The organism is Streptomyces kaniharaensis, from assembly GCF_009569385.1.
Classification (GTDB): Bacteria; Actinomycetota; Actinomycetes; order Streptomycetales; family Streptomycetaceae; genus Kitasatospora; species Kitasatospora kaniharaensis.
In genome coordinates this window covers 3,743,065-3,799,451 of sequence record NZ_WBOF01000001.1, presented here as the reverse complement: position 1 = coordinate 3,799,451, position 56,387 = coordinate 3,743,065, and the positions used below count along the sequence as shown (strand labels likewise).

Annotated in this window: 53 protein-coding genes, 1 tRNA gene and 1 pseudogene (2 of these 55 only partly in view); 24 read left to right on the top strand and 31 right to left on the bottom strand. The window is 72.3% G+C overall.

The genetic code is table 11. From position 1 onward, the window contains the following. Nucleotides 1-2,240, top strand: the 3' portion of a protein-coding gene (locus F7Q99_RS17200; protein WP_230210705.1) for a ribonucleoside-diphosphate reductase subunit alpha. 94 nt of this gene lie to the left of the window's left edge; 2,240 of the gene's 2,334 nt are visible here — the last part of the coding sequence; its start codon lies beyond the left edge, outside the window; it ends in the stop codon at nt 2,238-2,240. Between the two features lie 20 nt (nt 2,241-2,260). Further along, entirely contained in the window at nt 2,261-3,256 is a 996-nt protein-coding gene (locus tag F7Q99_RS17195) for a ribonucleotide-diphosphate reductase subunit beta (RefSeq protein WP_153466293.1), read from the top strand. 62 nt (nt 3,257-3,318) lie between these two features. On the opposite strand, the gene F7Q99_RS17190 is transcribed toward F7Q99_RS17195, so the two are convergent. Beyond that, a complete protein-coding gene (locus tag F7Q99_RS17190; protein ID WP_153462531.1) occupies nt 3,319-3,540 on the bottom strand; it encodes a DUF397 domain-containing protein in 222 nt (73 codons plus the stop codon). After that, nucleotides 3,533-4,402, bottom strand: coding sequence for a helix-turn-helix domain-containing protein (locus tag F7Q99_RS17185; protein ID WP_153462529.1), 870 nt, complete (start codon nt 4,400-4,402; stop codon nt 3,533-3,535). Before F7Q99_RS17185 ends, F7Q99_RS17190 begins: the two co-directional genes overlap by 8 nt. Before the next feature lie 227 nt (nt 4,403-4,629). Here F7Q99_RS17185 and F7Q99_RS17180 point away from each other — a divergent pair, with 227 nt between their 5' ends. From F7Q99_RS17180 to F7Q99_RS17145, 8 genes and pseudogenes are all read left to right on the top strand, one after another. Next, the gene (locus F7Q99_RS17180; protein WP_153462527.1) at nt 4,630-5,061 is read left to right on the top strand and encodes an ATP-binding protein; all 432 of its coding nucleotides are present in this window, start codon (nt 4,630-4,632) and stop codon (nt 5,059-5,061) included. A 348-nt stretch (nt 5,062-5,409) separates the two neighbouring features. Further along, nucleotides 5,410-5,913, top strand: coding sequence for a DUF6879 family protein (locus F7Q99_RS17175; RefSeq protein ID WP_326846766.1), 504 nt, complete (start codon nt 5,410-5,412; stop codon nt 5,911-5,913). 20 nt (nt 5,914-5,933) lie between these two features. Then, nucleotides 5,934-6,743 carry a helix-turn-helix domain-containing protein gene (locus tag F7Q99_RS17170; protein ID WP_230210248.1) on the top strand — a complete coding sequence of 270 codons (810 nt, stop codon included), beginning with the start codon at nt 5,934-5,936 and terminating at the stop codon, nt 6,741-6,743. Nucleotides 6,744-6,764: 21 nt separating this feature from the next. Beyond that, nucleotides 6,765-7,151 (top strand): annotated as a pseudogene (locus F7Q99_RS41205) (Scr1 family TA system antitoxin-like transcriptional regulator); the annotation flags it as partial. 179 nt (nt 7,152-7,330) lie between these two features. Next, nucleotides 7,331-7,567 (top strand): hypothetical protein, encoded by a 237-nt coding sequence (locus F7Q99_RS17160; RefSeq protein WP_153462521.1) that lies wholly within the window; start codon nt 7,331-7,333, stop codon nt 7,565-7,567. Between the two features lie 97 nt (nt 7,568-7,664). Beyond that, nucleotides 7,665-7,907 (top strand): DUF397 domain-containing protein, encoded by a 243-nt coding sequence (locus F7Q99_RS17155; RefSeq protein ID WP_153462519.1) that lies wholly within the window; start codon nt 7,665-7,667, stop codon nt 7,905-7,907. 83 nt (nt 7,908-7,990) lie between these two features. Further along, entirely contained in the window at nt 7,991-8,398 is a 408-nt protein-coding gene (locus tag F7Q99_RS17150) for a hypothetical protein (protein WP_153462517.1), read from the top strand. Nucleotides 8,399-8,534: 136 nt separating this feature from the next. After that, nucleotides 8,535-9,593, top strand: coding sequence for a ferritin-like domain-containing protein (locus F7Q99_RS17145; protein ID WP_195911097.1), 1,059 nt, complete (start codon nt 8,535-8,537; stop codon nt 9,591-9,593). A gap of 66 nt (nt 9,594-9,659) precedes the next feature. Here F7Q99_RS17145 and def read toward each other — a convergent pair whose 3' ends face one another. The 8 genes from def to F7Q99_RS17105 form a co-directional block, all read right to left on the bottom strand. Beyond that, complete coding sequence (def, locus tag F7Q99_RS17140; protein ID WP_407697862.1) at nt 9,660-10,262, bottom strand: peptide deformylase; 603 nt, start codon at nt 10,260-10,262, stop codon at nt 9,660-9,662. A 93-nt stretch (nt 10,263-10,355) separates the two neighbouring features. Further along, complete coding sequence (locus F7Q99_RS17135) at nt 10,356-11,348, bottom strand: tetratricopeptide repeat protein (protein WP_326846765.1); 993 nt, start codon at nt 11,346-11,348, stop codon at nt 10,356-10,358. A 284-nt stretch (nt 11,349-11,632) separates the two neighbouring features. Then, nucleotides 11,633-12,943, bottom strand: coding sequence for a metal-dependent phosphohydrolase (locus F7Q99_RS17130; RefSeq protein ID WP_326846764.1), 1,311 nt, complete (start codon nt 12,941-12,943; stop codon nt 11,633-11,635). Further along, on the bottom strand, nt 12,940-14,379 hold the full coding sequence (locus tag F7Q99_RS17125; RefSeq protein WP_326846763.1) for an HD-GYP domain-containing protein: 1,440 nt from the start codon (nt 14,377-14,379) through the stop codon (nt 12,940-12,942). The genes F7Q99_RS17130 and F7Q99_RS17125 overlap by 4 nt, the downstream gene beginning before the upstream one ends. Nucleotides 14,380-14,709: 330 nt before the next feature. Next, complete coding sequence (gene rsrA / locus F7Q99_RS17120; protein ID WP_153462511.1) at nt 14,710-15,117, bottom strand: mycothiol system anti-sigma-R factor; 408 nt, start codon at nt 15,115-15,117, stop codon at nt 14,710-14,712. Further along, on the bottom strand, nt 15,114-15,857 hold the full coding sequence (locus tag F7Q99_RS17115; RefSeq protein ID WP_407697861.1) for a sigma-70 family RNA polymerase sigma factor: 744 nt from the start codon (nt 15,855-15,857) through the stop codon (nt 15,114-15,116). Before F7Q99_RS17115 ends, rsrA begins: the two co-directional genes overlap by 4 nt. Nucleotides 15,858-16,175: 318 nt before the next feature. Further along, the gene (locus F7Q99_RS17110) at nt 16,176-16,814 is read right to left on the bottom strand and encodes an alpha/beta hydrolase family protein (RefSeq protein WP_153462507.1); all 639 of its coding nucleotides are present in this window, start codon (nt 16,812-16,814) and stop codon (nt 16,176-16,178) included. 81 nt (nt 16,815-16,895) lie between these two features. After that, a complete protein-coding gene (locus F7Q99_RS17105) occupies nt 16,896-17,648 on the bottom strand; it encodes an SOS response-associated peptidase (protein WP_153462505.1) in 753 nt (250 codons plus the stop codon). 197 nt (nt 17,649-17,845) lie between these two features. On the opposite strand from F7Q99_RS17105, the gene F7Q99_RS17100 reads away from it, so the two are divergent. From F7Q99_RS17100 to hisN, 5 genes are all read left to right on the top strand, one after another. Beyond that, nucleotides 17,846-18,577, top strand: coding sequence for a M50 family metallopeptidase (locus F7Q99_RS17100; protein ID WP_153462503.1), 732 nt, complete (start codon nt 17,846-17,848; stop codon nt 18,575-18,577). Between the two features lie 121 nt (nt 18,578-18,698). Further along, complete coding sequence (gene aroA / locus F7Q99_RS17095; protein ID WP_153462501.1) at nt 18,699-20,030, top strand: 3-phosphoshikimate 1-carboxyvinyltransferase; 1,332 nt, start codon at nt 18,699-18,701, stop codon at nt 20,028-20,030. A 16-nt stretch (nt 20,031-20,046) separates the two neighbouring features. Next, a complete protein-coding gene (rsgA, locus tag F7Q99_RS17090) occupies nt 20,047-21,102 on the top strand; it encodes a ribosome small subunit-dependent GTPase A (protein ID WP_153462499.1) in 1,056 nt (351 codons plus the stop codon). Between the two features lie 161 nt (nt 21,103-21,263). After that, nucleotides 21,264-21,587, top strand: coding sequence for a DMT family transporter (locus F7Q99_RS17085; protein WP_153462497.1), 324 nt, complete (start codon nt 21,264-21,266; stop codon nt 21,585-21,587). Between the two features lie 123 nt (nt 21,588-21,710). Continuing rightward, on the top strand, nt 21,711-22,508 hold the full coding sequence (gene hisN / locus F7Q99_RS17080; RefSeq protein ID WP_153462495.1) for a histidinol-phosphatase: 798 nt from the start codon (nt 21,711-21,713) through the stop codon (nt 22,506-22,508). 81 nt (nt 22,509-22,589) lie between these two features. Here the strand turns inward: hisN and F7Q99_RS17075 are convergent, their stop codons facing one another. Beyond that, on the bottom strand, nt 22,590-24,068 hold the full coding sequence (locus F7Q99_RS17075; RefSeq protein ID WP_153462493.1) for a catalase: 1,479 nt from the start codon (nt 24,066-24,068) through the stop codon (nt 22,590-22,592). 104 nt (nt 24,069-24,172) lie between these two features. On the opposite strand from F7Q99_RS17075, the gene F7Q99_RS17070 reads away from it, so the two are divergent. Then, a complete protein-coding gene (locus F7Q99_RS17070) occupies nt 24,173-24,592 on the top strand; it encodes a Fur family transcriptional regulator (protein WP_153462491.1) in 420 nt (139 codons plus the stop codon). 7 nt (nt 24,593-24,599) lie between these two features. Here the strand turns inward: F7Q99_RS17070 and F7Q99_RS17065 are convergent, their stop codons facing one another. From F7Q99_RS17065 to F7Q99_RS17055, 3 genes are all read right to left on the bottom strand, one after another. Continuing rightward, nucleotides 24,600-26,588, bottom strand: a complete 1,989-nt coding sequence (locus tag F7Q99_RS17065) for an SEL1-like repeat protein (protein ID WP_230210247.1) — start codon at nt 26,586-26,588, stop codon at nt 24,600-24,602. 328 nt (nt 26,589-26,916) lie between these two features. Next, nucleotides 26,917-26,990: transfer RNA gene (locus F7Q99_RS17060), tRNA-Met, on the bottom strand. A 65-nt stretch (nt 26,991-27,055) separates the two neighbouring features. Continuing rightward, nucleotides 27,056-30,019: a UPF0182 family membrane protein gene (locus tag F7Q99_RS17055; RefSeq protein WP_153462489.1), complete on the bottom strand. Its 2,964-nt coding sequence runs from the start codon at nt 30,017-30,019 to the stop codon at nt 27,056-27,058. A 175-nt stretch (nt 30,020-30,194) separates the two neighbouring features. Here F7Q99_RS17055 and F7Q99_RS17050 point away from each other — a divergent pair, with 175 nt between their 5' ends. Next, nucleotides 30,195-30,767 carry a PPA1309 family protein gene (locus F7Q99_RS17050; protein ID WP_153462487.1) on the top strand — a complete coding sequence of 191 codons (573 nt, stop codon included), beginning with the start codon at nt 30,195-30,197 and terminating at the stop codon, nt 30,765-30,767. Between the two features lie 48 nt (nt 30,768-30,815). Here F7Q99_RS17050 and F7Q99_RS17045 read toward each other — a convergent pair whose 3' ends face one another. The 4 genes from F7Q99_RS17045 to F7Q99_RS17030 form a co-directional block, all read right to left on the bottom strand. Next, on the bottom strand, nt 30,816-31,931 hold the full coding sequence (locus tag F7Q99_RS17045; protein ID WP_153462485.1) for a YlbL family protein: 1,116 nt from the start codon (nt 31,929-31,931) through the stop codon (nt 30,816-30,818). A gap of 42 nt (nt 31,932-31,973) precedes the next feature. Further along, nucleotides 31,974-32,165 (bottom strand): hypothetical protein, encoded by a 192-nt coding sequence (locus tag F7Q99_RS17040; RefSeq protein WP_153462483.1) that lies wholly within the window; start codon nt 32,163-32,165, stop codon nt 31,974-31,976. 229 nt (nt 32,166-32,394) lie between these two features. Further along, on the bottom strand, nt 32,395-32,835 hold the full coding sequence (locus F7Q99_RS17035) for a molybdenum cofactor biosynthesis protein MoaE (RefSeq protein ID WP_230210246.1): 441 nt from the start codon (nt 32,833-32,835) through the stop codon (nt 32,395-32,397). 122 nt (nt 32,836-32,957) lie between these two features. Continuing rightward, entirely contained in the window at nt 32,958-34,106 is a 1,149-nt protein-coding gene (locus tag F7Q99_RS17030) for an NAD-dependent epimerase/dehydratase family protein (RefSeq protein ID WP_407697795.1), read from the bottom strand. A 198-nt stretch (nt 34,107-34,304) separates the two neighbouring features. Here F7Q99_RS17030 and F7Q99_RS17025 point away from each other — a divergent pair, with 198 nt between their 5' ends. Next, nucleotides 34,305-35,852: a zinc-dependent metalloprotease gene (locus F7Q99_RS17025; protein WP_326846762.1), complete on the top strand. Its 1,548-nt coding sequence runs from the start codon at nt 34,305-34,307 to the stop codon at nt 35,850-35,852. Continuing rightward, on the top strand, nt 35,849-36,436 hold the full coding sequence (locus F7Q99_RS17020) for an NUDIX hydrolase (protein WP_153462476.1): 588 nt from the start codon (nt 35,849-35,851) through the stop codon (nt 36,434-36,436). The genes F7Q99_RS17025 and F7Q99_RS17020 overlap by 4 nt, the downstream gene beginning before the upstream one ends. An 85-nt stretch (nt 36,437-36,521) precedes the next feature. Here the strand turns inward: F7Q99_RS17020 and F7Q99_RS17015 are convergent, their stop codons facing one another. Continuing rightward, complete coding sequence (locus F7Q99_RS17015) at nt 36,522-37,061, bottom strand: M48 metallopeptidase family protein (RefSeq protein WP_326847217.1); 540 nt, start codon at nt 37,059-37,061, stop codon at nt 36,522-36,524. Nucleotides 37,062-37,502: 441 nt separating this feature from the next. On the opposite strand from F7Q99_RS17015, the gene F7Q99_RS17010 reads away from it, so the two are divergent. The 3 genes from F7Q99_RS17010 (at nt 37,503) to F7Q99_RS17000 (ending at nt 41,219) form a co-directional block, all read left to right on the top strand. After that, on the top strand, nt 37,503-38,588 hold the full coding sequence (locus F7Q99_RS17010; protein ID WP_153462472.1) for a ThiF family adenylyltransferase: 1,086 nt from the start codon (nt 37,503-37,505) through the stop codon (nt 38,586-38,588). A 200-nt stretch (nt 38,589-38,788) separates the two neighbouring features. Beyond that, on the top strand, nt 38,789-39,385 hold the full coding sequence (locus F7Q99_RS17005) for a dihydrofolate reductase family protein (RefSeq protein WP_153462470.1): 597 nt from the start codon (nt 38,789-38,791) through the stop codon (nt 39,383-39,385). A 445-nt stretch (nt 39,386-39,830) separates the two neighbouring features. After that, nucleotides 39,831-41,219: an ABC1 kinase family protein gene (locus tag F7Q99_RS17000; RefSeq protein WP_326846761.1), complete on the top strand. Its 1,389-nt coding sequence runs from the start codon at nt 39,831-39,833 to the stop codon at nt 41,217-41,219. A gap of 84 nt (nt 41,220-41,303) precedes the next feature. Here F7Q99_RS17000 and F7Q99_RS43665 read toward each other — a convergent pair whose 3' ends face one another. The 4 genes from F7Q99_RS43665 to F7Q99_RS16980 form a co-directional block, all read right to left on the bottom strand. Beyond that, nucleotides 41,304-41,549, bottom strand: coding sequence for a hypothetical protein (locus F7Q99_RS43665; RefSeq protein WP_407697860.1), 246 nt, complete (start codon nt 41,547-41,549; stop codon nt 41,304-41,306). Nucleotides 41,550-41,698: 149 nt separating this feature from the next. Continuing rightward, nucleotides 41,699-42,067 carry a WhiB family transcriptional regulator gene (locus tag F7Q99_RS16990; RefSeq protein WP_407697794.1) on the bottom strand — a complete coding sequence of 123 codons (369 nt, stop codon included), beginning with the start codon at nt 42,065-42,067 and terminating at the stop codon, nt 41,699-41,701. Between the two features lie 169 nt (nt 42,068-42,236). Continuing rightward, on the bottom strand, nt 42,237-42,701 hold the full coding sequence (locus F7Q99_RS16985) for a hypothetical protein (RefSeq protein WP_153462466.1): 465 nt from the start codon (nt 42,699-42,701) through the stop codon (nt 42,237-42,239). Nucleotides 42,702-42,958: 257 nt separating this feature from the next. Further along, nucleotides 42,959-45,226 carry an ATP-dependent DNA helicase UvrD2 gene (locus F7Q99_RS16980; protein ID WP_153462464.1) on the bottom strand — a complete coding sequence of 756 codons (2,268 nt, stop codon included), beginning with the start codon at nt 45,224-45,226 and terminating at the stop codon, nt 42,959-42,961. Nucleotides 45,227-45,451: 225 nt separating this feature from the next. On the opposite strand from F7Q99_RS16980, the gene F7Q99_RS16975 reads away from it, so the two are divergent. After that, the gene (locus tag F7Q99_RS16975) at nt 45,452-45,709 is read left to right on the top strand and encodes a mycoredoxin (RefSeq protein ID WP_153462462.1); all 258 of its coding nucleotides are present in this window, start codon (nt 45,452-45,454) and stop codon (nt 45,707-45,709) included. Nucleotides 45,710-45,735: 26 nt separating this feature from the next. Here F7Q99_RS16975 and F7Q99_RS43175 read toward each other — a convergent pair whose 3' ends face one another. From F7Q99_RS43175 to F7Q99_RS16945, 6 genes are all read right to left on the bottom strand, one after another. Next, on the bottom strand, nt 45,736-46,575 hold the full coding sequence (locus tag F7Q99_RS43175) for a GntR family transcriptional regulator (protein WP_153462460.1): 840 nt from the start codon (nt 46,573-46,575) through the stop codon (nt 45,736-45,738). A gap of 222 nt (nt 46,576-46,797) precedes the next feature. Next, complete coding sequence (gene nudC, locus F7Q99_RS16965) at nt 46,798-47,739, bottom strand: NAD(+) diphosphatase (RefSeq protein ID WP_326846760.1); 942 nt, start codon at nt 47,737-47,739, stop codon at nt 46,798-46,800. A 163-nt stretch (nt 47,740-47,902) separates the two neighbouring features. After that, on the bottom strand, nt 47,903-49,306 hold the full coding sequence (locus F7Q99_RS16960) for a dipeptidase (protein ID WP_153462458.1): 1,404 nt from the start codon (nt 49,304-49,306) through the stop codon (nt 47,903-47,905). 156 nt (nt 49,307-49,462) lie between these two features. Beyond that, complete coding sequence (locus F7Q99_RS16955) at nt 49,463-52,309, bottom strand: FtsX-like permease family protein (RefSeq protein ID WP_153462456.1); 2,847 nt, start codon at nt 52,307-52,309, stop codon at nt 49,463-49,465. Continuing rightward, nucleotides 52,306-53,085, bottom strand: a complete 780-nt coding sequence (locus F7Q99_RS16950; RefSeq protein ID WP_326846759.1) for an ABC transporter ATP-binding protein — start codon at nt 53,083-53,085, stop codon at nt 52,306-52,308. Before F7Q99_RS16950 ends, F7Q99_RS16955 begins: the two co-directional genes overlap by 4 nt. Nucleotides 53,086-53,151: 66 nt before the next feature. Continuing rightward, nucleotides 53,152-53,787 carry a PadR family transcriptional regulator gene (locus F7Q99_RS16945; RefSeq protein ID WP_153462454.1) on the bottom strand — a complete coding sequence of 212 codons (636 nt, stop codon included), beginning with the start codon at nt 53,785-53,787 and terminating at the stop codon, nt 53,152-53,154. Nucleotides 53,788-53,865: 78 nt separating this feature from the next. Between F7Q99_RS16945 and F7Q99_RS16940 the strand changes: the two genes are divergently transcribed. After that, nucleotides 53,866-54,837, top strand: a complete 972-nt coding sequence (locus F7Q99_RS16940; protein WP_326846758.1) for an endonuclease/exonuclease/phosphatase family protein — start codon at nt 53,866-53,868, stop codon at nt 54,835-54,837. Here the strand turns inward: F7Q99_RS16940 and F7Q99_RS16935 are convergent, their stop codons facing one another. Both F7Q99_RS16935 and F7Q99_RS16930 read right to left on the bottom strand, forming a co-directional pair. Then, the gene (locus tag F7Q99_RS16935; protein ID WP_153462452.1) at nt 54,838-56,022 is read right to left on the bottom strand and encodes a PP2C family protein-serine/threonine phosphatase; all 1,185 of its coding nucleotides are present in this window, start codon (nt 56,020-56,022) and stop codon (nt 54,838-54,840) included. Nucleotides 56,023-56,213: 191 nt separating this feature from the next. Further along, nucleotides 56,214-56,387: the 3' end of an ATP-dependent DNA helicase gene (locus F7Q99_RS16930; RefSeq protein WP_326846757.1), read on the bottom strand. It continues 3,063 nt past the right edge of the window; the window shows 174 of its 3,237 coding nt (coding positions 3,064-3,237); its start codon lies off the right edge, out of view — the gene reads right to left on this strand; its stop codon occupies nt 56,214-56,216.

Genomic DNA, 56,387 nt, shown 5'->3' with positions numbered 1-56,387 from the left:
CCGAGCTGCGCGGGCTGGCCGTGGACGCCGCCGCGTCGATGATCGCCGAGGACCCGCAGTACTCGAAGCTCGCCGCCCGCCTGCTCGCCCTGGAGATCGTCGACGAGGCGAACAGCCAGGGCGCGGTCTCCTTCTCCGCCTCGGTCGCCGTCGGCCACGCCGAGGGCCTGATCGGCGACACCACCGCCGCCTTCGTCGCCAAGCACGCCGCCGCCCTCGACGCGCTGATCGACGCCAACGGCGACGACCGCTTCGAGTACTTCGGCCTGCGCACCGTGCAGTCCCGCTACCTGCTGCGCCACCCGATCACCCGCAAGGTCGTCGAGACCCCGCAGCACTTCCTGCTCCGCGTCGCCTGCGGCCTGGCGGTCGGCGACAGCGAGCAGTCGGTGCGCGAGGTGGCCGAGCTGTACGGCCTGATGAGCCGTCTGGAGTACCTGACCTCCTCGCCGACCCTGTTCAACTCCGGCACCCGGCACCCGCAGATGTCGAGCTGCTACCTGCTCGACTCGCCGCTGGACAACCTGGACTCGATCTACAACCGCTACGCGCAGATCGCCCGCCTCTCCAAGCACGCCGGCGGCATCGGCCTGTCCTACTCGCGCATCCGCTCCCGCGGCAGCCTGATCCGCGGCACCAACGGCAAGTCCAACGGCATCGTCCCGTTCCTGCGCACCCTCGACTCCTCGGTCGCCGCGGTCAACCAGGGCGGCCGCCGCAAGGGCGCGGCCTGCGTCTACCTGGAGACCTGGCACGCGGACATCGAGGAGTTCCTGGAGCTGCGCGACAACACCGGTGAGGAGGCGCGCCGCACCCACAACCTCAACCTGGCGCACTGGATCCCGGACGAGTTCATGCGCCGGGTCAACGCCAACGAGGACTGGTCGCTGTTCTCCCCGGCCGACGTGCCCGAGCTGGTCGACCTCTGGGGCGCCGACTTCGACGAGGCCTACCGCAAGGCCGAACTGGCCGGCAAGGCCGTCCGCACCATCCCGGCGCAGACCCTCTACGCCCGCATGATGCGCACCCTCGCGCAGACCGGCAACGGTTGGATGACCTTCAAGGACGCCTCCAACCGCGCCGCCAACCAGACCGCGCTGCCCGGCCGTACGGTGCACTCGTCCAACCTGTGCACCGAGATCCTGGAGGTCACAGACGACTCCGAGACCGCCGTCTGCAACCTGGGGTCGGTCAACCTCGGTGCGCACGTGGCTTCCGGCGCGTCCGCTGACGATCTTCTCGGCGCGATGGACTGGGAGCGGCTCGACGCCACCGTGCGCACCGCCGTCACCTTCCTCGACCGCGTGGTGGACATCAACTTCTACCCGACCCCCGAGGCCGGCGCCTCCAACTCCCGCTGGCGGCCGGTCGGCCTCGGCGTGATGGGCCTGCAGGACGTCTTCTTCAAGCTGCGGATCGACTTCGACTCCGCCGAGGCCGCGCGGCTGTCCACGCTCATCGCCGAGCGCATCATGCTCACCGCGTACGAGCGCTCCGCCGACCTGGCCGAGCAGCTGGGCCGCCACGAGGCCTACGGCGAGACCCGCGCCGCCCGCGGCGAGCTGCACATCGACCACTTCCCGACGGCCGCCCCGCAGTGGGCCGACCGCTGGAGCGCGCTGCGCGAGCGGATCGCCGTCACCGGCCTGCGCAACTCGCTGCTGCTGGCCATCGCCCCGACCGCCACCATCGCCTCGATCGCCGGCGTCTACGAGTGCATCGAGCCGCAGGTCTCCAACCTGTTCAAGCGCGAGACGCTGAGCGGTGAGTTCCTGCAGGTCAACCCGTACCTGGTGCGGGAGCTCAAGGAGCTCGGCGTCTGGGACCAGCAGACCCGGGACGCGCTGCGCGACTCCAACGGATCCGTGCAGGAGTTCAACTGGCTGCCGGCCGAGGTCCGTTCGCTCTACCGGACGGCTTGGGAGCTGCCCCAGCGCGCGCTGATCGACCTGGCCGCGGCCCGCATGCCGTACATCGACCAGAGCCAGTCGCTGAACCTGTTCATGGCCGCGCCGACCATCGGCAAGCTCAGCTCGATGTACGCGTACGCGTGGAAGGTCGGTCTCAAGACCACCTACTACCTGCGCTCGCGCCCGGCGACCCGCATCGCGCAGGCCGCGCCGGGTGCCGCTCGCGCCGCCGCGCCCGTGCCGGTGAACACCCCGACCCTCACCCCGGAGCAGGAAGCCGCCATCGCCTGCTCCCTGGAGAACCCCGAGTCCTGCGAGGCCTGCCAGTGAGCACCCCCGAAGACCGCAAGATGCTGCTCGACCCCGGCTTCGAGCTGACCCTGCGCCCGATGCGCTACCCGTCGTTCTACGACCGGTACCGGGACGCGATCAAGAACACCTGGACGGTCGAGGAGGTGGACCTGCACTCGGACGTCGCCGACCTGGCGAAGCTCAGCGAGGGCGAGCGCCACCTGATCGGCCGCCTGGTCGCCTTCTTCGCGACCGGTGACTCGATCGTCGCCAACAACGTGGTGCTGAGCCTCTACAAGCACATCAACTCCCCGGAGGCGCGGCTGTACCTGTCGCGCCAGCTGTTCGAGGAGGCCGTGCACGTCCAGTTCTACCTGACGCTGCTGGACACCTACCTGCCCGACCCGGAGGACCGCGCGGCCGCGTTCGCCGCCGTGGAGAACATTCCGTCGATCGCGCAGAAGGCCAAGTTCTGCTTCAAGTACATGAACGCGGTCGACCACATCGACTCGCTGCAGACGAAGGAGGACAGGCGGGCGTTCCTGCTCAACCTGATCTGCTTCGCCGCGTGCGTCGAGGGCCTGTTCTTCTACGGCGCGTTCGCGTACGTGTACTGGTTCCGGAGCCGGGGTCTGCTGCACGGACTGGCGACGGGCACCAACTGGGTGTTCCGCGACGAGTCCATGCACATGGACTTCGCCATGTCGGTGGTGGACACCGTCCGCGAGGAGGAGCCCGACCTCTTCGACGACGAGATGGCCAAGCAGGTCACGGAGATGCTGGAGGAGGCCGTCGAGGCCGAGCTCCAGTTCGCCCAGGACCTGTGCGGTGACGGTCTCGCCGGCATGAACACCGACTCGATGCGCCAGTACCTGGAGGCCGTTGCGGATCAGCGCCTGGCCCGTCTGGGGCTGCCGATCCGGTACGGGTCCACCAACCCGTTCGGCTTCATGGAGCTGCAGAACGTCCAGGAGCTGACCAACTTCTTCGAGCGCCGGGTGTCCGCGTACCAGGTCGCCGTCGAGGGCTCGGTCTCCTTCGACGACGACTTCTAAGCCCGAAGATCTGACAGAGGTGCCCCGCACGGCCACAGCCCGTGCGGGGCACCAATGTTGTTTCAGTCGGTCGGAAACTCCCCGCCCTTGACCCCGGCGAGGAACGAAGCCCAAGCATCAGCCGGGAAGAGCAGAGCCGGCCCGTCAGGGTTCTTCGAGTCCCGCACCGGAACAACACCGGTGTCGCCAACCGCGATCTCCACACAATTGCTCTGCGCGCCTGAGAACGATGACTTTCGCCAGATGAGGTCAGCAGCGGCCGCACCCTCCGGGATGCTACTCATCGCTGTGCTTTCCTTTCGCGATGCGCTCGATGAGCGCGATTGATTCCTTGCGAGGCAGAGACTCGGCCAGCGCTCGCCGGAACAGGTTGGAGTACTTGAAGACCTCTCCCGGCTCCTCGATGTAGAGCGTGCTGAGGAGGCCGTCCACGTACACGACGTCCGTCTCAGTGCTCTCTGGGAAGCTCAGGATGACAAGTGGACCGAACAGTGCGGCATGGACATCCGAGTTCTCCGGCAGCACCTGGATGTTGATGTTGGGCCGATCTGCCATCGCGACCAGGTAGTCGAGTTGCTCGCGCATCACCGCCCGCCCGCCGATCTGGTGCTTCAGCACGGACTCCGACAGCACAACCCATAGCCGAAGCGGAGATTGGCGCTTCAACACCGACCGCCGCTCTAGCCGAACCTTCGTCAGTCGCTCCACCTGTTCAACGCTGGCATCCTCTATCTGCGCCCGCACGACAGCCCGGGTGTAGTCCTCCGTCTGAAGGAGGCCCGGAATCAGGAAGGTCTCCACGCTGTAGGCATCGGAGGCATCCGCCTCCAGCGAGATGTAGTCGGCATACAGCGGCGACAGGGTGTCGGAGTATCTGTCCCACCAACCACGCAGGCGCCCATCCCGAGACAGGTCCTCCAACTGGCTTCGCGTCGCTTGGTCGGTCACGCCGTAGAGGTCGAGCAACAGCCGGAGATCCACGATCCTGATACCGGACTGTGCGGCCTCGATCCGGCTGATCTTGCTCTCGGCGCAGGCCAGCTGCCTTGCCGATTGAGCGATCGTCATCCCCGCAGCAACCCGCATCTCCTTGAGCGTTCGAGCGAGCCGCCGCTGTCGGACCGTCGGATTCCTGTTCACGGGCACGCGTTGACCTCCCAGCGATATGTGCGGTGCCAGTCTGCCGCTCTCCGCCCGTGACAACAATCTTTGATCACTTCCAAAGTAGGGACTTGCACTATGGAAGTCACCAGGAGCATGCTACGTGGCGTAGTCCGCTACACGACACAGAGTGATCATGGCGGGCTCTTCACCGGGCATTCCCATGCCTTCTTCAGCCGCTCTCACCCAGACCAACCAGAGGTGGCCCCGCCATGCCTGAAACCGTCTCCCCCACCCCCACCGAGCAGACCTGCTGGCTGCCCCGGCACCACAAGTCCCCCCGAGCCGCCCGCCAGGAGCTCCGCTCCTTCCTCCTCCCGCTCCCCGTCGGCGAACACCTGCTCCCCACCGGCGAGTTGCTGCTCAGCGAGCTCGTCACCAACGCCGTCCAGCACGCCCGCACCCCGCGCGACTGCCTGATCTTCATCCGTTTCCACCTCATCCCGGACGCCACCCTCCGCATCGAGGTGCACGACGCCGACAGCGAGAAGCCCAGCCTGCGTGCCGCCTCCGGGTCCGACGAGACCGGCCGAGGCCTGCTCCTCGTCCGGGAGTTGGCCACCCAGTGGGGCTGCTGCCCGCGCGCCGGCGGCATCGGCAAGTTCGTCTGGTGCCACATCTCCCCCGAGGTGGCCGCCGCGTGAGCGCCGTCCGAGCCGGGATCGCGGGCATCATGCTGTCCGCCGGGCCGGGCGGAGACTGAACCGCTTTCCCGTCTTGGAAAGATCACATCCTTGACCCTCCGCCTGGCGGGTCGGGAGCATTGACCAAGGCAGGAACCACTGGCAACTGGAGGCATATGATGCTGCGTTGGCTGGCCGGGGACGGGTCCTGCAAGAACGGGAACTGCCCCACACTGTGGGGCTCCGAGAACGGGGACTACGTGGTCCAGGGATACGTGATCACCGATCCTCACCATCTGGCGGAGCTGAACCTGCCCGACGGTGAGTCTGCGGTCGTGATCCCCGCTGCGGTCCTGGAGGGATACTTCCGTGCTCAAGGGTGAAGACTTCGGCCGTCTCTTCGAGACGTTCGAGCGAACGGCCTTCCGACTCGAAACGCTGGCCGTGTACGACGTTGACGAGGAACGTGAAGAGTTCGCGGACTTCCTCGCAGGCAAAGGGTTGCCGCCCGACTGCTGCGACAACCCGTGGGTTCGCGCCATGACGGGTCTGGGCAAGCAGGTGGCCCGTGTGCACGTCCTCCGGTCTCCCCTGTCGGACTATCTCCGGTACGAGTTGGCGGCATACCCCGGCAACGTCAAGGCCGGCGAGTCGATCGGCATCATCGACACAGCTCGACAGGAGGTGGCCGGACTGCCCGACCACGACTTCTGGCTGTTCGACGATGCCCGGGTCTACCGGATGCACTACACCGACTCAGGACAGTTCATCGGCGCCGAGCTGCTGCCGGACGACCGTCTGAACGAATACCAGCAGTATCGGGATATCGCTCTGGCGCACGCCGTGTCCTTCGCGGAGTACACGGCGGCTTGAGCGGGGAGCGGCACAATGACTTGGGCAAAGCCCTGCGGGCGCTGCGGATCACCTCGGACAAGACAGCCGAGACCGTCGCCCGCAGGGCTTCCATGTCTCCGGCCAAGCTTTCGAAGATCGAAAACGGCAAGACGCTGCCCAGCGTGCAGGACGTGGACCTCATCCTGACTGCGCTCGGCATATCAGACGAAGCCAAGGCCGAGTTCCTAGAGGCAGCCCGCGGCGCAGCCACCGAGGAGACGGCCTGGCGGGAGCTCCGCCGTACCGGCCACTGGAAGCACCAGCATGCCATCAAGGCCATCGAAGCCCGGACAACCCTTCTCCGACTGTTCCAAGGGCAACTGGTTCCTGGGCTGCTCCAGAGCGCTGAGTACGTCTCGGCCGTGTTCTCGTTGCCCCCGGAGCTGCCTGCGGAGTCCAAGGCAAAAACAATCTCGGCCCGGCTGGAGCGCCAGGCCGTCCTGTACGACCGCCACCGAGAGTTTCATTTTGTCATCTGCGAACACGTGCTGCGGTGGCGGATCTGCCCTCCCCCTGTCATGGCGACACAATTGGATCGCCTGGTCTCACTGTCCAGGCTTCCCAATGTGACAATCGGAGTTCTTCCCCTGTCCAGGCCAATGCCGGACTTCCCGATGACATGCTTCAGCATGCATGACGATCGCCTGGTCATTGTTGAGACATTCCATTCGGAGATCACCACTCGCGATCCAAGGGATGTCGGCCTCTATCTTTCGACATTCTCCAGGTTTGATGATGCGGCGCTTCACGGGGACGACATGCGGGCACTGCTCGAAGGAATTCGAGACGAGTTCTTCCGGGAGTCATAATACGGATATCAAGGGGTTGCGATGGACGACAGGCCGGATTCAACACGGATCGCGGGTACGGAGTGGCAGGACGCCAGAACCCTCCGCCGAAACGGCATGGACAAGAAGCAGGGCGAGGGCCTCAACTGAACTCCGCTACTTCCTGCCGACCATGATCACCGGACTGCTCGCGACGCCGGAGTACGTCAATGCCAGTCTGGCCCTGATCCCCGGCGATCACTCGAACGTCATCGCCAAGAAGCTCGAACGGCAAGCGTGCTCCGCGACGCCACCAAGAACTTCACCTTTGTTTTGACGGAACAGGCCTGTCTTTGGCCGCTAGTATCAGCGCACGCTATGGCCACGCAGCTCGACCACCTGGCCTCGGTCTCCCGTTTGCCAAACGTTCGGCTGGGAGTAATCCCGGTGGAACTCGCCTGGGCTCTACGGCGCAGCGCTGCGAGCCGGGGCGGGAGATGAAATTCGCGCACTGGTCCATGGAGTCCGAGACGAGTTCTTTCGGGAACAGGAAAGCGCATCGGAATAGGCCCAACGCGCCCGTAATTTGGTGACTCGCCGAAACGATCCGAGAGTCACGGGAGCCGTCCATGTCCGCTGCGGGTTTCGTACAGCCGACCGACGCGAAGCGTCGCCGCACGCATGCGGAACTTATGGAACGGATCGACAACAACCCGATCCGGAAGGACCTGACGACCGGACGTCTGGTCGAACTGGTGGAGGCGCAGGACGGCCAGGCCCTGGTCCGGCCGCTGTTCGAACCGGATGCCCGACCGCGCCAGGTGCCCGCTGATCAGCTCACCATCCGCATCAGCCTGTGGCGCTGACCGCCTCCCCCGGATTCCCTCCCTCAAATCTTCCGCCCAAGTCCTGGGCGGGACGGGGCCGTTCCGTGCCCCGAAGCAATTCCGGAAGGTGCAGGCGATGACCGAACACAACCTGTACGAACTCGACCTCTCCGGGGTCGAGTTCAACCGCGCGTGCGGCGGCAACCAGGGCGGGGGTGATGACACCGAGACGTGCGTGACGCTCGGCGCCGTGCCACAGGCCCCGGGTGTCTACGCCATGGGCGACAGCAAGCGGCCCGACCGTGAGCCGCTGCTGTTCACCGCCGATGAGCTGGCCGAGGCCGGGATCGATCCGGCGCGGTTCGGCCTCTCGGTCTGACATCCGACCGTCCCTGACCGCCCCGGCCGCCCGCAGTCCCGTGCGGGCGGCCGGGGCACCAATGCCTGCGAGGAGAAGCGCAGTTGCACTTCCACGGCTACGAGTGGGCCGGTGACGGCCGGCTGCTGGTGAAGGAGTCGGAGCGTCGGCCCGTCGAGGGCGGAGGATTCAGGCTCTCGGAGCTTCCGCCGATGATGACGGGCTGGTGGCTGCTACGGCCGCCGGCCCAGATCCGGGGCACGTGGACGACGGCTGTCGATGCGGTCGACTGGCTCGCGAAACGCTACGAGGAGCACACTCCCGGCGGCGATCCCTGGCTGCCGATCGAGGCACGGCGCCTCCGTGCAGTCGAGCAATTGGCCGGGGCCTCCGACGTGATGTGGTCCCGGTGGGTGTCCGACAGCCGGTGGTCGGGCCAGTACGTGATCGTTTGCCCCAACAAGATCTGGCCGGACATCCCCTGTCCGGCCACGCTGGCCTCGAAGCAGTAACACCGGTCACCCCAGCCACCGCCCCCGCGCGCCGCCCGTCCGAATGAACTCGCGGGCCACAGCGGCGGCATGCGTCCGCGCACCACCCAACCCGGCTACGGTCCGGCGCAGAGCCGAACGACGAAAGGGGCCTGCCGTGACGACCGGAATCCTCGACTACCGGAGCGACGCGATCGTCCAGCTCATGAACATCGCCGAGGAGGACTGGACCGAAAAGGAGCTCAAGGACGCCCTTCAGCGGGCGATCATGCTGGAGCTCTCCACCATCCCGCCCTACGCCACCGCCCTCTGGTCGATCACCAACCCGGACAACTCCCAACCCGTCCGCCACGCCATCCGCGAGATCGTCTTCGACGAGATGTCGCACTTCGGACTGGTCTGCAACATGCTCACCAGCATCGGCGGCACCGTCGTCCTCACCGACCCGCTCACCGTCCCGAAGTACCCGGGTGAGCTCCCCGGCGGCGTCAACCCGGGTCTGGAGGTCTACCTCAGCGGGCTGACCCGGGAATCGGCAGGCCTCTTCTCCGACATCGAGAAGCCCGAGCACCCGCTCGCCTTCGCCGCCGACGGCAACACCATCGGCGCCTTCTACCAGCGCATCGCCGACGTCTTCCCGACCTTCGCCCACCTGCTCACCGGCCAGCGGCAGGTGACCTTCCCGCTCGGGTCGAGCCACGGCGCCGGCAACGACATCGTCCCGATGAACACCATCGACGACGTCCTCAACGCCATCCACATCATCCAGACCCAGGGCGAGGGCACCGACGCCTCCCCGGACAACCCCTTCCCCGGCGCCCCGGGCGAACTCGCCCACTACTACGCCTTCAAGGAGATCGCCGTCGGCAAGCGGCTCGTCCTCGACGACATGACGCAGAAGTACGAGTTCACCGGTGCCGATGTCCCGCTGCCGGACACGTCTCCGGTGGCCCGCGTCCCCGCCGGCGGCTGGGCCAACTCCCCCGGCAACGAGCCCGACCAGACCACCGCAGGCCTCCTGCATACCTTCAACCAGCAGTACAGCGACATGCTGCGCGCCCTCGAACAGGCCTGGGGCGCCACCGGGGCGGACTCGATCGGCCCGGCCATCGGACTGATGGGCCAGATGCGCCGCACCGCCCAGCAGATCAACGGCATCAAGCTCCCCGCCGACCCCCGCTTCACGTACGGCCCGGAGTGGCTCTTCGTCCAGTAGCAGCCTCCGAACAGCCCGAGGGCCGGCACGGATCATCCGCGCCGGCCCTCAACTCACTACCAGTCGTTACTCGTTCGGCGCGGTCGCGTACCGCGGCGTGCCCTCGGCCATCTGCCGCAGGGCGTCCTTGCGGTCGCGCTTCGACAGCTTGTCGATGTAGAGGGTGCCGTACAGGTGGTCGGTCTCGTGCTGGAGGCAGCGGGCGAAGAAGCCGGTGCCCTCGACCCGGATCGGCTTGCCGTCCTTGTCGACACCCGTCACCGCGGCGTAGTCCGGACGCGGCAGCTCGGCGTACGCGGTCGGGACGGACAGGCAGCCCTCATTGCCGTCGTCCAGCACGCGGCGGCGGTCGGCCGGGTACTCCTCCAGCACCGGGTTGATCATGTGGCCGATGTGGCGCACGCCCTCGTCGTCCGGGCAGTCGTAGACGAAGACCTTGAGGTCCACGCCGATCTGGTTGGCCGCCAGGCCCACGCCCTCGGCCGCGTACATCGACTGGAACATGTCGTCGATCAGCGCGGACAGCTCGCCGTCGAACGCGGTGACGTCCTTGACCTCGCGGTGCAGGACGGGGTTGCCGACGACGGTGATCGGACGGGCGGTGCCCCTGGTGAGGTCCGGCTCCTCACCGATCACCTTCACGGGAGCCTCGGGCGCCGCCCCCTCCACGTCGTGCTCGTGCTCGTGGTCGTGGTCGTGCTGCTCGGCCTGCTCCGCCATGTCTTCCGCTTCCATAGATCTACGCGTACCTCACCAGGGTACTCAGCAGACTTCTTCGAGATCCCGGTAAGCCCGGCTCCCGGGGGAGGCCGCGACCCAGCGGTCCAGCAGCGTGCGCACCAGATGGGCCGGGGCGGCGATCCCGCACTCCCGCTCCACCAGCCAGGACATCCCTGCCGCGCCGCCCTGGCTCAGGTGGCTCAGGTGGCCGGGGTGTGCGGCGTCGCCGTCGTCGTGCGGATCGTGGTGGGCGGTGTGCCCGTCGTCGGAGGCCATCCGGCTCTCCGAACAGGCCCGGCAGAGCAGCCGCACCGAGGACGTCCAGTCCTCCGCCGCGTAGCCGGCGTCCGCGACCAGCCGCTCCAGCGCGTCCCGGTCCCCCGCCGTGGCGGCCTGCAGCAGCACGACGTACGTCGGCACGGGGGACGGCGCCCACAGCTCGATCTCGTCGAACACCGGGTACGCGATCCCGTCGGCGACCCGCTCGCCGTGCGGGGCGCCGTCGTGCAGCACCACCTCGCCCCAGCGGCGGCCGGAGGACGGCAGCGGGATGGACAGCACCTCGATCCGGGCCGGGTCCAGCCGGCGGCCCCACACCACCTCGGACTCGCCGTCCGGGGAGAGCCGCACCGGCGTGGTGCCGAGGTCCAGGCAGACCGGGCCGTCCGGCTGTACGCCGGGGCCGCCGGGCAGCTTCAGCCCGTACGCCTGCCAGGCGCGGCGGGCCAGCGGCCAGTCCTGCAGGGCGGTCGCGGTGATGCCGAGGTTCCACCAGTCGGGAGCGCCTTGCTCGCGCTCGAGCAGGGCGACGGCCCGCAGGCCGGCCGAGCGGGCCTGCTCCCAGTCCCGGCGGAACTTGTGCAGCAGGGCGAGGTTGAACCAGGAGTCGGAGAGCCACGGCTCCAGGTCGGCGGCCATCACCAGCAGCGCGCCGGCGTCCTCGTAGCGGCCGTCGCCGATCAGCGTGAATGCCCGGTCGGTCGTCTGCCGCCAGGTGGCGGACGGCCGGTGCCGTGCCCGGTGGAAGATCCTCACGTTCGTCCCTGCCGTCGTCGTCCGCTCAAGTCCCGTACCACTGCTGCCGCCCCGCTCCGCAGAGGGGACTTCGGCGGGGTACGAGCCCGGGTGTCCCGGGTCGGTTTTCCACGCTACGACCGCATCCAACCACGCCCGCCCCCGACCGCGCTCCCCACCGCAGAGGTTGGGGCCCGTCCCTACCCAGCCTGCCCGCCCCGCCGCCGTGCCTCAACCCCGGCGGACCCCGGGCCGGCCGTGTCCGCGCCGCCCTCGGCCACGACCGGATCCGGGCGGTTGCCGACTCAGCCCCGGCCCTGGCCGCCCACCCGGGCCAGCGCGTCCACCACCCGCGCGTCGTACACCCGCCCGCGGCCCAGCCGCAGCACCTCCAGGGCCTGCAGCCGGCCCACCGCCTCGCCGACCCCGCGCCCGCGGGCCGCCGTGAGCAGGTCGTCGTGGGCGTTGGCCACCCGGATGATCCGGGCCGCCAGGGCCACCGAGCCGTCGCCGCCGGCCGGCCCGGCGCAGGGGTCGGCCAGCCGGGCGACCTGCTCGGCCACCTGCCGGGGCACCCCGGTGCGGCTGATCACCTCGCTGCCGAGCCGGGCGATGCGCCGCTGCTCCGCGCAGGGCAGCAGCGCGGTGGCGCCGTCCGGCACCGGCTCGACCAGCGACAACTGCCCGACGTCGTGCATCAGCGCCGCGTACTCCAGCAGGGCGAGCTCGGGGGTGCCCAGGCCCAGCTCGCGGCCCAGCGCGCACGCGGTGTCCGCGACCCGGCGGGCGTGCCCGTGCGGGGTGTAGCCGGCCACCTCGGTGGCCCGGGCCAGGCTGGCGATGGTCTGTCCGGTGGTGGCGCGGACGGCCGCGGCCCGCCGGAACGACACCTGGGCGAGCAGCAGCGGGGTGCAGAACAGCGGCAGCGCCCACAGCCCGACCTCGCCGGCCGCCAGGCTGACCAGCATCCCGGTGGCGACGATCGCCGAGCCGATCCCGAACAGCGAGCGCAGCTCGTCCTCCAGCGCCGCCGGGAAGCACAGCCCGGTGGCGGAGCACCGCAGCAGCGCCGCCAGGCTGGCGTCGCAGAGTGCGGCCAGCGCGGCGACGGCGGTCAGGAACACCCCGTACGCCGGTCCCTGCGGCGAGAAGCGGTCGACGAGGGCGCCGTTGTAGAGCGGCTGGAAGACGGCGGCGGCGAAGCCGACCCCCAGCAGCCGCCGGGCGGCGCTGTCCCGCCGGGCCGGGTCGGCCCAGGGCGGGCGCCGGTGCGGGCGGCGCGAGGTCCGGCGGATCAGGGCGAGCCCGGGTAGCCAGGCCAGCAGAAGGCCGGTGCCGGTCACCGCGACGACCTGGACGGTCCCGTGCGCGGTCGGCAGGCCGCGCAGCGGCCCGAGCAGGGCGTACGCCAGTGCGCCGGCCGCGCCGATGGGCGCCTGCTCGCGGTCGCCCGGGAGGGTGATCCGGACGCACTCGCCGAGCGCGATCAGCGCGGTGAAGGCCAGCGCGACCCCCGGCTCGACGATCCCGCGCAGCGCGACCGCCGCCAGCGCGACGGCCAGCAGCCCGGCCGCCGTCGCGTGCACCACGCCCGCGCCCCGGACGCCGCCGGTCACGGCTGCCCCGTCGTGGGAACGGTCCCGCCCTGGGCGGGCACCCCGCGCGGCGCGGCCCGGACCGGCTCGGGCACGCCGAGCGGGATGTCCGGGACGGCCTTCAGGCAGTCGCCGGGCGGCGGCGGCAGCACCGGCTGCCAGTCGTGCACGGCCAGCGCGTCGATCAGCGCCCGGACCATCACCGGGTCGAACTGGCTGCCCGAGCAGCGCTCCAGCTCGGCGACGGCCTCGGCGACGGGCCGTCCGCGCCGGTAGGAGCGGGTGGAGGTCATCGAGTCGAAGGCGTCGGCGACCGAGATGATCCGCGCGAACTCGGGGATCTGGTCGCCGGCCAGGCCGCTCGGGTAGCCGCGCCCGTCCATCCGCTCGTGGTGGTGCAGGATCCCGGCGTGCGCCTCGCCGAGGAAGGAGATCCCGCGCACCAGCTCGTAGCCGTACACCGGGTGGACCTCGACGGCCCGCCGCTCCTCCTCGCTGAGGGGACCGTTTCTGCGCAGCAGCTCGGTGGCCACGCCCAGCTTGCCGACGTCGTGCAGGATCCCGGCGAACCGCAGGGTGCGCAGCCGCTCGGCCTCCATGCCGAGCTGACCGGCGATCAGCACGGCGGCCCGGCCGACCCGTTCGCTGTGCCCGCGGGTGTAGGCGTCCTTGATCTCGACGGCCTGCACCAGCGCCTGCACCGTCGCCTGGTGGGCGTCGCGCTCGCGGTGCCCCTGGGCGAACACCCACGCCGAGATCGACAGCGGCAGCAGCGCCAGCAGCGCCGCGAACGCCCCGTACGGGCCCTGCCACAGGACGGCGACCATGAGCCCGCCGGCCGCGTGCACCAGCACCGGCAGCCCACACACCGTGCGCGCCCCGCGCAGTAGCACACCGGCTCCGCGGTCCTCGGCGAGCATCAGCATGACGCCCACCAGCACCCCGTTGACCAGGCAGAACGCGATGAGGGCGGCCAGCCCGGGCAGCAGCGCGGCGGGGAAGCGGGAGCCGAGCAGCAGCTGCGGCCCGCACAGCAGGCGGAAGGCCGCCGAGGCGGCGAAGGCGCACAGGGCGAGCTGGGAGCCGTTCCACAACTGGCGTCGCCGGCAGTGCCACCCGCCGGGGCCGCCGAACAGCGCGGCCGGCGCCGCGACCAGCGCTGCGGCGGCGGGCGGCAGCATCAGCACACCGGCGAACAGCACCGGGAAGAAAGCGTTCTCCCCGGGCCGGGAGGGCGGCCGGTCGGGCGGCAGCGGGCGGCGCAGCAGCCTGCGGACCAGCCGCAGGCAGGGCGTCGGCAGGCCCTGGGCCAGCGACTCCCAGCAGCCGTGCAGGAAGCCCAGCAGCCCGACCTTGGGCCAGTCCACCGGGGCGCCGAGCCAGTGCGGCACGCCGGGTACGGCCTCGGCCGGCAGCAGTGGCAGCAGGCAGCAGAGCGCCGCCACCGGGACGGCCACGAGGTACCGCGTCGCGCCCTCCGGCAGGGCCGCACCTGCACTGTCGGTAGCGATCTCGACCTCCCCGCCGTCCTGACCCGCTCCGCGCTCAGCGCGCCGGGCGGACCGGCGGTGAGTGTCCGTCAGGAGGATAGGCCGGTCGTCGGGCGCGAGGACGCATGATCGCGCAATGCCGCAGCTGGCGCACCGCCAACTCACTCGAACGAGTGACGGCGCGTGCGGGCGGAACGGGAGCGGCCCCGGGAACGCACGCTCCCGGGGCCGCTGAACTCCGTGTTCGGACCGATGTGTTCGGACCGGTCGGCCCGCCCTCGCCGGCGGGCCCTGCCGCTACTCCGACTGGGCGCCCGCCTCCACCGGCGCGCCCGGACGGAGCGCCGGCTGCGCCGGGCCGTCGGCCACCTCCGGGGCCGGTCGGGCGGCCTCGGCGTGGATCTCTACCGCGGTCGGGGCGGCCACCACCACCTGCTCGGTCGGGCGCTGCCCGGCGCGGATCGAGTCGATCCGGGCCAGCACCTTGCTGCGCAGATCGGCCGGGGTGTCGTCGCACCCGCAGGAGCGCTTGATCAGTGCCTTGATCGCCTGCTCCAGCCCGTACTGCCGCAGGCAGGGCGAGCACTCCTCGAAGTGCACGCGCAGCTTGGCGCAGTCGCCCTCGGGCATCTCGTTGTCGAGGAATTCATAGAGGTGGTCGAGAACCTCGCCACACTCCGTGTCGTGCGGATCGCCGCAGCTCATGAGCCCGAGCCCTTCGCTTCCTGCCCTGCCCCGCTGCCGGCCGGGACGAGCCCGCGCTCACGGGCGTAATCCTCCAGCATGCCGCGCAGCTGACGACGGCCGCGGTGCAGCCGGGACATCACCGTACCGATGGGAGTACCCATGATGTCCGCGATCTCCTTGTACGCAAAGCCTTCTACGTCCGCGAGATAGACGGCGATCCGGAATTCCTCGGGGATGGCCTGGAGGGCGTCCTTCACGTCGCTGTCCGGGAGGTGGTCGAGCGCCTGGGTCTCGGCCGAGCGCAGACCGGTCGACATGTGCGACTCGGCGCGGGCCAGCTGCCAGTCCTCGATCTCCTCGGCGGCGGTGCGCTGGGGCTCCCGCTGCTTCTTGCGGTACGAGTTGATGAACGTGTTGGTGAGGATGCGGTACAGCCAGGCCTTGAGGTTCGTGCCCTCGCGGAACTGGTGGAAGGACGCGTACGCCTTGGCGAACGCCTCCTGGAGCAGGTCCTCCGCGTCGGCCGGGTTGCGCGTCATGCGCAGCGCGGCCGAGTACATCGGATCCAGGTAGCCCAGGGCGTCGCGCTCGAAGCGCTCCCGCCGGGCCTCCTCGCCCTCCTCCGCCGACACCCTGAAGGTGTCCTCGCCGATCGCCTCGGCCAGTTCCTCACCGGTGAGCGCCTCGCCCCCGGGGCGGCCCTCATCCGGGCCCCGGCCAGGCTCGGCCTCGTGCTCGGTCCCGACGACCGGACCCACCTCCTCGGCATGGCGGACACGGCCCACCGCGGGCCGCCCCGAAAGCGAGGATATCGGGCTGACGGGCTTCTCGCCCGCGACAATCCAGTCGGACCAGGTGGGAGCGAAAGCCGTCGCGGCCTCGCGCTCCTCCGGCCGCTCGGGGCACGCGATCGAACCCATCTGCCCTGCCTCTCACCGGGAATCGTTCTGACGAGGGTGTCAACCACGCCGCCCCCGCCCGCATTCCCGCCCGGGCCGACGTTTCACCCCCGCGAGTGAGCGAGCGGAAACTCCCTGCTCACGGCCGGTCCCGCGGCCGGCGAGCGGTCGGACCGGTCAGGCGCTCAGCCCCAGCACCCAGTCCCCGACCGCCCCGCAGATCAGCTCCAGCACCTCGTCCTGCCCCACCGGCGCCCGCTTGGGCACCTCGAAGCCGTGGCTGCCGTACGGCACCGGCACCATGACGTGCCCCGCCGGCAGCTCCGGGAACTCCGCGGGCCCGCCGAACGGATCCGCCGCGCTCTGCACCACCAGCGTCGGCAGCCCCGACTCCAGCAGCTCCTCGGCCCGGCTCTTCTCCGGCTTGCCCGGCGGATGCAGCGGGAACGCCAGCGCCACCACGCCCACCGCCCCAGTGGCCACGCCGGTCCGGCAGGCCACCCGGGCCCCGGCGCTGCGCCCGCCGACCACCAGCGGCAGCCCCTGCCCGGCCAGCCGCTCCGCGACCGGCGTCCAGCCGAGGTCCAGGGTCCGCGGCGCCGGGCCGAGCTTCTTCCCGGCCACCCGCCACGGCTGCTCGACCAGCGCCACGGCGATCCCGCGTGCCGGCAGCGCCGCGGCCAGCGCCACCAGGTCCCGAGCCCCGATCCCGCCACCGGCGCCGTGTCCGAGCGCCAGCAGCGCCTTCGGCGCCGCCGCCCGGTGGTAGGTGATCCGGGCGTCCCCGGCCTCGGTGGGGACGAGTTCGGTGGTCATCGCGGCGACTCCAGCAACGTCGGGGTTCTCCGGAAGTCCGGAGGAATTCAGGGGAATTCGGAGGAAGGAAGTCGGAGAACGTCAGAACAGGGTGGTCTCGTATTCGACCTCGACCCACGGCTCCTTGAGCTCCGGGCCGTTGTTGCGGATGTTGCCGACCGCCGGCGACACCGGGGTGGCCCGCAGCGCACCGGGCGGCGGGGGTATCAGCAGCCGGCGCAGCTCGTCCGGGTCGCTCAGCCCCGGGTCCAGCCAGTCGTCGAAGGAGGACGGGTCGAGGAACAGCGGCATCCGCTCGTGGATGGGCGCGAGCAGCTCCTCCGCGTCGGTGGTGACGACGGCGAAGGTCACCAGCCAGGCCTGCGGGTCGCCGGGCGGCACCGACCGGTTGCGCCAGAACTCGTACAGCCCGGCCAGCGCCAGCGGGGTGCCGTCCGCCCGGGAGACGAAGAACGGCTTCTTGCGCGGCTTGCCCCGCTCGCCCGGCACCGTCTGCCACTCGTAGTAGCCGTCCACCGGCAGGATGCACCGGCGCGAGGCGAAGGCCTGCCGGTACGCGGGCTTCTCGTGCACGGTGTCCGCGCGGGCGTTGATCATCTTCACCGCCGTCTCCGCGGAGTTCGACCACTGCGGCACCAGCCCCCAGCGCAGCACCCGCAGCTGCCGCACCGCCCGTGCCCGGCCCTTGGCCAGGCGCTCCAGCACCACGAAGGCGCTGCCGGTGGGGGCGACGTTCCAGCTGGGCGCCAGCGTCTCCGCGGGATCCCACTGCTCGACGCCGAAGATCTCGACGATGTCCTCGGGCTTGCTGCTGGAGGCGAACCGACCGCACATGCGGGCCAGCTTGCCATGCCTGCCGCCCTCACCATCTCGCCGCAGAACCCCCCGAAGCCCCACCGAAGCTCCGTGGGAACCCCGCCGAAGGCACATCCGAGGCCCATCGGAGGCAACCACCCGCTCCCGCTGGCCCGTCCTGGCATGGGAGGCTGCCCCGAACGGCCCAGCGCAGCGAACGGAGGCGAAGCACAGAGATGAGCGCGAACCCGACCGGACAGAACCTCGGCGAACTGTGGGACCGGGTCGCCGGCACCCAGCCCGCCCCGCCCGGCTGGCTGGTCCTCGCCACCGGCGCCGCCGCCCTGCTCGCGGTGCTCGCCCGCCCCCTGTGGCACGTCACCCGCAACGCCGTGACCATCGCCCACGAGGGCGGCCACGGCCTCGCCGCCCTCGCCACCGGCCGCAAGCTCGCCGGCATCCGGCTGCACTCCGACACCTCCGGCCTCACCCTCTCCTACGGCCGGCCCACCGGCCCCGGCATGGTCCTCACCGCCGCCGCCGGCTACACCGCCCCCGCACTGCTGGGCCTCGGCTGCGCCGCCCTGCTCGCGGCCGACCGGATCACCCTGCTGCTCTGGCTGGCGATCGCCCTGCTGCTCGCCCTGCTGATCCGGGTCCGCAACGCCTTCGGCCTGTTCACCGTGCTGGTCGCCGGCGCCGCGTTCTTCCTGGTCTCCTGGTTCGGCAGCGCCGAGGTCCAGGCCGGCTTCGCCTACCTCGGCTGCTGGTTCCTGCTCTTCGGCGCCGTCCGCCCCGTCCTGGAGCTCCAGCACCAGCGCCGCACCGGCTGGGCCCGCGACTCCGACGCCGACCAGCTCGCCCGGCTCACCCACATCCCCGGCCTGGCCTGGGTCACCGTCTTCCTGCTGATCGCCCTCGCCTGCCTGGCCATGGGCGCGAGCTGGCTGCTCCAGCCGCTGCAGTAGGCGCCCGCACAGGCCGAGGGGGCGCGCACCCGAGCCGAGCGCCCGGGCGCGAGCGGGCGGGTGCCTGTCCGCCATCCGGCCGGGACGGGGACCGTTCCGGTACGGCCCCTAGACTTGCCGCATGACCGAAACCCTGTGGCCCGCACCCGTCGCGACCACCCCCGTCGACGCCACCGTCACCATCCCCGGCTCCAAGTCGGTCACCAACCGGGCCCTGGTGCTGGCGGCACTCGCCGACGAGCCCGGCTGGGTGCGCCGCCCGCTGCGCAGCCGCGACTCCCAGCTGATGGCCGACGGCCTGCGCGCCCTGGGCGTCGGCATCGAGGAGAAGGTCAACAACGACTCCGGCGGCACCGGCGGCGGCGAGGCCTGGCGGGTCATCCCCGCCCCCGCCCTGCTCGGCCCGGCCTCGATCGACGTCGGCAACGCCGGCACGGTCATGCGCTTCCTGCCCCCGCTGGCCGTCCTCGCCGACGGCCCGGTGCACTTCGACGGCGACCCGCGCAGCCACGAGCGCCCCCAGCACGGCGTCATCAACGCCCTGCGCGCACTCGGCGCCCGCATCGAGGACGACGGCCGGGGCACCTTCCCGCTCACCGTGGTCGGCACCGGCGGCCTGGACGGCGGCCCGGTCGAGCTGGACGCCTCCTCCTCGTCCCAGTTCGTGTCCGCCCTGCTGCTCTCCGGCGCCCGCTACAACCACGGCGTCGAGGTCCGGCACGTCGGCGGCCCGGTGCCGTCGCTGCCGCACATCCGGATGACGGTCGAGATGCTGCGCAAGGCCGGCGTCCAGGTCGACGCGCCGGAGGACGGCGGCGAGAAGGACGTCTGGCGGGTCACCCCCGGCGCCCTGATCGGCCGCGACCTGGTCGTCGAGCCCGACCTGTCCAACGCCGCGCCGTTCTTCGCCGCGGCCCTGGTCACCGGCGGCCGGGTGACCGTCCGCGACTGGCCCAGGCACACCACCCAGCCCGGCGACCGGCTGCGCGAGATCTACACCCGGATGGGCGGCGCCTGCGAGTTCACCGACGAGGGCCTGCAGTTCACCGGCACCGGCCGCATCCACGGCATCGAGGTCGACCTGCACGACGTCGGCGAGCTCACCCCGGTGATCGCCGCCGCCGCCGCGCTCGCCGACTCCGAGTCCCACCTGTACGGCATCGCCCACCTGCGGCTGCACGAGACCGACCGGCTCGCCGCGCTCGCCAAGGAGATCAACGACCTCGGCGGCGACGTCACCGAGACCGAGGACGGCCTGCGGATCCGCCCCCGCCCGCTGCGCGGCGGCGTCTTCCACACCTACGAGGACCACCGCCTGGCCACCGCCGCCGCGGTGATCGGCCTGGCCGTGCCCGGCGTGCAGGTGGAGAACGTGGCCACCACCGCCAAGACCCTGCCCGACTTCCCTGCGCTGTGGGCGGACCTGCTCGGCGACGCGGCGGCGGACGCCTGAGCGGGGACTGAACACCATGCGCCGCTACGGCAAGGACGCCGACGAGGACGACATCCGCAACCGCCCCGCCCGCCGGGGCTCCCGGCCGCGGACCCGGATCCGGCCCAAGCACGAGGACGCCGCCGAGGCGATGGTGCTGACGGTCGACCGCGGCCGGCTCACCTGCCTGGTCGACCCGGGGACGAAGCAGGAGCGCGAGGTCGTCGCGATGAAGGCCCGTGAGCTGGGCCGCAAGGGCGTCGTCGTCGGCGACGTCGTCAACCTGGTCGGCGACCTCTCCGGGGACGCCGACACCCTGGCCCGGATCGTCCGGGTCGAGGAGCGCAGCTCGGTGCTGCGGCGCACCGCGGACGACGACGACCCGTACGAGCGGATCGTCGTCGCCAACGCCGAACAGCTCGCCATCGTCACCGCCCTGGCCGACCCGGAGCCCCGGCCCCGGCTGATCGACCGCTGCCTGGTGGCCGCCTACGACGCGGGCATGGACCCGCTGCTGGTGCTCACCAAGTCCGACCTCGCCTCGGCCGAACCGCTGCTGGAGTCCTACGCGCCGCTCGGCATCAGCTACGTGGTCACCCGCCGGGACGAGCTGGAGACCGCCGGCGCCGAGGCCGTCCGCGAGCACCTGCGCGGCCGCTCCACCGTGTTCATCGGCCACTCCGGCGTCGGCAAGACCACCCTGGTCAACGCCCTCGTCCCGGACCGCCAGCGGCAGACCGGCCGCGTCAACGCCGTGACCGGCCGCGGCCGGCACACCACCGTCTCCGCCCTGGCGCTGCGGCTGCCCCCGCCGCCCGGTGCCAAGGCCGGCTCCAAGAAGGCGCTGAACCCGGGATGGGTGATCGACACCCCCGGCTTCCGCTCCTTCGGCCTCTCGCACATCGACCCGTCCAGGGTCATCCACGCCTTCCCCGACCTGGAACCCGGCACCGCCGACTGCCCGCGCGCGTGCAGCCACGACGAGCCGGACTGCGCCCTGGACGCCTGGGTCGCCGACGGCCACGCCGAGGCCGCCCGGCTCTACTCGCTGCGCCGCCTGCTCGCCAGCAAGGAGGCCCGCGAGGGCGACTGACCCGACGCCCCGGCACGGCGCGCCGTTCCCCGAACTGTGCGCAGTGCCGTTCCTCGGGGTTCGCGGGCCCGTTCGAGGTGTCGGACCGCGCCGGCCTGGTGATCATAGGAAAGTCGGGCCGCAGCGCGGTCCGGCCCGTCGATCGACAGGGAGGGCACACGATGGCATGGGCCCTGGTGGTCCTGGCCGGCCTGCTGGAGACCGGCTTCGCGATCAACCTCAAGCTCAGCGAGGGTTTCACCAGGCTCTGGCCCACCATCAGCTTCTGCGTGTTCGCCCTCGGCAGCTTCGGCCTGCTCACCCTCTCCCTGAAGAGCCTTCCGGTCGGCCCCGCGTACGCGGTGTGGACCGGCATCGGCGCGGCCGGCACCGCCATCTACGGCATGGTCTTCCTGGACGAGGCCACCTCCGTGCTCAAGGTGGTCTCGATCTCCCTGGTGATCGCCGGCGTCATCGGCCTCCAGCTCAGCGGCTCCGCCCACTGATGGAACACCTGAGGGAACACCTGAAGGCACCCGGGAGCGCGTCCGCGAGGACATCCAGGCCGGGACCGTCCGCTCCGCGAGCCCGGCTGTCCCGATCCGGGCGGGCTCGCTAGGGTTTCGGACATGGCCGACTACCACGACGATCTCCGACTCGCCCACGTCCTCGCCGACTCGGCCGACTCGGTCACCCTGGAGCGTTTCCGCGCCCTCGACCTCGCGATCGAGACCAAGCCCGACCTCACCCCGGTCAGCGACGCCGACAAGGCCGCCGAGGAACTCGTCCGCAGCGTGCTCCAGCGCGCCCGCCCGCGCGACGCGGTGCTCGGCGAGGAGTTCGGCCTGCAGGGCTCCGGCCCGCGCCGCTGGGTCGTCGACCCGATCGACGGCACCAAGAACTACATCCGCGGCGTCCCGGTCTGGGCCACCCTGATCGCCCTGCTGGAGGACGGCCCGGACGGCGTCGAGCGCCCCGTGGTCGGCATCGTCTCCGCCCCCGCGCTGAACCGCCGCTGGTGGGCCGCCAAGGGCCTCGGCGCCTTCGCCGGCCGCAGCCTGGCCAAGGCCTCCCGGATCCACGTCTCCGGCGTCTCGCGGATCGAGGACGCCTCGTTCTCCTACTCCTCGCTCTCCGGCTGGGAGGAGCGCGGGCGCCTCGACCCGTTCCTCGACCTCACCCGGGCCTGCTGGCGCACCCGCGCCTACGGCGACTTCTGGTCCTACATGATGGTCGCCGAGGGCGCCGTGGACATCGCCGCCGAACCCGAGCTGTCGCTCTGGGACATGGCCGCGAACTGCATCATCGTCGAGGAGGCCGGCGGCCGCTTCACCGGCCTCGACGGCATCCCCGGCCCGGGCGGCGCGGACGCCGTCGCCAGCAACGGCCTGCTCCACGAGGAGACACTGCGCCGGCTGAGCGTCTGACGCCGCTGCGGACATGGTGCGGGCCCGGTCGACCGGTCATCCGATCGACCGGACCCGCCGCTCAGGTGGGCTCGGCCCGGGTCACCGCTGCTTGCGCAGCTCCCGGACGGCCGTCTCCAGCCGCTGCCCGTAATCGGCGTCGGCCTTGCGGAAGTTGTCGATCGCCCGCTCGACGATGTCCTCGCGGTCGGCGGAGACCTTGGCGATGAAGCCGGCCAGGTTGGCGATCAGCCGCTGCTTCTCGTCCTCGGAGAACAGCCGGTACAGGTTGCCCGCCTGCACGAAGTCGTCGTCCTCGGCGTGCGTGGGCGCCGCGTGGTTGCCGGTGGCGCCGCCGACCGGGGTCGCGGCCCACAGCGGGCGGCCGGTCTGCACCGGGCCGCCGAAGCTGTTCGGCTCGTAGTTCTTCTGGCGGCCGTGACGGCCGTCGTACAGGTGGCCGTCGCGGCTGTTGGTGCGCGCCTCGGTGGCGTGCGGGCGGTTCACGGGCAGGTGGTCGGCGTTGATGCCGACGCGGTAGCGGTGCGCGTCGGCGTAGGCGAACAGGCGGCCCTGGAGCATCTTGTCCGGGGACGGACCGATGCCGGGCACGAAGTGCGCCGGGGAGAAGATCGACTGCTCGACCTCGGCGAAGATGTTGTCCGGGTTGCGGTTGAGTTCCAGCCTGCCGATCTCGACCGGCGGGTAGTCCGCGTGCGGCCAGACCTTGGTCAGGTCGAACGGGTTGAAGCGGTAGGCCGCCGCGTCGGTCGCCGGCATGATCTGCACCTGGACGGTCCAGGTGGGGAACTCGCCACGCTCGATCGCCTCGCGCAGGTCGCGCTGGTGGCTGTCCGGGTCCTCGCCGGCGAGCTTGTTGGCCTCGTCCTGGGAGAGGTTCCTGATCCCCTGGTCGGTCTTGAAGTGGTACTTGACCCAGAAGTACTCGCCGGCCTCGTTCTGCCACTGGAAGGTGTGCGAGCCGTAACCGTTCATGTGGCGGTAGGAGGCCGGGATGCCGCGGTCGCCGAACAGCCAGGTCACCTGGTGGGTCGACTCGGGCGACAGGCCCCAGAAGTCCCAGACGTTGTCCGCCTCCTGCGAGCCGGTGTACGGGTCCCGCTTCTGGGTGTGGATGAAGTCGGGGAACTTGACGGCGTCCTTGATGAAGAACACCGGGGTGTTGTTGCCGACGAGGTCGTAGTTGCCCTCCTCGGTGTAGAACTTCACCGCGAAGCCACGCGGGTCGCGGACGGCGTCGGCGGAGCCGAGGTTGCCGGCCACGGTGGAGAACCGCAGGAAGACCTCGGTCTGCTTGCCGGTCTCGGAGAGGAACGCGGCCCGGGTGTAGGGCGTCACGTCGGCGGTCACCGTGAAGGTGCCGTAGGCCGCCGCGCCGCGGGCGTGCACCACGCGCTCCGGGATCCGCTCGCGGTTGAAGTGCGCGAGCTTCTCGAACAGCTGCTGGTCCTGGATGAGTGCCGGGCCGCCGACTCCGGCCGTCTCGGTGTTCTGGTTGTCGGCGACGGGGGCACCCGCCTCCGTGGTGAGGGTGGGGCGCAGCTCGTCCTGGGTCGTCATAAGAGGGTGCCTCCGCGTGATCCGTCGTGACGACTCGATCCTAACTTGGACTTTGTCCAAGTCAACACTGGAACCAATCTCGGATCGTCACTTAGGCTGTCCCCATGAGCGACCTGCTGGAACGACTTCGCGGACGGGGATGGCGGCTCACCTCGCAGCGCCGGGTCGTGGCCGAGGTCCTCGACGGCGAGCACGTCCACCTCACCGCGGACGAGGTGCACGCCCGCGCCGTCCAGCGCCTGCCCGAGATCAGCCGCGCGACGGTCTACAACACGCTCGGCGAGCTCGTCGGCCTCGGCGAGGTCCTGGAGGTCGCCACCGACGGCCGCGCCAAGCGCTACGACCCCAATGCCCACCACGCCCACCAGCACCTGATCTGCTCGGGCTGCGGCGCGATCCGCGACGTCCACCCACAGGGCGACCCACTGGCCGCCCTGCCCGTCGCCGAGCGCTTCGGGTTCGTCCTCTCCGGCGCCGAGATCACCTACCGCGGGCTCTGCCCCGACTGCGCCCGCAGGCCGTAATAGGGCGCTACGCGCTCAGCTCCGCGTGCAACGCGCCCAGCAGGCGCCCAGCCCGCTCCGCCACCTCGGCCGGCCCGTAGTCGGCCGCCCGGCGGCACCAGTTCTCCGCCTGCACCGGCTCGCCCCGGCGCAGCGCCAGCAGCGCGAGACGCAGCGCCGCCCGCCCGTGCCCGGCGTCCGCCGCCCGGGTGTACCAGAGCATCGCCTCGGCCTCGCTGTCCTGCCGCGCCAGCAGCAGCCCCAGGTTGAACGCCGCACTGCGGCTGCCGGCCTCCGCCGCCCGCCGGTACCAGCTCTCGGCGATCTCCAGTGCACCCCGCTCGGCCGCCCGCACGCCCATCCGCACCTGCGCCCGCCGGTGCCCGGCGTCCGCCGCCACCGCGTACCAGTGCTCGGCCTCCGCGTCCGCGTCACCGCGCCGGTCCAGCACCGAGGCCAGCCGGAACGCGCCCTCCGCCGAACCGCCGGCCGCCGCCTGCCGGTAGCGCTCCAGCGCCCCGGCCAGGTTTCCTCGCTGCTCCTGGACGACCGCGAGCTGCAGAGCCGCCTCGCCGTGCCCCTCGGCGGCGGCCCGCGCGTACCACTCGTACGCCTGCCGCTGCTCGCCGCGCCCGGCGTGCAGCACACCCAGGTTGAACGCACCGTCGACGCTGCCGGCCTCGGCCGCCTTGGAGAACCACGGCTCGGCGCCGGACTCGTCGCCGCGTTGCAGCAGCACCACGGCCAGCGCGTTGCACGCCTCCCGGTGCCCGGCGTACGCGGCCCGGCGGTACCACTGTTCGGCCTGCTGCTCCCGGCCGGTGCCGGCGCACAGCAGGCCGAGGTTGAAGGCGCCGTTCTGGTCGCCCGCGTCCAGGGCGGTGCGGTACCAGTGCTCGGCCTCCTTGGCCTCGCCGCGGCTCGCGTGCAGCGCGCCCAGCGCGTTGGCGGCGTTGCCGTCGCCGGCCTCGGCGGCCTCCTGCCACCACTCGGCGGCGGCGGTGACGTCCCCGAAGTCGCGCAGCAGGAAGCCCAGCGCGCAGGCGGCCCGCGGCTCGCCGTTCTGCGCGGACTGCCGGTACCAGCGGGCGGCCTCGTCGAGCAGCGACTGGTCGGCGGCGGCGCGCTCCTCCAGCAGCACGCCGAGCCGCAGCGCGGCCCGGGCGTGGCTGCGCGCGGCGGCGGTGCGGTACCAGGTCTCGGCGGTCTCCTTGTCCCCGGCGGCCTCGCGCATCCGGGCCAGGCGGTAGGCGGCCTCCCGGTGGCCGGCGTCGGCGGAGACCTTGAACCAGCGCTCGGCGCGGACGTCGCGCCGGTGCTCCATCAGGTCGCCCAGCGCGTAGGCGCCGAGCGGGTGGCCGTGGTCGGCGGCGAAGTGCAGCCAGTACTCGGCGGCCTCCTCCTCGCCCTGGTCGCGTAGTTGGAGCCCGAGCGCGTGCGCGGCGGGCGCGCTGCCGGCGACGGCGGCCTGGCGCCACCACTGGGCGGCCTCGCCGCGGTGGCCCTGCTGGTGCAGCAGCACGCCGAGGTTGTTGGCGGCGGCGCGCACCCCGGCGGCCGCGGCGGCGCGCAGGTACGGCTCGGAATCCTCCAGGTCGCCGCGGCGCAGCAGCAGCGTGCCGAGCCGGCAGGCGGCGTCGGGGTCGCCGTCGTCGGCGGCCTGGCGGTGCCGGGACTCCAGGGCGGCCTGCTCGCGGGCGGCCAGCGCGCTCTCGAAGCTGGTGGTGTCCAGCCCGGCCGGGTCGAGAGAACCGGCGGCGAGGGCACCGGAGCCGAGCGGGCCGTCTTCGCCGTCCGCGCCGTACGAGCCGACGGCGGCGGCGAACTGACGGGTGGACACGTGCACCAGGCTGTCGGGGCCGTAGCCGGCCGAGGGGCGGCGCTCGGACAGGCCGCTGGTGCGCTGGGCGGGCAGGGCGCCGAGCCGGCTCTCGGGGCTCTCCGCCCAGGAGTCGGTGTCCGCCTCGGTGGCCGCCGCGGACTTGGCGCCTGACCCGTACTTGCCGATCAGCCTCATGCCGACTCCCGCTCCCCCAGAGTGTCGCGGCGCCCGGGGAGGTGCCGGACCCGACGGCTGGTCAGCAGCCGGCCACCGTCCCCCACGTGTCCCATCGTCGCATCACCCGCAACCCGCGTACACCTGCCCCGGCCGAATTCGGGCCGGGCAGCCCCGAAGCCGACGGAATTGCTTCGGCGCTTTGTCGATTTCCCGACACTTCAACCCCACAAACCCCTGTGCCGTCGTCGTTGGCGACGGTCGATAGTACCGGAGCGGTTCCCACCGCTTCGGGGTGAAAACACCAGAGGCCCGGAGGAAGGAATCCTCCGGGCCTCTGGCCACTGAGTAGCGGGGACAGGATTTGAACCTGCGACCTCTGGGTTATGAGCCCAGCGAGCTACCGAGCTGCTCCACCCCGCGTCGGTGGTTAAACCATAGCACGGGTGCGGGGTGGGACGTGAATCGGTTGTCGCAGCTCAGCGGGGTCACGGCTTCGGGCTCGGCGATCCGCCCGGGGTCGCGGCCGCGCTCGGGGTCGCCGCCGGGCCGGCGCCGCGGGCCGCCTCGGCCGCCTTCAGCGCGTCGCCGAGCGCCTTCTGGGCGTTGCCGTATGCCACCCAGTCGCCGTTCCTGAACGCGGTCTGACTGTCGTTGTACGCCTTCTCCGCGTCCGAGAGCGCCTTCTGCAGCTCCGGCGAGATCGTCCCGCCCGGCGTCGGCGTGGCCGGCGCGGTGGGCGTCGGCGTCGTCGGCGCCGTCGGCGTGCCCGGGTTCGTCGGCGTGCTGGGGGCGGTGGGCGTCGCCGCGGGGGCGGCGCCGGCGAAGACCTTCTTCAGAGCCTCCTCCAGGGTGTTCTCGAACGCCACGTTGTCGTTCCCGTACACCGCCAGGACCTTCTGCAGCGTCGGGTACTTGGCGCCGCGTCCACGCACGTACACCGGCTCGACGTTGAGCAGACCGCCGCCGACCGGCAGGGTCAGCAGGTTGCCGTACTCCAGGTCCGAGTCGCCGCCGCTCTTCAGCAGTGTGATCTGCTGGGCCACCTCCTGCCGGGAGTTGAACTGCGACTGCACCAGGTTCGGGCCGAGCGTCTTGCTGTCCCCCGGCACCTTGAGGATCCGGAGCCTCCCGTAGTCCGGCCCCGGGTCGGCGTCGACCGCCATGAAGGCCGCCAGGTTCTCCCGGCCGTTCGGCACGAAGGTGCTGGTCAGCGAGAAGCTCGCCGAGGTGACCGCCGGGTCCGGCATCCGCACCGTCAGGTAGTACGGCGGCTGGACCTGCTTGGTGTCGCTGGTCGGGTCCACCGGGACCTGCCAGATGTCGCTGCCGTTGAAGAAGGAGTTGGCGTCGGTCACGTGGTACTGGCCGAGCAGGTCGCGCTGCACCTTGAACATGTCCTGCGGGTACCGCAGGTGCGGCAGCAGCGTGGCCGGGATGTCCGCCTTCGGCTGGACGGTGTCCGGGAACGCCTTCATCCAGGTCTTCAGCACCGGGTCGTTCTCGTCCCACTGGTAGAGCTTCACCTCGCCGGTGTACGCGTCGACCGTGGCCTTGACCGAGTTGCGGATGTAGTTGACCTGGCTGGCGACGGTCAGCAGTTCACCGCGCTGGTTGGTCAGCGAGTCCTTGGTGGCGGTGCCCAGCGTCGTCTTGGACGAGAACGGGTAGCCGTCCGAGGTGGTGTAGCCGTCCAGCACCCAGACCACCCGGCCGTTCTGCACCACCGGGTACGGGTCGGCGTCGATCGACAGCCACGGGGCGACCTTCTCCACCCGCTCCTTCGGCGTCCGGTTGTAGATCACCTTCGCGCCGTCGGTGATGGCGCCCGCGTACAGGATCTGCGGCTCGGCGAAGCGCACCGCGTACGCGGCCCGGGTGATCGGATTGTCCAGCGAGACACCGCTGTTGCCGGCGTACTGGTACTGCTTGTTCTCGCCGGTCTCGGTGGTGTAGTCGATCTCCTGGTTCGAGCCGCCGACGATCGAGTACGTCGTCGTCTTCTCGCCGTAGTAGACCCGCTGCTCGTAGTCGCCCAGCGCACCGGTGGCCGGCAGGCCCGACTCGGTGAACACCGGCTGGCCCTTGTCGTTGACCTGGTTGCCCTTGGCGACCACCGCGCCGTAGCCGTGCGTGTACTTGAAGTGGTCGTTGATCCAGTTGCGCTGCACCCCGTTGAGGTCCAGCTCGCGCAGGCCGATCACGGTGTCCTGCTTGCCCGCGCCCGCGCCGTAGCGGTCCACGTCCAGCGTGTTCGGGAAGGCGTAGTAGTTGCGCTGCTGCTCGATCGACTGGAACGTCGGCGAGACGATGTTCGGGTCCAGCAGGCGGATGTCCGCGACGGTCTGCGCGTCCGGCTTCAGCGCGTCCGCCGTCGTCGAACCCTGCGGGGTGTACTGGGAGGTCTGCGCGTCCGCGATCCCGTACGCCTGCCGCGTCGCGTCGATGTTCTTCTGGATGTAGGGCGTCTCCTTGGCCTGCTCGTTCGGCTTGACCTGGAACTGCTGCACGATCGCCGGATACACCCCGCCGATCAGCACCGCCGACAGCACCATCAGCCCGAGGCCGATCAGCGCCGGCGCCCACGTCCGGCGGACCGGGGTCAGGAAGAACAGCGCCGCACAGATGATCGCGACGAAGAACAGGATCGTCTTGGCCGGCAGGAACGCGTTCGCGTCCACGTACCGCAGCCCCGTCCAGCCCGAAACACCCTTGTACGAGCCGGTCTTCACCGCCAGCGCGTACCGGTCCAGCCAGTACGCGACCGCCTTCAGCAGCACGAACACGCCCAGCAGCACCGCCAGATGCCCCTGCGCGCCCGCACTCGCCCGCCGACCCGGGCCCTGCAGCCGCAGCCCCCCGTACAGGTAGTGCACCAGCACCGAGGTCAGCAGCGAGACGATCACCGCGCTGAACGCGAAGCCCAGCACGAACTCGTAGAACGGCAGGTCGAAGGCGTAGAACGACACGTCCATGCCGAACTGCGCGTCCTTCTCGCCGAACGACGTCGCGTTCGTCCACATCAGCCAGGTACGCCACTGCCCGGACGCCGCCGCCCCCGCCACCAGGCCGATCACCAGCGAGATCCCGATCAGCGCCCAGCGCTTGAACGGCGCCAGCCCCGCCCGGTAGCGGTCCAGGCTCTGCTGCTCGACCGACATCGCCGACAGCGGCGGCCGCAGCCGGTGCGCCAGCCAGGTGTTGAAGCCGACGATCACTGCCATCAGCAGCCCGAAGACCGCGAACAGGCCGACCTTCGTCCACAGTTGCGTGGTGAACACCGACGAGTAGTGGACCGACCTGAACCACAGCCAGTCCGTCCAGAACCCGGCGAACATGACGAACAGCAGGAACAGCACCGCGAGCACGCCCAGGGTCAGCAGGGCCACCCGCGCCCGCCGGGAGGGCGGGCCTACCCTGCGCCGGAATCCCGGCCCTGAGCGTTCCGGCATCTGGAATACCACGGTGGCCCCTCAGCTGTGTCGTCTGGAGTCGGTCGGTCTTCAGAGCAACTAAACCAGGCTTCGGCCGAGTTCCCACCGTTAGCAGACGGTTACGACCCCGCTCCCCCGCACCACCGGCACCGCCCGGCGCGGCAGGCCCCGCCCGACGTGTGAGGATTGAGGCATGTCCGACGCGCCTGAATCGATCAACTCCCCCGACGACGTCTCCAAGCTCCCCGCCGCCTCGCCCCTCACCCGGGCCGCCCTGGAGATCGACGAGTACGCCGCCACCCTCGGCTGGGACCTCCCGGCCCGGCTGTTCGCCCTCGTGGACAGCGCCGCCCTGCGCAAGGCCGACCCCAGGGTCGCCGCCCAGCTCGGCCTCTCCGAAACCGACGAGGCCGGCCTCACCCCGGTCGAGCAGGACGAACTGCCGGCCGGCATGCAGCTGGACAAGTTCCTCGGCACCATCGCCTGGCCCGACGCGGTGGCCGGCTGCGCCCTGGTCGTCGAGCGGCTGATGCTCCCGCCGGGCTCCGAGCAGTCCCGCCCGCGCAACGCCACCGACGCCCAGCTCGCCGAGTGGGTCGCCAACCACCCCAAGCGCGAGGAGGTGCGGATCACCGCCGCCGTGCTGCGCGACGGCAAGAAGGAGATCGCGCTCCGGCTGCGCTCCAAGGACTCCGCGCGCGAGGTGCTGACCGGCCCGGACCTGGTGCCCGGGCTGACCGACGCGCTGCTGGCGACCTTCGCGTAGTCCGCCGAGGGTCTTCCCGGGGGTCTCCCCGAGGGCCCTTCGGAGGGCTTACTTCGCGGCGCAGGACGGCAGCGCGGAGGTCTGCCCGGAGCGGATCTGCTCCAGCGACTTCAGCGCGCCGTCCAGCGTGTCCGCCTTGATCAGGGTCAGCCCCGACGGGATGTTCTTGGTCGCCTCGGCGCAGTTCCCGGACGGGGTGAAGAAGTACTCGGCGCCCGCGTCCCGGGCGGCGATCAGCTTCATCGATATCCCGCCGATCGGGCCGACCTTGCCGTCGTCGTCGATCGTGCCGGTGCCCGCGACGAACCTGCCGCCGGTGAGGTCGCCGCCCGGGGTCAGCTTGTCGATGATGCCGAGCGAGAACATCAGACCGGCGCTGGGGCCGCCGACGTCCTGCAGGCCGATGTCGATCTGGAACGGGTAGGTGTGCCGGATCGTGGTGCCGATGCCGACCACCGCGAGGTCGGCCCGCTCGGCCGGGGCCTTCGGGTCGAGGGTCCTGGCCGCCACGGTGGGGACGGTGACGTCCGTCCTGCTGCCCGCGTTCGCGCCGCCGTTGCCGGAGGCGTCCTTGACCCGGGGGACGACCGTGAAGACGACCTGCTCGCCCGGCTTGTGCTTGGTGACGCCGGCGGCGACCTGCTCGGTCGTGGTCACGGCCGCGCCGTCGACGGCGACGATCTGGTCGCCCGCGTGGAGCCGGCCCTCGGCGGGAGCGCCGGCCGTGACCGACCTGATGATCAACTCGTTGCCGACCGGGATGCCCAGCTCGTTGAGCGCCGCGGTGCGGGCGCTGTCCTCGGAGGAGGCGAACTCCTCGGCGTTCTGCTTCTTGGCGTCGGCGTCCGTCTGCCCCTTCGGGTAGACGTTGTCGTGCGGCACCACCATGACGTCGTCCCGCAGCCACCCGATCACCGCGTTGACCAGGCTCGGCTCGTACTTGGCCCCGGTGACCTGGACCGTCGTCATGTTCAGGTGCCCGGTGGTCGGGTACGAGTCGCGGCCGGTGATGGTGATCACCGGCTTGCCCCCCTGCGTCCCGAGGGTGTTGTACGTCGGCCCCGGGCTCATCTCCGTGTACGGCACCTTCATCAGCACCGAGACGCAGAGCAGCGCTATAAGCAGCAGGGTGGCGGCGAGCATCGTCGCAGAGCGGCGTGGCATGCCTCGACAGTACGGGACGCGGGTGACGCGGCGCCCCCCGGGCTACCGGCCGGACCGTTCCCCGGGGGCGGCGGTACCGGCGGTGGTGCGTTCCATCGCGGCCATGAAGCGCTGGTGCTCGGCGAGGGAGGCGGGATCCCCGGTGGCCTTCGGAGCCCGCTGGGCCCAGCCCGCCCACACCGTGGCGAGCAGGACGGCGACAACCGGAATGATCAACCAGGCGAGCGCACCCATGTCCGTACTCCCTGCTCGTCGTGTCTATGAGCAGATTAGCCACTCCGGCGGACAACGCGATCACCGCCATCCGGGTTACGGGACCTCCGATCGGCTCACTGCCAGGGAGTATTCGGCCAACCGGCCCGGACCCGTTCGGGTGAGGGGCCCGGCAATCTGGGCGTGTTCGGTGCCCTCCGTGTGCGGCCGGTCGGCGGTCGGCTCGCGGCGGTTCGCGCCGGTGTGCGGCTCAGCACCCGCCGGCGCCGACCCACTCCTCCTCGCCGTCGGCGAAGACCTGGTGCTTCCAGATCGGCACCTCGTGCTTGAGGTCGTCGATCAGCCGGCGGGCGGCGGCGAAGGCCTCGCCGCGGTGGGCGCAGGAGACCGCCACGATCACCGCCTTGTCGGTGATCTCCAGCCGGCCGATCCGGTGCACCGCGGCGAGCGCCCGGACCGGGAAGTCCGCGACGATCTTCTCGGCGATCCGGCGCATCTCCTGCTCGGCCGTGGGGTGGCAGCTGTACTCCAGCGCGGCGACGGACTTGCCGCCGTCGTGGTCACGGACCGTCCCGACGAAGACGGTCGTACCGCCGGCCGCGTCGTCGCCGACCGCCTCGTACACCTCGTCCAGCGAGAGCGGGGTGTCGCGGATGGCGAGCAGGCGGATGGGGTCGTGGTTCTCGGACATGACCCCATGATTCCCCATCACGGGTGGTTTGGGGCAGGGCCTTCCGTATCACGATTATGAAATTTCGCATCGTGAGAAATGGCTGGTGGCGGCAGTGCCGTCGCGGAGCCGCCCCGGAAGCGTCAGAAGCGCCGCCGCTTGCGCGCCCGCCGCACCAGCGCCGCCGTACCGACCAGCGCCACCGTCGCCCCGGCCGCGCCCAGGCTGGTCGCCGCCTCCTTGCCGCCCAGACGCCGCCCGGCCACCGCGTGCTTCCCGGAGACCTGGGTCAGCAGCTCGGCCAGCACCTGCTCGTTGGTCCAGGCCGGGCGCCAGCCCGCCTCGTGCAGCCGGCTGCCGGAGACCACCCACGGATACATCGTGTACGCCAAGTCCCCGGCCGGGGCCGGGGTCAGGCCCAGGCGGTGCAGCCGGGCCGCGGTACCGAGCGCCAGCGAGGCCGGCAGCTCCATCCGCCGGATCCCCGACAGCCGCTCCACGTCCTCCTGCTCCAGCCAGCCGTCGCAGCCGACCGTCACCTCGCCCTCGACCAGGCCGAGCGCCGCGTACTCCAGCGCCGTCGACAGGTCCTCCACGTGGCAGAACTGCCAGCACGGGCGGGAACCGGCCACCACCAGCAGCCGGGGCGCCTCGAAGTGCCGGGTCAGCACGGTGTCCACGCCCGGGCCGACCACGACGGCCGGGCGCAGCACCGTCACCTGGAGCCCGGGGTGGGCGCGCGGCGCCCGCCGGGCCAGCCGCTCGATCTCCAGCAGGTCCCCGACGAGCGAGGCCTCCTCGGTCGCCCGCAGCTCGGAGTCCTCGGCCAGCGGCACCTCGTTGTCGGCCAGCGCGCCGTAGACCATGGCGGAGGTGCAGAGCACCACCCGGTGCACCCCGGCGGCCGCGGCGGCGGTGAGCACGGTCTGGGCGCCGCGCACGTTGTAGGCGCTGCGGGCACGCGGGTCGGACTCCATGCCGAAGTCCATCGCCAGGTGCACCACCACGTCGACCCCGGCCAGCCGCTCGGCCACGGCCGGATCCCGCACGTCCAGCACCCGCCACTGCACGCCCGGCACGTCGCCGCGCCGGTCGTCCACCGCGAGGACCTTCTTCACGTGCGGGGAGGCGACCAGCCGGGCCGCGACCTGCTCGCCGAGCACGCCCGCGGCGCCGGTGACGGCCACGGTGACCGGCCGTCCGCCGTAGGCTGGAGGCGGCGACGCCGTGGTGTCCGGGGCGTCCTCTCCTCCGGTCAGCCCAGAGCGAACGTCCGAGGGCGGGGAACTCACCGGCCATCCTCCACGGTTAGCTTATGTGCGTACGTACGTGTGTCACGTACGTCCATCCTGCCCGAGGCGAAGGCCCGGCGGTGCACCCGGCGCGGGCCTGCCGCGCGGGAGCCGCCCCAGAGTCCCCCTCCGCCGCTGCCCCGGGCGCGCAGAACTTCCCGCCACACCCGTATGACGGCCGACCGGATCGAGGACCCCGTGAGCGACCTTCCCTTCGGATTCGGCGTTCCGCCCGAGGAGCCCGAGGACGGCAAGGCCAAGCCCGACGACGAGCAGAAGAAGAAGGACCAGGGCTCCGAGAGCCCCGGTCAGAGCGGCCCGCAGCCGTTCGGCTTCGCGGGCGGCAACCCGTTCGGCGCGCTGTTCGGGATGCCCGGCGGGGCCCCGGGCGCTCCGGGCGCGGGCGACAACCCGTTCGCCGCGATGTTCGGCGGCATGAACCCCAACGACCTCGGCGCCGCGTTCCAGCAGCTCGGGCAGATGCTCTCGTTCGAGGGCGGCCCGGTGAACTGGGAGCTCGCCAAGAACATCGCCCGGCAGACCGTCGTCGCCGAGCCCGCCGAGGGCAGGAGCAAGGACCGCTCGGTCAGCGCCGCCGAGCGCTCGGCCGTCGCCGAGGCCGTACGCCTCGCCGACCTCTGGCTGGACGGCGCCACCGAGTTCCCCTCCGGCGCCGGCACCGCCGTCGCCTGGAGCCGCGCCGAGTGGATCGAGGCCACCCTCCCGGTCTGGAAGGACCTCGTCGACCCGGTCGCCGAGCGGGTCGGCACCGCCATGGGCGGCGTCCTGCCCGAGGAGATGCAGGCCATGGCCGGCCCGCTGATGGGCATGATGCGCTCGATGGGCGGCGCCATGTTCGGCACCCAGATCGGTCAGGCGCTCGGCGCGCTCGCCGGCGAGGTGGTCGGCTCCACCGACGTCGGCCTGCCGCTCGCCCCGGCCGGCAAGGCCGCGCTGCTGCCGCAGAACGTCGCCGAGTTCGGCGAGGGCCTGAGCGTGCCCGCCGACGAGGTCCGCCTCTACCTCGCCCTGCGCGAGGCCGCCCACCAGCGGCTCTTCGCCCACGTGCCGTGGCTGCGGGCCCACCTGCTGGGCGCCGTCGAGGCCTACGCGCGCGGCATCAAGGTCGACACCTCCCGGATGGAGGAGCTGGTCGGCCAGCTCGACCCGAGCAACCCGGAGGCGCTCCAGGAGGCACTGGCCGGCGGCCTGCTCCAGCCCGAGGACACCCCCGAGCAGAAGGCCGCGCTCGCCCGCCTGGAGACGGCGCTCGCCCTGGTCGAGGGCTGGGTCGATGCCGTCGTCCACACCGCCGCCGAACCGCACCTGCCGCAGGCCGGCGCCCTGCGCGAGACCGTCCGCCGCCGCCGCGCGGCCGGCGGGCCCGCCGAGCAGACCTTCGCCACCCTCGTCGGCCTGGAACTGCGCCCGCGCCGCCTGCGCGACGCCTCCCGGCTCTGGGCGCTGCTCGCCGACGCGCGCGGCGTCGAGGGCCGCGACGCCCTCTGGGAGCACCCGGACATGCTGCCCACCGCCGCCGACCTGGACGACCCGGACGCCTTCGTGCACCGGGAGGCGGCCGGCGACCTGGAGGGCGGCATCGACTTCGACGCGCTCGACAAGCTGCTCGGCGAGGCGGCGGCCGGCGGCTCCGCCGGCCGGCCCGACCTGACGAAGAGCGACGAGCCCAAGCAGGACGGCACCGACGGAAACGGCAGTGACGGAAAGGGCGAGCCCACCGCATGACGGTCACCGACACGGGGGCGTCCGCCCTGCACGCGGACGCCGTCCGCACCCTGACCCGGTGGCGGCCCGCCGACCAGGACCAGGAGCAGCTGCGGCTGGACTACCTGGACCACCTGGCCGAGCAGCCCGAGGGCCTGTTCCGCTCCTGCCTGCCCGCGCACATCACCGCCAGCGCGGCGGTCGTCGACCCGGCCGCCGAGCGGGTGCTGCTCACCCTGCACCCCAAGGTGGGCAGGTGGCTGCAGATGGGCGGCCACTGCGAACCGGGCGACCGGGACCTCGCGTCGGCGGCGCTGCGGGAGGCCGTCGAGGAGTCCGGCATCCCCGACCTCACCCTGCTGGCGGTGGACGGCCGGCCGACCCCGGCCAAGCTGGACCGCCACCAGGTCCGCTGCACCGGCAAGGACCGGCCGGAGAACACCCATCTGGACGTCCAGTACATCGCGCTGGCCCCGGCCGGTGCGCAGGCGCTGATCAGCGAGGAGTCGCTGGACCTGCGCTGGTTCGACTACGACGGGCTCCCCGAGCTGACCGACGACTCGGTGCGCGACCTGGTGGCACGGGCGCGGCGACTGACGAGCTGAGGTGTGACGCAGGAGAGGGGGCGCGGCCGATTCGGTCCGCGCCCTCCCTCTTCGTCTCCGGCGTCAGGCCTCGGCGGCTGTTCTCTCAGCCGCAGGAGCGGGCCGGATCCGACCCCGGATCGGAGTGCCGGGCCCCCGGGATGTGCGGCAGACGAGCCGCCGAGACCACACCCTCCAGGTAGCCGCGGGCCCGCTCGGTGCGCGGATAGGCCTCCAGCAGGGCCCAGAACGCCGGTCCGTGGTCCGGCACCAGCAGGTGGGCGAGCTCGTGCAGCAGCACGTAGTCGAGGACGTACTCCGGCATGCCCTGGAGGCGGTGGGACAGGCGGATCGTCCGCTCACTGGGGGTGCAGGAGCCCCAGCGCGAGTTCTGGTTGGTGACCCAGCGCACCTGGGCCGGCTGGGCCCGACCGCCCAGGTAGGCGGCCGACAGCTCGCGGGCGCGAGCCTCCAGCGCGTCGTCCCCGAGGATCCGGCGGCTCTCCTGTGCGGCCAGCTTCTCCAGCATCTGCGCGACCCAGCGCTGCTCCTCGGCGTGCGACATCCGGGCCGGGATCAGCACCACGGTGCGGTCGCCCTCGCGGTAGGCGGAGACGGTGCGGCTGCGGCGGGCGCTGCGGCGCACCTCGACCCGGGTGCGGTCGTGCGGCTCCGCGGGCTTGGCCGCGGGCGGCTGGTGCTCGGGCTGCGGGGGCCTCGGCTGCTGCTGGTCCGGGCGCCCGCGCGTGCTCGGCGCCGCCACTTCCGACCCGGACACCGCACGGGCACGCCTACGCGACGCCGATGGATGGGAGTCCCGCTCGGCTGCCATGGCACACGACGTTACCCGGTATCACGGACGGAAGTCCGCTGCCTTGGCCGGAATCTTTCGTGGAGTGATCGGGAACGAAAGACCAACCGGGGGTGTCCGGAAACCGACGGCGGGGTGGATCGACAGTTATCCACAAGGCCCGCGAACGGATGATGCGATCACAGGATCGGGCCTGTGGATAACTCTGCGCGCGATGTCGGGCCGATAGGGCAAGCTGCAGTCAGCCGTCCGGAAACCATCGGAAGGAAGATCGCCGTGCGCCTCGCGCTGAAGCCCGCTCTGTCCCGCAGCTGGCGGGACTCCGAGATCCTGCAGTTCGGCACCGTCCGCCGGTATGCGGGGGTGCTCGAACGCGCCGACAAGACCCTGTGCGACTTCCTGGGCCTGCTCGACGGGACACGGGACCGGCCCGCCCTGCTGGAGGCCGGCGAGCGGATCGGGTTCGGGCGGGATCCCGCGGAAGCACTGCTGGACGAACTGGAGCAGGCCGGGCTGCTTGACGACGCGGAGGCCGACGAGGCGGCGCTGGCCCGGTTCCCGCAGCCGCATCGGGACCTGCTGGGGCCGGACCTCGCGTCGCTCTCGCTGGTGCACTCAGGCCCGGGCGCCGCACCGGCGGTGCTGGCCCGGCGGGCGGGTGCCCGGATCGAGGTGCGCGGTGCGGGGCGGGTGGGGGCCGCCGTGGCGGCGGTGCTCGCCGCCGGCGGGACGGGGGTGGTCACGGTGAAGGACGGCGGCCGGGTCCGGCCCGGCGACTGCTCCCCCGCGGGGGTGCCGCCCTCGGACGTCGGACGGCTGCGGGCGACGGCCGCGAAGGAGGCGGTGCAGCGGGCCTCGGCACGGCGCCAGGCACCTGCCGCACGGCGGACCGGGGACGAGCCGCCCGATCTCGTGGTCCTGGCGCCGCGGGACGGGAGCGGGGCGTTCGCGGGCGGGGCGTACGAGGCGCGGCAGTTACTCCGGGCCGGGGTACCGCACCTGTACGTGGGGGTGGTCGAGGAGTTCGGGGTGGTCGGTCCGCTGGTGGTGCCAGGGGTGTCGGCGTGTGGGCACTGCCTGGTGCTGTTGAGGGAGGACGAGGACGCGGCCTGGCCACGGATGCTGGCCCAGGTTGCGGACGGAGGACCGGGGCGGGCGCGCACCCCGGCCTGCGACACCGCACTGGCCACGGCAGTGGCCGGCCTGGCGGCACTCCATGTCCAGGTGCACCTGGACGGCGGGCGACCGCCGAGCGTGGACGGGTGGTGCGAGCTGTCGGCGAGCGACGGGATGCCACGCCGCCTGCGGCTGAGGGGGCACCCGGACTGCGGCTGCCTGTGGCAGCCGCAGCCGCCGAGGTGAGGGTGGTGGTGGGTGGGGGGAGGGCAGCTTGGTAGGCGTTCGGCAGGTGGGCGGGGCGGAGGGTGGGTGGGAGGGGGAGGGGGGTGGGCCCCCGACCCGGGCGAGTGTGAGACAGATCACCCCGACCCGGGCGATGATTTTCGAGCAGCACCCCGGTCTCCATTTCCGTAAGCCCGAAGCGAGCAAAAGGAGCGAACCCCATGCGCATCGTGATCAGCGAGTTCATCAGCCTGGACGGCGTCGTGCAGGCCCCCGGCGGCCCGCAGGAGGACACCGACGGCGGCTTCGCCCACGGCGGCTGGTCGCACCAGTTCTTCGACCCGGAGACCATGGGCTCCTTCATCAACGACGCGATGAGCACCGCCGACGCCCTGCTGTTCGGCCGCCGCACCTGGCAGACGATGGCCGCGGCCTGGCCCGAGCGCGCCGGCGACCCGTTCGCCGACCAGATGAACTCCATCCCCAAGTACGTCGTCTCCCGCACGCTCGGCGAGTCCGACCTCACCTGGGCCAACACCACGCTCGTCCCCGGCGACGACGCCATCGCCTGGGCCCGGCACCAGCGCAAGGCCGACGGCGGCGATCTGCTGGTCATGGGCAGCCCCACCCTCGTGCGCAGCCTCCTGAGCGAGGACCTGGTGGACGAGCTCCGCCTCATGGTGATGCCCGTCCTGCTCGGCGGCGGCAAGACGATCTTCCCGGCGGACGGCACCCTGCGCACGCTCGATCTGGCCTCCACCGCCATCGCCAAGACGGGCGTCCACGTGGCCACCTACCGCCGCGCCAGCACCGCCTGACGAACCAAAGGACAGAATGGCAGCACAGGAAGTCGGCCCGTCCGACTTCTCACGCGCCGCCCCCACGCGCCACCGAAGGCCGGTACCCCAGGGGCACCGGCCTTATCGGTGAGCTCGGCAAGATCAGTGAGATCGGTGGGATCGGTGGGATCGGCGATCCGCGTCAGGCGGCGAGTTCGGCGGCTCCCGGCCTGCTCCGCCGCGACCGCCGCCCGCGGCATCGATCCGGTGGCCACCCGCGACAGCAAGTGCAGCTACGGCCCCGAAGTCGTCCTCGTTCGGCCTGGCCCTGCGCCCGCCCCTCCCCCACGAGCCGCAGCCCTCGAGCAGAACGCCCGCAAGCCTCCGCGAAATGCGGGCGGACGCGGGGCGGGGAGCGGGCACAATGGCGTAGTGATGGTCGGCCGTCCGGTGTTGGGGGGCCGCGGTGTGGGATGGAGGCCCGGTGAGCGATCTTCCGCGCAAGGCAGTGACCCGCACGGCACGGCTCGCCGCCCTGCCGCTGGGGATAGCCGGGCGGGCCACGCTCGGGCTGGGCAAGCGGATCGGCGGCCGGTCCGCCGAGGTGGTGACGGCCGAGCTCCAGCAGGCCACCGCCGACCAGCTGTTCAAGGTGCTGGGTGAACTCAAGGGCGGGGCGATGAAGTTCGGGCAGGTGCTGTCCGTCTTCGAGGCCGCGCTGCCGGAGGAGGTCGCCGGGCCGTACCGCGCCGCGCTGACCAAGCTTCAGGACGCCGCTCCCCCGATGCCCGCCGCCAAGGTGCACGCCGCTCTCGCCGAGCGGCTCGGGGACGGCTGGCGCGGCCTGTTCCAGGAGTTCGACGACCGGCCGGCCGCGGCGGCGTCCATCGGGCAGGTGCACAAGGCGATCTGGCACGACGGGCGCCGGGTCGCGGTCAAGGTGCAGTACCCGGGCGCGGGCGATGCGCTGCTCGCGGACCTGTCGCAGCTGAGCCGGGTCGCCTGGCTGCTGGGCCCGCTGGTCCCGGGGCTGGACATCAAGCCGCTGATCACCGAGCTGCGCGAGCGAGTCTCCGAGGAGCTCGACTACGAGCTGGAGGCGCAGGCGCAGCGCCGGCACGCCGAGGAGTTCGCGGACGACCCCGACATCGTGGTGCCGAGGGTCGTGGCGCAGGCCGACCAGGTGCTGGTGACGGAGTGGATGGACGGCACGCCGCTGGCCGAGGTGATCGCGAGCGGCACGCAGGAGGAGCGCGACCGGGCGGGCCAGTTGCTGGCCCGGTTCCTGTTCGCGGGCCCGTCCCGGACGGGTCTGCTGCACGCGGACCCGCACCCGGGCAACTTCCGGCTGCTGAAGGACGACGGCCCGGCGTCGGGCTGGCGGCTCGGGGTGCTGGACTTCGGCACGGTGGACCGGCTGCCGGGCGGGTTGCCGGCGCCGATCGGGGCGTCGTTGCGGATGGCGCTGGACGGGGACGCGGCGGGCGTGTTGAAGATGCTGCGCGAGGAGGGCTTCGTCAAGCCGTCGATCGAGCTGGATCCGGACGCGGTGCTGGACTACCTGGTGCCGATCATCGAGCCGGCCGCGGTGGACACCTTCCACTTCACCCGGGCCTGGATGCGGGCGCAGGCGGCCCGGATCGCCGATCCGCGCTCGCCGGCCTACAACCTGGGCAAGCAGCTGAACCTGCCGCCGGCGTATCTGCTGATCCATCGGGTGACGCTGAGCACGATCGGGGTGCTGTGTCAGTTGGGTGCGAAGGCGCCGTTCCGGGCGGAGATGCTGGAGTGGCTGCCGGAGTTCTCGGTGCATGAGCCGGCGAAGCGGCCTGCGAAGTCCCCGAAGGGGGCGGCGCGCAAGCCGCAAAGCTGAGCAGGAGCCGCAACGGCCGCAGGCCGCTCCCCGTGATGGGGGGCGGCCTGCGGCACGACGGGGGTCGAACTGGCGTCCGCGCGCCTACATGAGCGCGACGGCGAGGGCCTTGCGGGCCCGCAGCGAGGCACGCTCGGCCCGCTGCTTGAGCTTGCGCGCCCGGGCGATCCGGGTGACGAGCCGTTGGTGCTCGGCCTCGTGGAGTCGCTCTTGCATATGGGCGCGGGCCAGGGATTCGTGGAGAAGTTGCATCTCGAGGGTCCTGTTCTGGATCTGACGTTCGGTGGTCTGCTCGGCGCGGACGGTGGGATCGATGGCGGCGGCGGTCATGTGGTGGTCCTGCTCGTGGTGCGAAGTCGGGTGGTGTGCGGTGCGGGCTGCGTCGGCCTTGGCGGCGGCGATCCTCACGGAGCGGCGGAGGGCGTTGTCCAGCGGGGGCTGCTCTCCCCGGCGGACGGCTCCGGCTCCGTGGTCGGGGTTCACGCCACGACCTCGGTCTTGCGCGGACGGCCGCGGGGCCGCTTGCGGGCCACGACGACACCCTGGACGAAGAGCTCGCCGCCCCAGACGCCCCACGGCTCGCGCCGCTCGAGGGCGCCGGCCAGACAGGCCTCCTTCACCGGGCAGGTGCCGCAGAGGGACTTCGCGTACTCGACGTCGGCGGGCGTCTCGGCGAAGAAGACCTCGGGGTCGAAGGCCCGGCAGGGGATGGGGAGACCGAGCGCCTCGGCCTGCTCGATGGAACCGAGCTGCATGGAAGGAACCTCCGGGGGGTCGGCCTGGTCGGCCTTGGTGATCTGGCTTGTCGGCGGTACGGACGGGATGGGCGGCGTGATGACCGTGGACACTGTTGGCGTCTTCCTCGTCTTCTCAGTGGTTCCGGCCCAGTGGACTGGTGGTGCTGGGCCGGAGGCCCCGGGGGGCCTGGTGTGGTCTTGCGTACCGGACAAAACAGAAGGGCCGCGGATCCCGGTGTGACGGGTTCCGCGGCCCTGGAGGTGCCGACCTGAGGTTGGCTCAGGTTCGTTCTCTCCAGGGTTCAGGCCCGCGGAAGGCCCGCATCCGGATGGCCTTGGCACCGATGAAGGCGGCCATGGCCTGGTTAATCTGCTGCTCGTTCTGCTTCTGGGGGTTTCCGGCACCGATGACCTGCGCATAGCCGCCATGCGTTGCTGCGGCTACGACCGCCTTCGGTGCCTGGGTCGGTCGCTCGTCGCGCAGGGAGCGCGGCGTGCCGAACGACGCCCAGTCGCGGGACAGACCGGTCTCGACCGAGGTGCCTTCGACGCTCCTGCCACCCGCGACACAGAGATCAGTGTGTCCAGGACCACTGACAGCGGCGGCGGGGACGACGGAGACACCGGTGGTGTCGAGACCCAGACCGGTTCCACCGAGCTCGGCGAACGCCCGCAGGCGGGCGGCACGCAGGGAGGCGGCGACAACGGTCTGGCCAGTCATTTTGGTGATCATGATGTTTTCCACTGTCTTCGCCTCCTCTCGGCGTCTCGCGGAGCTGGGTTCCCTCGGCTCCGAATGTTCGGATGTCTGTCTCGGTGAAGCTGTGAAGCTGTTGGGCACAGGAGAGCAGGCACAGGCGTCACCCCGTGCGACCGCGTCCCCTTGACCGCTCCGGCAGGCTATTGCGCTCCCGGTATGCCGCGCAAACTATTTTTCACGGCGAGTTCCGCGACGCGTTCAGAAGTCCCCCGAGCGGCCCCATGGACCGCGCCCGGACCGGCTCACGCCGGTTCGACCGAACCGTCGTCCTCGACGCCGTCCGGTTCCTCCTCGGGCTCCTCCCCCGCACACAACGAGAGCACGGCGGCGCCGTACTTGTCCAGTTTCATCGCGCCGACCCCCGAGATCACCGCCAGTTCCCGCCGGTTCGCGGGCACGTCCTCGGCGATCGCCATGAGCGTCGCGTCGGTGAACACGACGTAGGCCGGCGCGCCCTGCTTGCGGGCCTGCCGGGCCCGCCACTCGCGCAGCCGCTCGTACAGCGCCTCGTCCATGGTGGACGGGCAGCTCTCGCAGCGGCGCAGCTTGCGTTCGACGGCGTCGGTGAGGACGCGCTCGCAGACCCGGCAGGTGACCGGTCCGCGGACCTTCCGTCCGGCGGCGCGCTCGCCGGGTTCGACGCCCCCGCGCGCGCCCCGCCCGCCGGTGCGTGCGCCGGGCGCGGCGGAGCCGGGGCGCAGCCCGTCCAGGAAGCGGCTGGGCTTGCGGCCGGCCCGGCCGCCCGGGGAGCGGGCGAGGGCCCAGGAGAGCGAGAGGTGCTTGCGGGCGCGGGTGACGCCGACGTAGAGGAGGCGGCGTTCCTCCTCGATCTGTTCGTCGGTCTTGGCGTAGATGATCGGCAGGGTGCCTTCGGTCAGGCCGACGAGGAAGACGGCGTCCCATTCGAGGCCCTTGGCGGCGTGCAGGGAGGCGAGGGTGACGCCTTCGACGGCGGGGGCGTGCTGTGCGGCGGCGCGGGCGTCGAGTTCGGTGACGTAGGCGGCGAGGTCGGCGCCGAGGCCCGCGGCGGCGCGGGAGCGTTCGAATTCCTCGGCGAGCCGGACGAGGGCGGCGAGGGATTCCCAGCGGTCGCGGACGGCGCCCGAGCCGGTCGGTGGTTCGGGGGTGAAGCCGCGGCTGGCGAGGACGGCGCGGACCTGGCCGGCGAGGTCGGGGGCGCCGTCGGTGAGCGGGTCGGAGGCGGCGCGGGCGGCGCCGCGCAGGAGGACGCCGGCGTCGCGGACCTCGGGGCGTTCGAAGAACCGTTCGGCGCCCTTGAGCTGGTAGGGGATGCCGAGGTCGGCGAGGGCCTGTTCGTAGACCTCGGACTGGCCGTTGGTGCGGAAGAGGACGGCGACCTCGCTGGCGCGGACGCCGGCGGCGAGGAGGTCCTTGATCCGGCGGGCGGTGGTCTCGGCCTCGGTGGGTTCGTCCTCGTACTCGGTGTAGACGGGTTCGGGGCCGGCCTCGCGCTGGGAGACGAGTTCGAGGCGGTGCCGGGCGGCCTCGCCGCGGGCCTGGGCGAGGAGTCCGTTGGCGAGGTGGACGACCTGCGGGGTGGAGCGGTAGTCGCGGACCAGTTTGACGACGGTGGCCTCGGGGTGGCGGGTGCGGAAGTTGAGCAGGTAGTCGGGGGTGGCGCCGGTGAAGGAGTAGATGGTCTGGCTGGCGTCGCCGACGACGCAGAGGCTGGCGCCGCCGCCGGGGCCGGTCCACTGGTCGAGCAGGCGCTGCTGGAGGGGGGAGACGTCCTGGTACTCGTCGACGGTGAAGTGCCGGTACTGGGCGCGGACCTGGTCGGCGATGTCGGGCCGGTCCTCCAGGACGGCGGCGGTGAGCAGCAGGACGTCCTCGAAGTCGATGACGCCGCGGCGGCTCTTGGTCTCCTCGTAGACGCGGTAGACCTGGGCGGTCTCGGCCGGGTCGCGGGGGGCTTCGCGGCCGGACTTCTGGACGGCGGCGGGGTAGTCGTCGGGGCCGATCTGGGTGACCTTGGCCCATTCGATCTCGGCGGTGAGATCGCGCAGTTCGGTGCGCTGGACGCGCAGGCCGCAGCGGCCGGCGGCTTCGGCGACGAGCTGGACCTTGCGTTCGAGCAGCTGGGGCACGGGGCCGCCGACGGCGCGGGGCCAGAAGTACTGGAGCTGACGCAGGGCGGCGGCGTGGAAGGTGCGGGCCTGGACGCCGTCGGCGCCGAGCTGGCGCAGCCGGCCGCGCATCTCGCCGGCGGCGCGGGCGGTGAAGGTGACGGCGAGGACCTGCTGGGGTTGGTAGACGCCGCTGCGCACGCCGTAGGCGATGCGGTGGGTGATGGCGCGGGTCTTGCCCGTGCCGGCGCCGGCGAGGACGCAGACGGGCCCGTGCAGGGCGGTGGCGACGGCGCGCTGTTCGGGGTCGAGCCCGGCGAGCACGGCGTCGGGGCCCGTGGCGGCCGCGGGGTCGGCCCAGGGGGAGCCGTGGTGGCCGTCGACGGGGCTGCCGCTCAAGAGGTCTTCCTGCATGCGTTCCATCCTCTCAGCCCGGTGGGACAACCGGGGCGGGGTTGTCCACAGGCCCGGTGTGATCGCAGGATGATCGCTCTGCTTCCCTGGAGCCTTCCCGGCAGCCGGAGCCTTCCGGTACCCGGAGCTCTCCCGGCACCTGGAGCCTGCCTGGCCCTGCCGGCCGGAATGACCGCCGCCCGGCGGACGTTGCGTCCAGAGACCGTACGACCCCTCTCCGAAGGAGCCCCCTCGATGTCCGGCAGCGTGACGATGTACAGCACGACCTGGTGTGGGTACTGCAACCGGCTCAAGAGCCAGCTGGACCGTGAAGGCATCGGCTACACCGAGATCAACATCGAGGAGGACCCGGCGTCGGCGTCCTTCGTCGAGTCCGTCAACAACGGCAACCAGACGGTGCCGACGGTCCTGGTGACGCCGGAGGGCGGCGGCGAGCAGGTCGTCATGACCAACCCGAGCCTGATGCAGGTCAAGAAGGCCCTGGTGGGCTGAGCCGGCGGGCCCCGGGCCGGCGCGCGTCAGGGCGCGTCGGCCGGGGCCGGGTCGACGGGCGCGGCGGGTGCGGGCAGGGTGGTGCGCGCGCCGAGGTCGCCGACGCCGTAGACGAGCCGGCTGCGGTCGGCCGAGTAGCGGGTCTCGATGACCCGGACGGGCCCGCGCCGGTCGTAGGTGACGCGGGTCTGGACCATGAGCGGCACGCCCGGGCCGCCCTGGAACCACTGGGCCTCCTCCGGGCCGGGCATCCGGGCCACCAGGTGGTCGACGGCACCGATCTCGGTGCGGCCGAGGGCGGCCAGCACGGCCTCGTCGCCACCCTCGACGGGGTCGGGTTCCATCAGCGGGGTGCCGGCGGCGAGGCCGGCCCGGTAGTGGCTCTCCTCGATCGAGTACGGCTCGCGGTCGAGCATGCGCAGCTGGCGGCGGACCACGATGGCCTCGCCGGGGCGCAGTCCGAGCCGTTCGGCGATGTCGACGCGGGCGCGGACGATCATCATCTCGAAGTCGGTGCCGAGTTCCCGGCCGGCCTCGGCGGCCTCGCCGAGGTAGACGGCGGTGGGGACGGCCAGGCAGTCGCGCGGGGCGGGGGGCAGCGAGGGGCCGTAGGCGCGGTGGTCCAGGACGGGGTGTTCCCGCAGGTAGGTGCCCTTGCCCTGGAGGCGGACCAGCCGCCCTTCGTTGACCAGGACGTCGACGGCCAGCCGGACGGTGTTGCGGGCGACTCCGTACTGGCGTTCCAGTTCGCTCTCGACCGGCAGGGCGGCGTCGGCGGTGAACTCGCCCTCGGCGATCCGGCGGCGCAGGTCGGCGGCGAGGCGCTGGTATTTGGGGGATTGGGCGGTGCCCCGTGGGATTGTCACCCGAGTGAATGTAGCGAGCGGGGTGATGCGGTTTCAGCGGTTTCCGGCAATGTCGTCCGTGCGGGTCGACGGCGCACGCCGCGTCTCGTGCGGCTGTGCCGACTGCGGCCCGTCCGCCTACGAACGTCCCGCAGCGGCCGGGCCGGTGAGGGGGTGAAAAGGGAAATGGGGGCGCGCGACACAAGCCGCACGCCCCCATTCGCGGAATCGGGCGGTCGGGAATTACCAGCGCGCCGCGGACGGCAGCGGTTCGCCGTACCAGAGCTCGACGAGGTGACGCGCGATCGAGATACCGGACGGCGGCAGGATCTCCCCCGCCTCCATCCCGGCCCGCAGCTCCTCGCGGGAGAACCAGCGCGCCTCGGCCAGCTCCTCGCCGTCCACCGTGATCTCGGTGCCGCCCGGCAGCGCCCGGCCCAGGAAGCCGAGCATCAGGCTGGACGGGAACGGCCACGGCTGGCTGGCAACGTAGCGCACCTCGCCGACCCGGACCCCGGCCTCCTCGTGGACCTCGCGGGCGACCGCCTGCTCGATCGACTCCCCCGGCTCGACGAAGCCGGCCAGCGTGGACCAGCGGCCCTCCGGCCACAGCGCCTGGCGGCCGAGCAGGCAGCGGTCCTGCTCGTCGGTGATGACCATGATCACCGCCGGGTCGGTGCGCGGGTAGTGCTCGGCCGCGCAGGAGGTGCAGCGCCGCACGTGCCCGGCGCCGGCCTTCTCGGTCGGGTGCCCGCAGCGCGAGCAGAAGCTGTGCAGCCGGTGCCAGTGCTCCAGCGCCACGGCGTGCACCAGCAGCCCGGCGTCCCGGTCGGACAGCAGGGCGCCGACCTCGCGCAGCCCCGCCGGACGGGCGTCGCCGTCCAGCCGCCCGGGCAGGCTCTCGCCGGCCAGCGCGAAGTACGAGACGCCGTCGTCGTCGGTGCCGAGGAAGTACCGGTCGCCGGTCTGCGGCGCCTCGAAGGAGGGCAGCAGGACCAGCTCGGTGCCCTGGTCGGTGTCGACCACGAACGCCTCGCCGCCGGCGATCGGCAGCACCCGGGTGGTCGGGTGGCTCCACGCGGCCGCCAGCCAGGGCTCGTCGAACCGGTGCTCGGCCGCCCGGTCCACTCCGGCCCGGGCCAGTGCCAGGTGCAGTGGGCGTTCGGTCTCAGGCACGGTGCTCACTTCGTTCCATCCCCACGTGATGAATCATCCGGACGAGTGATCTGGATGAGTGATCTGACTGCCATGGTGCGCTTGCGCGATGCGCCGACTTCGCTTCGCTCGGCGGGCGCTTCGCGCAACGCGCACCTCTCGACGACGAGCTCGCTGCGCTCGCTGCGCTCGCTCACGCGCCGGGCCGGAAGTTCTCGGCCAGGTCGCCCCACAGGTAGGCGGCGGTCTCCACACCCTTGGCCAGCAGGTCCAGCTCGACCTTCTCGTCGACCGAGTGCCAGCCGTCCGAGGGCACCGAGATGCCGAGGAAGAGCACCGGCGCGCCGAGCACGTCCTGCAGGTCCGCCGCCGGGCCGGAGCCGCCCTCGCGGGTGAAGAGGATCCGCTGCTCGAAGGCCCGCCCCATCGCGCGCACGGTCGACTCCAGCGCCGGGTGGTCCAGCGGGGTCAGGCAGGGCCGGGTCGCGCCCGGGAAGACCAGCTCGTACCGGATGCCCTCGGGCACCCGCGCGGCCACCCAGGCCCGGACGGCCTCGCGGACCTTCTCCACCTCCTGCCCGGCGACCAGCCGGAAGGACAGCTTGAGGTGCGCGGACGCCGGGACGATGGTCTTGCCGCCGGGGCCGGTGTAGCCGCCCCAGATGCCGTTGACCTCCGCGGTCGGGCGGGCCCAGATCCGCTCCAGGGTGGAGTAGCCGGCCTCGCCGCGGGTGCCGTACGACTTGGCGACCTTGAGCCACTGCGCCTCGTCGAAGGGCAGCTCGGCGAACAGCTCGCGCTCACGGTCGGTCAGCTCGATCACGCCGTCGTAGAAGCCCGGGATGTCGACCCGCCGGTCGGCGTCGTGCAGGGCGGCGGCCAGCTCGGCCGCGACGGCCGCCGGGTTGGGGACGGCGCCGCCGAAGGAGCCGGAGTGGATGTCGGTGTCCGGGCCGTACAGGTCGATCTGGGCGTCGGCGAGGCCCCGCATGCCGGTGCAGACGGTCGGCGTGGTCTCGGACCACATGCCGGTGTCCGAGATGATCACCACGTCGGCGGCCAGCCGCTCGGCCTCGCGCCGGACCAGGTCTGCGAAGTGCGGCGAGCCGGACTCCTCCTCACCCTCGATCAGCAGCTTGAGGTTGACGGCCGGCGCGGTGCGGCCGGTGGCGGCCAAGTGGGCGCGCACGCCGAGGGTGTGGAAGAAGACCTGCCCCTTGTCGTCCGCCGCGCCGCGGGCGAACAGCTGCTTGCCGATCACGGTCGGCTCGAACGGCTCGGTGGCCCAGCCGTCCTCCTTGGCGGCGGGCTGCACGTCGTGGTGCCCGTACACCAGGACGGTCGGCGCGGACGAGTCCCCGGAGTGCCACTCGGCGAAGACCGCCGGCAGGCCGTCCGTCTCCCACACCTCGGCCACCGGGAAGCCGGTGTCGCGCAGCTTGGCGGCCAGCCACTCGGCGGAGCGCCGCACGTCCCCGGAGCGGGCCGGGTCGGCGGAGACCGAGGGGATCCGCAGCCAGTCGGAGAGGTCGGCCAGGAACGCGGCCTGGTGCTGTTCGATGTAGGAACGGACGACGCTGTCCGGGGTTCTCGTCATACCGACGACTGTAGTTCGCCCATGCGGGTGCCCGCCCCGGCCGTCCGGCTGCCGGGGGCTCCCAGGGCTGTAACCTCCGTCACCCCCGGCCCCGGACGCGCGTCACCCCCGGCCGCACGGGGGTCGCGGCCGGGGGTGGGTCACAGGGCCCGGGGGTCAGGCCGAGCGGCGCGCCAGTGTCATCCGCGAGCGGGTGAGCAGGGCCGCCAGGCCCGCCGCGAGCAGCGGCAGGACGACCACGGTGAGCCCGATGTGGAGCCAGGGGAAGACCACCACTGCGTGGACTGTCGGCCCGTCGGCCGCCGTGGCCAGGGCCTCGATCTTGCGCAGGGCCACCGCCGGGACGATGCCGCAGACCACACCGAGCAGGGTGCCCATCGCCGCGATCACCCCGCACTGGAAGCCGGACAGCGAACGCCGGATCCGGGGCGCTGCGCCGACCGCCGCGAGGGTGGCCAGGTCGCGCTGGGAGTCGGCGGCGGCGAGGCCGGTGGCGATCCCGGACGCACCGAGCGCGACCAGGGCCGCGAACCCGGACAGGCCCAGGGTGATCAGGTTGTCCCTGGAGTGGTAGCCGCGCTCAACGTCGAAGGTGACGTGGTCGGCGAGCTTGGCGAGCGCGCCCCTGGCCTTCTGCTCGACGCCGTCCGAGGGGGCGGCGTCGGGCAGCCAGACGGAGCCGGCGTCGACGGTGGAGAAGCCGAGCCGGTGCGCGGTGTCCGGGCTGATCACGGCCTGGCCGGCGGACGGCAGGACGGCCGAGGCCAGCACCGCGTCCACGGTGATCTCGTGGACGACCGGGTGGTGCACGTCGCGGGGGCCGCCCTTGAGGGGCTCGGTGACCTGGAGGATCACCTTCCCGTCCTTGAGGTAGGCCGGGTCGAAGACCACGGCCTTGCCCGCCGCGAGCGCCTGGCCCGGGGCCGGGTCGGCGACCCCGTAGAGGTTGTGCAGCAGGGTGGCGTCACCGATCGGCAGGGTCCCGTAGTGGGCGCCCCAGGAGCGTTCCTCGGCGCACCGCGGGTCCGCCCGGCGCAGCCGGTTGTGCTCCGCGATGGTCATGGCCGCGGGTTCCTGGTCGTCGAGCGGGCAGCGCAGCTCCTTCGGCTTCACGACCGCGATGGTCCCGCACTCGCTGTCCACCCTGCAGCCGCTGAGGTAGTGGGCCTGCTGGACGTCGGCACGCTGGCCGAGGGCGGGGAGGTCCCGCTCGAGGGAGCCGCGCATCTGCGGCAGCAGCGTTCCGTCGGCGCCGGCGCCCCAGCCCGCGCCGAGCATGACGGCGTTCGCCGGACCGGAGGCGACGTAGTCGCGGCGGGCCTGCTCGTCGCTGCTGGCGAGGTAGACGGAGACCGCGACCGAGCCGGCCACGGCGGCCATCACCGCGGCGACGGCGGGCGCGGTACGGCCGCGGTGGCGCACCGAGTCGCGCAGTGCGAGGCGGGGACCGAGCGGCAGCCAGCGGCCGACCCGGCCGTACAGGCCGACCAGGTACGGCGTCAGGGCCACCATGCCGAGCTCGGCGACCACCGATCCGCCGAGGACGGACAGGCTGCGGCCGATGCCGCTGGTCGCGCCGAGCAGCGCCAGCGCGGCGCCGCCGGCGACCATCACCACGCCGAGCAGCGCGAGCCTGCGGCTCGGCGCCTTCAGCGAGTCGCGGCCGGTGAGCGCCGCCACGACCTCCTGGCGGGAGGCCTGGACGGCGGGCACGACGGCCGCGAGCAGGCCGGTGACCAGGCCGATGGCGAGCACGCCGAGCAGGTCGAGCGGCTGCACGTCGAAGTGGCCGAAGCGCTGGCCGGAGGACTCCTCGGCCCGGGTGCGCAGCAGCGCGACCAGGACGACGCCCAGGCCGAGGCCGATCGCCGCGCCGGTGAGCCCGAGGACCACGCCGCCGCCGAGCACCACGCCGCGGACGTGGCTACGGTCACCGCCGCCGGCGGCGATCAGGCCGAGCTGCCGTCGCGAGCGCCGGGCGCCGACGGCGAAGGCGGGGCCCGCGAGGAGGACGATCTCCAGCAGGGCCATGCCGACCACGGTGGCCAGGATGACGACGGTGGTGCGGTCGAAGTAGCTGCCGCCCGCGCTGTTGTGGTCCTCCTCCAGGTAGTACGGCACCTGCGAGCGGGCCGGCGGGTCGAGCACGACGGTGCGCGAGGCGAGGGTGAAGCCGAACTTGTTGAACTCGGTCACCTTGGGCCAGTCGAGCACCGCACCGGCGGGCAGCTTGACCAGCCAGCGGACCGGGTCGGTCGAGCCGCCGCGGTCGCGCTCGGCGGCGCCGGGCAGCGCGGCCAGCGGGTCGAGCAGGGCACCGGGCCGCGCGATCAGCGCCGTGGCGTTCAGGGCGCCCGGGTACTCGGCGACGCCGGTGATGGTGAAGGGGAGGGACTCCAGTCCGCGAACGGCGGTCCGGTCGCCGACGTGCAGGCCGGACCGGTCCAGGAAGTCCTGGGTGACGGCAACCTCGTGGCCCGCGCCCGGGGCCCGGCCCTTCACCAGGTTGATCCGGCCGTGCCAGACCGGGTCGGTCAGGTCGGCCTCGACGGTCCGCACGTTGAGCAGGCCCTGGGCGGTGCTGGTCGCGGTGTACGGGCCCTGTCGCTCGGGGACCAGGACGCTGCCCTGCGGGAGCAGCTGCCGGGCGAGCTCGTCGGGCGGGGTTTCGAGGCTGCGCCGCTGCTCCGGGGTGGCCGGCGGCTTGGCGGCACCCTTCGGCTGCGCGTGGTCGTCGGCGGTGCGGTAGCCCTCCTCCGGGTCCGGGGCCTGGACCACGATCGCGCCGCGCTCCGCCATCTGGAGCAGGCCGTCGGCTTGGCCCATGACGCGGACGACGCGTTCGCCGGGGTCGAGTTCGGCGCTGCGGAAGACGACGTCGGCGCCGGTGACGCCGAGGACGGGCAGCGCGACCATGGCGATCACCAGGGCGCTGCGGCCCTTGGCGCGCAGGGCGTCGCGGCGGGCGATGCGCAGGGCGACCCGCCAGGCGCTGGCCTTCACTCCGCCACCGGGCCCTTCACGCTGTTGGTGGCGGCGGTGACGAGGAGGCTGGCGGCGTCCTGGCTGACGCTCTCGTCGACCATGTGCCCGTCGCGCAGGAAGACCACGCGGTCGGCCCAGGCGGCGTGCCGCGCCTCGTGGGTGACCATCATCGCGGCGGCGCCGGCGTCGCAGCGGGCGCGCAGGACGGCGAGGACGGCCTCGCCGGTGGTCGAGTCGAGGGCGCCGGTGGGCTCGTCGGCCAGCACCAGCCGGCGGTCGCCGATCAGCGCCCGGGCGATGGCGACGCGCTGCTGCTGACCGCCGGACATGTCGTCCGGGAAGCGGTCGGCGAGCTCGCGGATGCCGAGTTCCTCCAGCGCGGCGAGCGCCTCGCGACGGGCGGCGCGGGTGGAGACGCCGTCGAGCTCGCGCGGGAGCGCGATGTTCTCGGCCGCGGTCAGCGCCGGTATCAGGTTGTAGTCCTGGAAGACGTAGCCGACCGAGCGGCGGCGGACCTCGGCGAGCCTCTTGCGGCTGAGGCCGCCCAGCACGACGCCTTCGACGAGGACCTGGCCGCTGGTCGGGGCGTCCAGTCCGCCCGCGAGGGTGAGCAGGGTGGACTTGCCGGACCCGGACGGGCCCATCACGGCGACGAACTCGCCGGCGTGGACCTGGAGGTCCACCCCGCGCAGCGCGTGCACCTCTGCCGCGCCGTGCCCGTGGACCCGGCTGACGTTGTCCAGGTGCAGCACGGCCTGGTGGCCGCGGCTCCCGGTCCGATCGGTGTGGGACACACTTCCCCCTGCTGTTCTGGGCCCGGCGCCTCGGCGGGCCCGGGCCGGTGGTTCCTGTCGTGCGGGCTAGGCCCGCGACCGGCGGCCGAGCCGGCGGGGTGCGGTCGGCGCCTCGGGGGCCGCCTGGGCGGCCCCTGCCTGTTGGACCTCGGCCTGCTGGGCGAGGCGGGTCTCGCAGTGGTCGAGCCAGCGGATCTCGGCCTCGGTCTGGAAGATCAGCTGTTCGAGGACGAGCAGCCAGGCGAGGTCGCTGCCGGCGGGGGCGGAGCCGGCGGCGCCGGACCTCGGCTCCCCGGCCAGGGCCCGGCCCTTGAGCCGGGTGTAGTCCTGGAGCGCCTTGATGCTGTGCCGGCGCTGGCCCTGGACGACCGCGGCGACGTCCACGCCGGGGACGGTGACCGCCATGGCGAGCTTGATCGCCAGTTCGTCGCGCGGCGGGTTGGTCCGGGGTACCGGGGTGTCGAACCAGGACCGCAGTTCGGCCCGGCCGGCGTCGGTGACGGCGTAGAACTGGTGGCCCTCGTCGTCCTCCCCGGCGGGCTCGACCAGGCCGTCCCGTTCCAGCCGGGACAGCGTGGTGTAGACCTGCCCGACGTTGAGCGGCCAGGTGGCGCCGGTGCGCGCCTCGAACTCGGTGCGCAGCTGGTAGCCGTAGCGCGGGCCCTGGTCGAGCAGGGCGAGCAGACCGTGACGGATGGACATACCCAGTATGTATACCCGGTATAGCCTCCCGGCTCAAGCGGCACGCCGGCGTCCGGCGAGCGGGTACCGTCGTGCGGTGTGAGCCAGTTGCGCATCGCCACCTTCAACCTGTTGCACGGTCAGCCGCTCGCGCCGGACGGCGCCCCGCGGCCCTACCCGTCCGACGCCGGGGATCCGCTGGCGCGGGCGGTGGCCGCACTGGACGCCGACGTGCTGGCCCTCCAGGAGGTCGACCGGCACCAGTCCCGCTCCGGCGGCACCGACCAGGCGGCCGTCGCGGCGACGGCGATGGGCGCCGCCGACTGGCGCTTCGCCGCCGCCCTGCACGGGCGCCCGGCGCCGGTGGCGGGCTGGGTGCCGGAGCCCGCCGCGCCGAACGGCCTGCGGGTGTACGGGCCGGCCGAGGTCGGCGACGGCGCCCTTCCCTCGTACGGGACGGCGCTGCTGACCCGGCTGCCGGTGCGGCACTGGCGGGCCCGCCGGTTCGCCCCGGCGCCGTTCGGGCTGCCGCTGCGGGTGGCCGGGCGGCGCGGGCTGACCCCGGTGCCGGACGAGCCGCGGGCGGCCCTGGCGGCGGTACTGGAGGGCGAGCGCGGGCCGTTCACGGTGGTGGCGGCGCACCTGTCCTTCGTCCCCGGGTGGAACATGGCGCAGCTGGCCGGCATCCGGCGGTGGGTCGCGGACCTGCCGCAGCCGCACCTGGTGCTGGGCGACTTCAACCTGGTCGGCGCGGTGCCGCGGACCGTCCTCGGCGGGGCGACGGCGCTGGAGCGCACCGCGCCGCGGGTGCGGGTGCGGGAGCTGCGGGCGGCGCGGCGGGCCCGGCCGGCCCTGGCCGAGCCGCGGCGGCGCCGGGTGCGCGAGCCGCGGGCCCGGCTGCAGGGCTGGTACGACCTGGCCCGCACCCCGACGTACCCCTCGCACCGCCCGGCGGTGCAGTTCGACCACGTGCTGGCGGTGGGCGTGCCGCGCGCCGCGGTGGGCCCGGCGGCGGCGCCGCACACCGCGGTGTCTGACCACCGGCCGCTGGTGGTCGAGGTGTCGCTGTAGCTACCCGCGCGCCAGGACGCCGTTCTGGTGCGGGAGTTGGACGTTCGGAGCCGGTGCGGGGTCGTACTGCAGGAGCAGCATCGCCGCGTCGTCGCCCAGCTGGTGGCCGACGTGGCGCACGACGTCCTCGTGCAGGCGCCGCAGGACGTCCGCGGGGCGGCCGTCCGCGCAGTTCGGGAACCGTTCGGCGAGCGGGTAGAAGGCGCCGGAGCGGTCCCGGGCCTCGATCATGCCGTCGGTGAACAGCAGGACCCGGTCCTCGGGCTGCAGTGCCACCCGGTGCACCGGCGGGCGGACGTCGGCGGGGTCGAGCACGCCCAGCGGCGGTACCGTCTCGGCGAGTTCGAGCGGACGGACCTCGCGGCCGCGCAGCAGCAGCGGCGCGGGGTGCCCGCAGTTGACGATCTCCGCGGCGCCGCCCGGCCCGACGCCGATCAGCACCAGGGTGACGAACTCCTCCTCCACGCCGGGGTGGTCGTTCTCGTGCAGCGCCCGGTCGAGGCTGACGGCCAGCCAGCCGGCCACCCGGTCCAGCGCGGGCTCCTGGTGCGCGGCCTCGCGGAAGGCGCCGAGCACGGCGGCGGCCGTCTCCACCGCGCCGAGGCCCTTGCCGCGCACGTCGCCGACCACGGCCCGCACGCCGTGCCGGGTGTTGACCACCTCGTACAGGTCGCCGCCGATCCTGGCGTGCGCGGCGGCGGCCTCGTAGTGGACGGCCGCCCGCACGGTGCCGACCCGCTCGGGGACGGGTCTCAGCAGCACCCGACGGGCGATCGAGGCGACCAGCTGGGCGTCGGCGAGCGCTCTCTCCTGCCGCAGCCGCAGGGTGGCGCTGACCCAGCCGATCGCCGCGACCAGGACGATCGCGACGACGCTGGCGGCGTGCACCGACTGGCCGAGCGCGTCGCCGCGAAAGGCCATCAGGAAGGCCACCGCCTCGGTGCACAGGCCGATGGCGAGCGGGTACCAGGTGCGATGGCTGACCACAGCGGCCAGCGCGGGTACGGCGGTGAGGGCGGGTTCGACCGTCACCTCGGTGCCACTGAGGTAGTCGAGGACGACGATCAGCGCCGTGCCGATGAACGGCAGCGCGAGCGCCGTCCTCGGCCAGGTGCCGGTCGCGCCCGGAGCGGGTCCCGGGGTCGGCCCGGTGAACCGCTCTCTGATCCATCCGGTCGCGCTCAACTTCGGTTTCTCCAGCGGAAGACGCCGATGCCCGTGGGCACCTGCGGTGATGACTGGGGGTTAGGGAATGCGGGCGTCGCTGGCGGCCGGAGTACGGGGGTTGACCGGTTACCGACCCCACAATAGGCGCGAAACGTGCACGGCGCACAGGTTTCGGCCCTTGCCGTGATGACTTGGATGCTCTCCGTGACTCATTCTTCACTGTTCCCGATCAGGAGCCGTTCCAACTCTTTTCGGTCGGGAAGTCCTGCCGGACGGACGATTCGCCCGCTGCGGACGTACAGGAACGACGCCGTGACCTGCTCCAGGGGGACGCCCGCCTGCTCGGCCCAGGCGACCCGGTAGATCGCGAGCTGCAGCGGGTC

What these genes read in the sequence shown, in the direction of transcription:
- F7Q99_RS17195 (WP_153466293.1), top strand. Translation starts at nt 2,261, where the DNA reads ATGCTGCTCGACCCCGGCTTCGAGCTGACCCTGCGCCCGATGCGCTAC.
- F7Q99_RS17190 (WP_153462531.1), bottom strand. Translation starts at nt 3,540, where the DNA reads ATGAGTAGCATCCCGGAGGGTGCGGCCGCTGCTGACCTCATCTGGCGA.
- F7Q99_RS17180 (WP_153462527.1), top strand. Translation starts at nt 4,630, where the DNA reads ATGCCTGAAACCGTCTCCCCCACCCCCACCGAGCAGACCTGCTGGCTG.
- F7Q99_RS17160 (WP_153462521.1), top strand. Translation starts at nt 7,331, where the DNA reads ATGTCCGCTGCGGGTTTCGTACAGCCGACCGACGCGAAGCGTCGCCGC.
- F7Q99_RS17155 (WP_153462519.1), top strand. Translation starts at nt 7,665, where the DNA reads ATGACCGAACACAACCTGTACGAACTCGACCTCTCCGGGGTCGAGTTC.
- rsrA (WP_153462511.1), bottom strand. Translation starts at nt 15,117, where the DNA reads ATGAGCTGCGGCGATCCGCACGACACGGAGTGTGGCGAGGTTCTCGAC.
- F7Q99_RS17110 (WP_153462507.1), bottom strand. Translation starts at nt 16,814, where the DNA reads ATGACCACCGAACTCGTCCCCACCGAGGCCGGGGACGCCCGGATCACC.
- F7Q99_RS17105 (WP_153462505.1), bottom strand. Translation starts at nt 17,648, where the DNA reads ATGTGCGGTCGGTTCGCCTCCAGCAGCAAGCCCGAGGACATCGTCGAG.
- F7Q99_RS17100 (WP_153462503.1), top strand. Translation starts at nt 17,846, where the DNA reads ATGAGCGCGAACCCGACCGGACAGAACCTCGGCGAACTGTGGGACCGG.
- aroA (WP_153462501.1), top strand. Translation starts at nt 18,699, where the DNA reads ATGACCGAAACCCTGTGGCCCGCACCCGTCGCGACCACCCCCGTCGAC.
- rsgA (WP_153462499.1), top strand. Translation starts at nt 20,047, where the DNA reads ATGCGCCGCTACGGCAAGGACGCCGACGAGGACGACATCCGCAACCGC.
- F7Q99_RS17085 (WP_153462497.1), top strand. Translation starts at nt 21,264, where the DNA reads ATGGCATGGGCCCTGGTGGTCCTGGCCGGCCTGCTGGAGACCGGCTTC.
- hisN (WP_153462495.1), top strand. Translation starts at nt 21,711, where the DNA reads ATGGCCGACTACCACGACGATCTCCGACTCGCCCACGTCCTCGCCGAC.
- F7Q99_RS17075 (WP_153462493.1), bottom strand. Translation starts at nt 24,068, where the DNA reads ATGACGACCCAGGACGAGCTGCGCCCCACCCTCACCACGGAGGCGGGT.
- F7Q99_RS17070 (WP_153462491.1), top strand. Translation starts at nt 24,173, where the DNA reads ATGAGCGACCTGCTGGAACGACTTCGCGGACGGGGATGGCGGCTCACC.
- F7Q99_RS17065 (WP_230210247.1), bottom strand. Translation starts at nt 26,588, where the DNA reads ATGAGGCTGATCGGCAAGTACGGGTCAGGCGCCAAGTCCGCGGCGGCC.
- F7Q99_RS17055 (WP_153462489.1), bottom strand. Translation starts at nt 30,019, where the DNA reads ATGCCGGAACGCTCAGGGCCGGGATTCCGGCGCAGGGTAGGCCCGCCC.
- F7Q99_RS17050 (WP_153462487.1), top strand. Translation starts at nt 30,195, where the DNA reads ATGTCCGACGCGCCTGAATCGATCAACTCCCCCGACGACGTCTCCAAG.
- F7Q99_RS17045 (WP_153462485.1), bottom strand. Translation starts at nt 31,931, where the DNA reads ATGCCACGCCGCTCTGCGACGATGCTCGCCGCCACCCTGCTGCTTATA.
- F7Q99_RS17040 (WP_153462483.1), bottom strand. Translation starts at nt 32,165, where the DNA reads ATGGGTGCGCTCGCCTGGTTGATCATTCCGGTTGTCGCCGTCCTGCTC.
- F7Q99_RS17035 (WP_230210246.1), bottom strand. Translation starts at nt 32,835, where the DNA reads ATGTCCGAGAACCACGACCCCATCCGCCTGCTCGCCATCCGCGACACC.
- F7Q99_RS17020 (WP_153462476.1), top strand. Translation starts at nt 35,849, where the DNA reads ATGACGGTCACCGACACGGGGGCGTCCGCCCTGCACGCGGACGCCGTC.
- F7Q99_RS17005 (WP_153462470.1), top strand. Translation starts at nt 38,789, where the DNA reads ATGCGCATCGTGATCAGCGAGTTCATCAGCCTGGACGGCGTCGTGCAG.
- F7Q99_RS43665 (WP_407697860.1), bottom strand. Translation starts at nt 41,549, where the DNA reads ATGACCGCCGCCGCCATCGATCCCACCGTCCGCGCCGAGCAGACCACC.
- F7Q99_RS16980 (WP_153462464.1), bottom strand. Translation starts at nt 45,226, where the DNA reads ATGGAACGCATGCAGGAAGACCTCTTGAGCGGCAGCCCCGTCGACGGC.
- F7Q99_RS16975 (WP_153462462.1), top strand. Translation starts at nt 45,452, where the DNA reads ATGTCCGGCAGCGTGACGATGTACAGCACGACCTGGTGTGGGTACTGC.
- F7Q99_RS16960 (WP_153462458.1), bottom strand. Translation starts at nt 49,306, where the DNA reads ATGACGAGAACCCCGGACAGCGTCGTCCGTTCCTACATCGAACAGCAC.
- F7Q99_RS16945 (WP_153462454.1), bottom strand. Translation starts at nt 53,787, where the DNA reads ATGTCCATCCGTCACGGTCTGCTCGCCCTGCTCGACCAGGGCCCGCGC.